The 55,677-nt window shown below is 71.4% G+C and carries 51 protein-coding genes (1 of these 51 only partly in view); 34 read left to right on the top strand and 17 right to left on the bottom strand.

Translation table 11 applies throughout. From position 1 onward, the window contains the following. The 4 genes from ACFQO7_RS28555 to ACFQO7_RS28540 all read left to right on the top strand — a co-directional run. Positions 1-229: the 3' portion of a DUF4395 domain-containing protein gene (locus tag ACFQO7_RS28555; RefSeq protein ID WP_376809272.1), read on the top strand. It extends 203 nt beyond the left edge of the window; the window shows 229 of its 432 coding nt (coding positions 204-432); its start codon lies off the left edge, out of view; the stop codon is at positions 227-229. A gap of 70 nt (positions 230-299) precedes the next feature. Continuing rightward, positions 300-749, top strand: coding sequence for a VOC family protein (locus tag ACFQO7_RS28550; protein WP_376809271.1), 450 nt, complete (start codon positions 300-302; stop codon positions 747-749). Positions 750-794: 45 nt separating this feature from the next. Then, positions 795-1,019 (top strand): type II toxin-antitoxin system VapB family antitoxin, encoded by a 225-nt coding sequence (locus ACFQO7_RS28545; protein WP_376809270.1) that lies wholly within the window; start codon positions 795-797, stop codon positions 1,017-1,019. Next, on the top strand, positions 1,016-1,420 hold the full coding sequence (locus ACFQO7_RS28540; protein WP_376809269.1) for a PIN domain-containing protein: 405 nt from the start codon (positions 1,016-1,018) through the stop codon (positions 1,418-1,420). Before ACFQO7_RS28545 ends, ACFQO7_RS28540 begins: the two co-directional genes overlap by 4 nt. 67 nt (positions 1,421-1,487) lie before the next feature. On the opposite strand, the gene ACFQO7_RS28535 is transcribed toward ACFQO7_RS28540, so the two are convergent. Next, positions 1,488-3,752 carry an ATP-binding cassette domain-containing protein gene (locus tag ACFQO7_RS28535; RefSeq protein WP_376809268.1) on the bottom strand — a complete coding sequence of 755 codons (2,265 nt, stop codon included), beginning with the start codon at positions 3,750-3,752 and terminating at the stop codon, positions 1,488-1,490. Between the two features lie 483 nt (positions 3,753-4,235). Here ACFQO7_RS28535 and ACFQO7_RS28530 point away from each other — a divergent pair, with 483 nt between their 5' ends. Further along, positions 4,236-5,762, top strand: a complete 1,527-nt coding sequence (locus ACFQO7_RS28530; protein ID WP_376809267.1) for a cation:proton antiporter — start codon at positions 4,236-4,238, stop codon at positions 5,760-5,762. Between the two features lie 148 nt (positions 5,763-5,910). Next, on the top strand, positions 5,911-6,525 hold the full coding sequence (locus ACFQO7_RS28525; RefSeq protein WP_376809266.1) for a hypothetical protein: 615 nt from the start codon (positions 5,911-5,913) through the stop codon (positions 6,523-6,525). Positions 6,526-6,580: 55 nt separating this feature from the next. Here the strand turns inward: ACFQO7_RS28525 and ACFQO7_RS28520 are convergent, their stop codons facing one another. Continuing rightward, on the bottom strand, positions 6,581-7,714 hold the full coding sequence (locus tag ACFQO7_RS28520; RefSeq protein WP_376809265.1) for a lytic polysaccharide monooxygenase auxiliary activity family 9 protein: 1,134 nt from the start codon (positions 7,712-7,714) through the stop codon (positions 6,581-6,583). Positions 7,715-8,027: 313 nt separating this feature from the next. On the opposite strand from ACFQO7_RS28520, the gene ACFQO7_RS28515 reads away from it, so the two are divergent. From ACFQO7_RS28515 to ACFQO7_RS28505, 3 genes are all read left to right on the top strand, one after another. After that, positions 8,028-8,555, top strand: coding sequence for a hypothetical protein (locus ACFQO7_RS28515; RefSeq protein ID WP_376809264.1), 528 nt, complete (start codon positions 8,028-8,030; stop codon positions 8,553-8,555). Positions 8,556-8,589: 34 nt separating this feature from the next. Beyond that, positions 8,590-9,501, top strand: coding sequence for a Gfo/Idh/MocA family protein (locus ACFQO7_RS28510; RefSeq protein ID WP_376809285.1), 912 nt, complete (start codon positions 8,590-8,592; stop codon positions 9,499-9,501). Between the two features lie 110 nt (positions 9,502-9,611). Next, positions 9,612-11,000, top strand: a complete 1,389-nt coding sequence (locus tag ACFQO7_RS28505) for a serine/threonine-protein kinase (RefSeq protein ID WP_376809263.1) — start codon at positions 9,612-9,614, stop codon at positions 10,998-11,000. 100 nt (positions 11,001-11,100) lie between these two features. Here ACFQO7_RS28505 and ACFQO7_RS28500 read toward each other — a convergent pair whose 3' ends face one another. Both ACFQO7_RS28500 and ACFQO7_RS28495 read right to left on the bottom strand, forming a co-directional pair. Continuing rightward, the gene (locus ACFQO7_RS28500; RefSeq protein WP_376809262.1) at positions 11,101-12,450 is read right to left on the bottom strand and encodes a GH1 family beta-glucosidase; all 1,350 of its coding nucleotides are present in this window, start codon (positions 12,448-12,450) and stop codon (positions 11,101-11,103) included. A gap of 767 nt (positions 12,451-13,217) precedes the next feature. After that, positions 13,218-13,814, bottom strand: a complete 597-nt coding sequence (locus ACFQO7_RS28495) for a GNAT family N-acetyltransferase (protein ID WP_376809261.1) — start codon at positions 13,812-13,814, stop codon at positions 13,218-13,220. A gap of 193 nt (positions 13,815-14,007) precedes the next feature. Here ACFQO7_RS28495 and ACFQO7_RS28490 point away from each other — a divergent pair, with 193 nt between their 5' ends. Then, positions 14,008-14,763 carry an SDR family NAD(P)-dependent oxidoreductase gene (locus ACFQO7_RS28490; RefSeq protein ID WP_376809260.1) on the top strand — a complete coding sequence of 252 codons (756 nt, stop codon included), beginning with the start codon at positions 14,008-14,010 and terminating at the stop codon, positions 14,761-14,763. 110 nt (positions 14,764-14,873) lie between these two features. On the opposite strand, the gene ACFQO7_RS28485 is transcribed toward ACFQO7_RS28490, so the two are convergent. The 3 genes from ACFQO7_RS28485 to ACFQO7_RS28475 form a co-directional block, all read right to left on the bottom strand. Continuing rightward, on the bottom strand, positions 14,874-15,833 hold the full coding sequence (locus ACFQO7_RS28485; RefSeq protein WP_376809259.1) for a carbohydrate ABC transporter permease: 960 nt from the start codon (positions 15,831-15,833) through the stop codon (positions 14,874-14,876). Next, complete coding sequence (locus tag ACFQO7_RS28480; protein WP_376809258.1) at positions 15,833-16,852, bottom strand: carbohydrate ABC transporter permease; 1,020 nt, start codon at positions 16,850-16,852, stop codon at positions 15,833-15,835. The genes ACFQO7_RS28485 and ACFQO7_RS28480 overlap by 1 nt, the downstream gene beginning before the upstream one ends. 91 nt (positions 16,853-16,943) lie before the next feature. Continuing rightward, positions 16,944-18,290 carry an ABC transporter substrate-binding protein gene (locus ACFQO7_RS28475; RefSeq protein ID WP_376809257.1) on the bottom strand — a complete coding sequence of 449 codons (1,347 nt, stop codon included), beginning with the start codon at positions 18,288-18,290 and terminating at the stop codon, positions 16,944-16,946. A 337-nt stretch (positions 18,291-18,627) separates the two neighbouring features. Between ACFQO7_RS28475 and ACFQO7_RS28470 the strand changes: the two genes are divergently transcribed. The 3 genes from ACFQO7_RS28470 (at position 18,628) to ACFQO7_RS28460 (ending at position 20,967) form a co-directional block, all read left to right on the top strand. Next, positions 18,628-18,831, top strand: a complete 204-nt coding sequence (locus ACFQO7_RS28470; RefSeq protein ID WP_120320032.1) for a cold-shock protein — start codon at positions 18,628-18,630, stop codon at positions 18,829-18,831. A gap of 250 nt (positions 18,832-19,081) precedes the next feature. Next, positions 19,082-19,882 (top strand): trans-aconitate 2-methyltransferase, encoded by an 801-nt coding sequence (locus tag ACFQO7_RS28465; protein ID WP_376809256.1) that lies wholly within the window; start codon positions 19,082-19,084, stop codon positions 19,880-19,882. A gap of 59 nt (positions 19,883-19,941) precedes the next feature. Beyond that, positions 19,942-20,967: an adenosine deaminase gene (locus ACFQO7_RS28460; RefSeq protein ID WP_376809255.1), complete on the top strand. Its 1,026-nt coding sequence runs from the start codon at positions 19,942-19,944 to the stop codon at positions 20,965-20,967. A 10-nt stretch (positions 20,968-20,977) separates the two neighbouring features. Here the strand turns inward: ACFQO7_RS28460 and ACFQO7_RS28455 are convergent, their stop codons facing one another. The 3 genes from ACFQO7_RS28455 to ACFQO7_RS28445 form a co-directional block, all read right to left on the bottom strand. After that, positions 20,978-21,466 carry a type II toxin-antitoxin system PemK/MazF family toxin gene (locus ACFQO7_RS28455; RefSeq protein WP_376809254.1) on the bottom strand — a complete coding sequence of 163 codons (489 nt, stop codon included), beginning with the start codon at positions 21,464-21,466 and terminating at the stop codon, positions 20,978-20,980. Positions 21,467-21,476: 10 nt separating this feature from the next. Next, a complete protein-coding gene (locus ACFQO7_RS28450) occupies positions 21,477-24,452 on the bottom strand; it encodes an EAL domain-containing protein (RefSeq protein ID WP_376809253.1) in 2,976 nt (991 codons plus the stop codon). A 70-nt stretch (positions 24,453-24,522) separates the two neighbouring features. Then, the gene (locus ACFQO7_RS28445) at positions 24,523-25,668 is read right to left on the bottom strand and encodes a class I SAM-dependent methyltransferase (protein ID WP_376809252.1); all 1,146 of its coding nucleotides are present in this window, start codon (positions 25,666-25,668) and stop codon (positions 24,523-24,525) included. A gap of 147 nt (positions 25,669-25,815) precedes the next feature. Here ACFQO7_RS28445 and thrS point away from each other — a divergent pair, with 147 nt between their 5' ends. The 5 genes from thrS to ACFQO7_RS28420 all read left to right on the top strand — a co-directional run bounded on the left by thrS (position 25,816) and on the right by ACFQO7_RS28420 (position 30,558). Beyond that, positions 25,816-27,855, top strand: coding sequence for a threonine--tRNA ligase (thrS, locus tag ACFQO7_RS28440; RefSeq protein ID WP_360539252.1), 2,040 nt, complete (start codon positions 25,816-25,818; stop codon positions 27,853-27,855). Between the two features lie 2 nt (positions 27,856-27,857). After that, positions 27,858-28,328, top strand: a complete 471-nt coding sequence (locus ACFQO7_RS28435; RefSeq protein WP_376809251.1) for a GNAT family N-acetyltransferase — start codon at positions 27,858-27,860, stop codon at positions 28,326-28,328. Continuing rightward, entirely contained in the window at positions 28,325-28,825 is a 501-nt protein-coding gene (locus ACFQO7_RS28430) for an HIT family protein (RefSeq protein ID WP_376809250.1), read from the top strand. The genes ACFQO7_RS28435 and ACFQO7_RS28430 overlap by 4 nt, the downstream gene beginning before the upstream one ends. Positions 28,826-28,886: 61 nt before the next feature. Further along, a complete protein-coding gene (locus ACFQO7_RS28425; RefSeq protein ID WP_376809249.1) occupies positions 28,887-29,594 on the top strand; it encodes a VOC family protein in 708 nt (235 codons plus the stop codon). 172 nt (positions 29,595-29,766) lie between these two features. Further along, complete coding sequence (locus tag ACFQO7_RS28420; protein WP_376809248.1) at positions 29,767-30,558, top strand: polysaccharide deacetylase family protein; 792 nt, start codon at positions 29,767-29,769, stop codon at positions 30,556-30,558. A gap of 30 nt (positions 30,559-30,588) precedes the next feature. On the opposite strand, the gene ACFQO7_RS28415 is transcribed toward ACFQO7_RS28420, so the two are convergent. Further along, positions 30,589-32,751 (bottom strand): elongation factor G-like protein EF-G2, encoded by a 2,163-nt coding sequence (locus ACFQO7_RS28415; RefSeq protein ID WP_376809247.1) that lies wholly within the window; start codon positions 32,749-32,751, stop codon positions 30,589-30,591. A 137-nt stretch (positions 32,752-32,888) separates the two neighbouring features. Between ACFQO7_RS28415 and pgsA the strand changes: the two genes are divergently transcribed. From pgsA to pdxS, 5 genes are all read left to right on the top strand, one after another. Beyond that, positions 32,889-33,509: a phosphatidylinositol phosphate synthase gene (pgsA, locus tag ACFQO7_RS28410; RefSeq protein WP_376809246.1), complete on the top strand. Its 621-nt coding sequence runs from the start codon at positions 32,889-32,891 to the stop codon at positions 33,507-33,509. A 67-nt stretch (positions 33,510-33,576) separates the two neighbouring features. Further along, positions 33,577-34,524 (top strand): phosphatidylinositol mannoside acyltransferase, encoded by a 948-nt coding sequence (locus ACFQO7_RS28405; RefSeq protein WP_376809245.1) that lies wholly within the window; start codon positions 33,577-33,579, stop codon positions 34,522-34,524. A gap of 1 nt (position 34,525) precedes the next feature. After that, positions 34,526-35,680 carry a glycosyltransferase family 4 protein gene (locus ACFQO7_RS28400; protein WP_376809244.1) on the top strand — a complete coding sequence of 385 codons (1,155 nt, stop codon included), beginning with the start codon at positions 34,526-34,528 and terminating at the stop codon, positions 35,678-35,680. Between the two features lie 32 nt (positions 35,681-35,712). After that, complete coding sequence (locus tag ACFQO7_RS28395; RefSeq protein ID WP_376809243.1) at positions 35,713-36,204, top strand: hypothetical protein; 492 nt, start codon at positions 35,713-35,715, stop codon at positions 36,202-36,204. Between the two features lie 223 nt (positions 36,205-36,427). Continuing rightward, the gene (gene pdxS / locus ACFQO7_RS28390; protein ID WP_376809242.1) at positions 36,428-37,336 is read left to right on the top strand and encodes a pyridoxal 5'-phosphate synthase lyase subunit PdxS; all 909 of its coding nucleotides are present in this window, start codon (positions 36,428-36,430) and stop codon (positions 37,334-37,336) included. 61 nt (positions 37,337-37,397) lie between these two features. Here the strand turns inward: pdxS and ACFQO7_RS28385 are convergent, their stop codons facing one another. The 5 genes from ACFQO7_RS28385 to ACFQO7_RS28365 form a co-directional block, all read right to left on the bottom strand. Beyond that, positions 37,398-37,874: a hypothetical protein gene (locus ACFQO7_RS28385; RefSeq protein WP_376809241.1), complete on the bottom strand. Its 477-nt coding sequence runs from the start codon at positions 37,872-37,874 to the stop codon at positions 37,398-37,400. Beyond that, on the bottom strand, positions 37,871-39,952 hold the full coding sequence (locus ACFQO7_RS28380; RefSeq protein ID WP_376809240.1) for a galactose oxidase-like domain-containing protein: 2,082 nt from the start codon (positions 39,950-39,952) through the stop codon (positions 37,871-37,873). Before ACFQO7_RS28380 ends, ACFQO7_RS28385 begins: the two co-directional genes overlap by 4 nt. A 42-nt stretch (positions 39,953-39,994) precedes the next feature. Then, entirely contained in the window at positions 39,995-41,770 is a 1,776-nt protein-coding gene (locus ACFQO7_RS28375) for an ArnT family glycosyltransferase (RefSeq protein ID WP_376809239.1), read from the bottom strand. After that, a complete protein-coding gene (locus ACFQO7_RS28370) occupies positions 41,767-43,032 on the bottom strand; it encodes a glycosyltransferase (RefSeq protein ID WP_376809238.1) in 1,266 nt (421 codons plus the stop codon). The genes ACFQO7_RS28375 and ACFQO7_RS28370 overlap by 4 nt, the downstream gene beginning before the upstream one ends. A 258-nt stretch (positions 43,033-43,290) precedes the next feature. Then, positions 43,291-43,761 carry an Lrp/AsnC family transcriptional regulator gene (locus ACFQO7_RS28365; RefSeq protein WP_239167169.1) on the bottom strand — a complete coding sequence of 157 codons (471 nt, stop codon included), beginning with the start codon at positions 43,759-43,761 and terminating at the stop codon, positions 43,291-43,293. Positions 43,762-43,821: 60 nt separating this feature from the next. Here ACFQO7_RS28365 and ACFQO7_RS28360 point away from each other — a divergent pair, with 60 nt between their 5' ends. The 4 genes from ACFQO7_RS28360 to ACFQO7_RS28345 all read left to right on the top strand — a co-directional run bounded on the left by ACFQO7_RS28360 (position 43,822) and on the right by ACFQO7_RS28345 (position 47,111). Then, positions 43,822-45,132 carry a trans-sulfuration enzyme family protein gene (locus ACFQO7_RS28360; protein ID WP_376809237.1) on the top strand — a complete coding sequence of 437 codons (1,311 nt, stop codon included), beginning with the start codon at positions 43,822-43,824 and terminating at the stop codon, positions 45,130-45,132. A 16-nt stretch (positions 45,133-45,148) separates the two neighbouring features. Beyond that, positions 45,149-45,778, top strand: a complete 630-nt coding sequence (gene pdxT, locus ACFQO7_RS28355; RefSeq protein WP_376809236.1) for a pyridoxal 5'-phosphate synthase glutaminase subunit PdxT — start codon at positions 45,149-45,151, stop codon at positions 45,776-45,778. Between the two features lie 43 nt (positions 45,779-45,821). Further along, positions 45,822-46,574 carry a YebC/PmpR family DNA-binding transcriptional regulator gene (locus tag ACFQO7_RS28350; RefSeq protein WP_376809235.1) on the top strand — a complete coding sequence of 251 codons (753 nt, stop codon included), beginning with the start codon at positions 45,822-45,824 and terminating at the stop codon, positions 46,572-46,574. 222 nt (positions 46,575-46,796) lie between these two features. Further along, positions 46,797-47,111 carry a 4a-hydroxytetrahydrobiopterin dehydratase gene (locus ACFQO7_RS28345; RefSeq protein WP_376809234.1) on the top strand — a complete coding sequence of 105 codons (315 nt, stop codon included), beginning with the start codon at positions 46,797-46,799 and terminating at the stop codon, positions 47,109-47,111. 238 nt (positions 47,112-47,349) lie between these two features. Here ACFQO7_RS28345 and ACFQO7_RS28340 read toward each other — a convergent pair whose 3' ends face one another. After that, entirely contained in the window at positions 47,350-48,126 is a 777-nt protein-coding gene (locus ACFQO7_RS28340; protein ID WP_376809233.1) for a VOC family protein, read from the bottom strand. Positions 48,127-48,353: 227 nt separating this feature from the next. Here ACFQO7_RS28340 and ACFQO7_RS28335 point away from each other — a divergent pair, with 227 nt between their 5' ends. From ACFQO7_RS28335 to ACFQO7_RS28305, 7 genes are all read left to right on the top strand, one after another. Next, positions 48,354-49,124, top strand: coding sequence for an ABC transporter ATP-binding protein (locus tag ACFQO7_RS28335; protein WP_376809232.1), 771 nt, complete (start codon positions 48,354-48,356; stop codon positions 49,122-49,124). Continuing rightward, the gene (locus tag ACFQO7_RS28330; protein WP_376809231.1) at positions 49,111-49,803 is read left to right on the top strand and encodes an ABC transporter ATP-binding protein; all 693 of its coding nucleotides are present in this window, start codon (positions 49,111-49,113) and stop codon (positions 49,801-49,803) included. Before ACFQO7_RS28335 ends, ACFQO7_RS28330 begins: the two co-directional genes overlap by 14 nt. A 56-nt stretch (positions 49,804-49,859) precedes the next feature. Further along, positions 49,860-51,089, top strand: coding sequence for an ABC transporter substrate-binding protein (locus tag ACFQO7_RS28325; RefSeq protein WP_376809284.1), 1,230 nt, complete (start codon positions 49,860-49,862; stop codon positions 51,087-51,089). 78 nt (positions 51,090-51,167) lie between these two features. Continuing rightward, complete coding sequence (locus tag ACFQO7_RS28320) at positions 51,168-52,049, top strand: branched-chain amino acid ABC transporter permease (protein ID WP_376809230.1); 882 nt, start codon at positions 51,168-51,170, stop codon at positions 52,047-52,049. Next, positions 52,046-53,044 carry a branched-chain amino acid ABC transporter permease gene (locus ACFQO7_RS28315; protein WP_376809229.1) on the top strand — a complete coding sequence of 333 codons (999 nt, stop codon included), beginning with the start codon at positions 52,046-52,048 and terminating at the stop codon, positions 53,042-53,044. Before ACFQO7_RS28320 ends, ACFQO7_RS28315 begins: the two co-directional genes overlap by 4 nt. A 211-nt stretch (positions 53,045-53,255) precedes the next feature. Continuing rightward, a complete protein-coding gene (locus ACFQO7_RS28310) occupies positions 53,256-54,917 on the top strand; it encodes an MFS transporter (RefSeq protein ID WP_376809228.1) in 1,662 nt (553 codons plus the stop codon). 13 nt (positions 54,918-54,930) lie between these two features. Further along, positions 54,931-55,548 (top strand): TetR/AcrR family transcriptional regulator, encoded by a 618-nt coding sequence (locus tag ACFQO7_RS28305; RefSeq protein WP_376809227.1) that lies wholly within the window; start codon positions 54,931-54,933, stop codon positions 55,546-55,548. Positions 55,549-55,677: the final 129 nt, after the last annotated feature.

Here is a 55,677-nt window from a genome sequence, read left to right as displayed (position 1 = left end):
GCCGCTGGCCCCGGTGCGCTTCGCCCAGGCGGTCGGCTTCGTCTTCGCCGCCGCCGCGACGCTGGGTTACCTGCTCGGCTCGCCGCTGACCGGGGCGATCGCCGCCTCGTTCGCGCTGGCCGCCGCCTTCCTCAACGCCGCGTTCGGCCTGTGCCTGGGCTGCGAGCTGTTCCTGGCGTACCGCCGCCTGGTCGGCCGCCCCCTGGCCGCCCGCGTCCCCGTGTCCTGATCCCGCCCGCCGTGTCGGACCCTTCTGCTAGAACGGCGGGGTTGACCCGGCGCGGCGAAGGGGTGAGCTGATGGCGACACGGATCCAGGTGACGATCGACTGCGCGGACCCGGGGCGGCTGGTGGAGTTCTGGGCGCTCGCGCTGCACTACCGGCCCCAGCAGCCACCGGACGGGCACCCCACCTGGCGTTCGTACTGGCTGTCCAAAGGCATCCCGGAGGAGGAACTGGAGGGCGCCGACGGCCTCGACTCGATCGAGGACCCCGACGGCGTCGGGCCGTGCTTCTGGTTCCAGCAGGTGCCGGAGGCGAAGGCGGGCAAGAACCGGCTGCACCTCGACCTGGCGGTCAGCGGCGGCCGCAGCGTCCCGCTGGAGACCCGCCGCGAGCGCGTCGCGGCCGAGGCCGAGCGCCTCATCGCCGCCGGCGCGACCCGCCTGCGCGTCCTCCACACCGAGGGCGCCGACCACTACGGCGAGGTCATGCAGGACCCCGAGGGCAACGAGTTCTGCCTCCACTGATCAATCGTATTTGCTTGATGTGTCTGATGCAGGCATACTATATGCATGTCGCGTACGATGATCGATCTTGATGACGAGCTGCTGGCCGAGGCAGCTCGGCTGCTGGGAACGGAGACCAAGAAGGACACGGTGAACGCCGCACTGCGCGAGGTCGCCGCGCGGCTCCGGCGCATCGAGGCCCTGCACGAGCTGCAGGCGATGACGGCCCGCGGAGAGATCGACGCGGACGCGTGGGAGGCCCGCCACCTGGCCGACAAGCAGGCCGGGTGAGCACGCGGTTCCTCGCGGACACGAGTGCGGTCATCAGGGTGCTGACCGGCAAAGCCGACCAGATCTGGATCGACGCCGTGACCGCGGGCACCGTAGCGATCTGTGACCCGGTGGAACTGGAGCTGCTGCGGGACACGGCCACCAACACGCGCCGACCGCAGATCCAGCGCATGATCCGTTTGTTGTACGGCTGGTGCCCGGTTCCGGACGACTGCTGGGACCGGGCACTGCGGTTGCAGGACGAGCTGGCGGTCACCGCCCAGCACGGCGGGGCCTCCGCGGTGGACTTGCTGGTCGCGGTGACGGCGATGAAGAACCGGCTGGTCGTGCTGCATGATGATCGCGACTACGAGGTGATCGCGCACACCTCGAACCTGCAGGTTCAGCGCGTGGTCAGCTGACTTCGCAGAAACGGGCGGAGCCCTGTCCCCGCGACCCGGCGGGGACAGGGCTCCGTGGTCGTTCGGGTCAGGAGCGGCCGGGCTCGTGGCGGCGCAGCGCCAGGCGGGTCAGGCCGACCAGGACCACCATCTGCACACCAAGGAAGACCATGTATTTGATCCAGTTGCCTGCCTCGTGCGCCCACAGCGGGTCCTGGTAGCTCCTGGGCAGCATGGCACCCATGTCCACGGTGGCGGCGCCGGCGGCGAAGCCCCACCGGGTCGGGAAGAACCAGGAGATGATCTCCATTGCGGTCTGGCCGGCCAGCAGGAACAGGCCGCCGGAGAAGACCAGCTGCGCCATGACCACGACCACCATGGCGGGCGTGGTCTGCTCGGTGGTGCGGGCCAGCGAGCTGATCAGCAGACCGAGCACGGTGGAGACCAGGGCGATGCCCACCATCGCGATGATGATCTCGACGGTCTGGCTCGGGATGACCAGCGCCTCCGTCGGCGGACCCTGGAACAGCGCCAGGTACACGAACAGCGCCACCTGCGCCGTGTTGATCAGGAAGAACACGGTGAGCTTCGAGCTCAGGTACGCCGCCGCAGACAGACCCACGGCCCGCTCCCGGGCGTAGATCGGCGCTTCGGCCACGATCTCGCGCACCGCCGCCGCGGTGCCCATGAAGGCGGCGCCGGTGACCAGCACGACGAGCAGCTGCTGCGCGGTCAGGTGCACCGGCCCGAGGTTGGCCAGGCCCGAGTCGCCGGGCACGGTGTAGGACAGCACCGCCAGGATGAGCGGCATCGCCAGCAGGAAGCCCGTGAACCCGCGGTCGGAGAAGATCACATTGAGCATGCGCATGCACAGCGTGAAGTACTGCCGGATGGGTGCGCTGGGGTTGCGGGCGAACAGCCCCCACGTCTTGCGATCGATGTTGGCCCGGCCGGGTTTGGCGGACGCGACGTTGGGCCGCACCCGGGCCAGCGCGTCGTCGACGCTGATCGAGGCCGGTTCGGCGTCGTCGACCGGCGCGTCGGGCACGGGCAGCACCGCGACGGGCTCGGTGAGGTCGGGCTCGTCGGTGCGCTGCGTCGGCACCAGCGGCTGCTGGGTGGTCGTCGGATCGAAGACCACGTCGGACGGCGCGGGCGGCACCGGCAGCACGGCGGGCTCGGTGCGGTTGGTCGGGGTGACCGCGCTGACGTAGCGGGCGTACAGCGGGGAGTTGCGGAAGGCGCGGGTCCACCGCTCCGGCTCTTCGGTGATCTTCGTGAAGACGTCGGCGTAGTCCTCCGCGCCGAAGAAGCCGAGCAGCTGGTCCGGCGGGCCGAAGTAGCCCATGGTGCCGCCCAGGCACATCACCAGCACCCGGTCGCAGATGTCGAGGTGCAGCACGCTGTGGGTGACCACGACGACGGTCTTGCCCTTGTCGGCCAGCTCCCGCAGCTCGCCCATGACCTCCTTGTCCAGCGCCGGGTCCAGGCCCGAGGTGGGCTCGTCCAGGCACAGCAGCGACGGCTCGGTGAGCAGCTCCATGGCCACCGAGGCGCGCTTGCGCTGGCCGCCGGAGAGCACGTCGATGCGGGCCTTGGCGCGCTGGGTCAGCCGCATGGTCTCCATGACCTCGTCGACCTTGGCCCAGCGCACCTTGCGCGGCACGTCGTCGGCGAAGCGCAGCGCGGCCGCGAAGCGCAGCGCGGTGCGCACCTTGAGCTGCTTGTGCAGCACGTCGTCCTGGGGCACCATGCCGATGCGGTAACGCAGCTGGGCGTAGTCGGCGTACAGGTCGCGCCCGCCGTACCAGAGCCGGCCCTGGGTGGCCGGGCGCAGCCCGGTCAGCGCCTTGAGCAGCGTGGACTTGCCGCAGCCGCTGGGGCCGATCAGGGCGAGCAGGCTGCCTTCGGGCAGGGCGAAGCTGACGTCGTCGATGAGCACCTTGTTGCCCAGGCGCACCGTCAGGTCGTCGGCGATGATCGAGGCGGGGCCGGTGTCGACGTGGTCGTGCAGCTGGGCGCCGTCGAAGAGCAGCTCGTGCCGCCCGATCGAGACGATGTCGCCGGCGTGCATGAGGGTGGCCTTCTGCACCTGGCGTCCGTTGAGGAAGGTCCCGTTGCGGCTGCCCAGGTCGACGATGTTGAAGGCGTCGCCGAGGCGGCGCATCTCGGCGTGGTGGCGTGAGGCCTGCAGGTCGGCCAGCACGATGTCGTTGTCGGCGTCGCGCCCGATGCGGGTGCGGATCGAGCCGTCGGTGGCTGCCGTCTGTCCGGAGGCGACCGCGGGGTCGGCCGGCGCGGCGGCGCTCTTGCGGCGTCGAGGCGTGCGGGAAGTGGAGGGGTCTGTTGACACTCGCACATCCTTGCGGCAAGACCAGTGCAGATCAAGCGCCATCCGGTCGGATCCGGCCGCCGTCGGGAACCCGATCGAGCTGCGGGCGGCCCGCGCGTCCGGGTGATATTCCCGCGGCTCCGTGAAGATCGTCACGGCGGCGGTGTTCGGCGCGCACCGATTTCGGAGCTAAGGTGGTCGAGGTCGGTGCGTGGACAGTGTCCCCGGGCCTCACTTACAAAAGCCTTCACGGAATACCGTTCGGCTGGAGCCGTGTCGCGCCACTCGCCGCGAGGCGACCGCACGCACCGACCATAAGCTCTGACAGTCCGCCCGCTCCGGTGCCCGATCATCACCGGAGCGGGCGGTGCTTGTGGTGTCCGCGGCAGCGTATCGCCGTCGTTACTTCGGCGAGACTACCAACAAACTCTCGCGAAATCCATCACCGTCGCTTGATCGTGTCGTACCGCGGACAACGCCAGGTCATGACGTGCAATGGGCGGTATGGACCAACGCACCGTCATCCTCGTGCTGCTGGTGCTCGGTCTGCTCTGCGTGCCGGTCGGCGCACGCCTGCGGTTGCCGGCGCCCGTGGTGGCCACCGTGTTCGGCGTCGCGCTGGGCCTGCTGCCCGGCAGCTCGCTGTCCCTGCACCCCGAGGTCATCCTGCCCGCGCTGCTCCCGCCGCTGCTCTACGCCGCGGTGCAGCGCAGCTCCTGGCGGCAGTTCGCGCGCGGCTGGAAGGCCATCCTGCTGCTGGCGGTGGCGCTGGTCTTCGTGACCACCGCCGCGATCGCCGCCGTCGCCGCGACGATCCACCCGGCCCTGCCGCTGGGCGCGGCCGTCGTGCTCGGCGCGATCACCTCCCCGCCCGACCCGGCCGCCGTCTCGGCGATGGCCGGCCGCCTCGGCCTGCCCCGCCGCACGGTGACCCTGCTCGAAGGCGAAGGCCTGTTCAACGACGTCACCGCGCTCACCATCTACCAGGTCGCCGTAGCCGGGGTGCTGACCGGAACCCTGTCGGTCTGGGGTGCGTTCGCGTCGTTCGGCTATACGGCGGCGGTCGGCGCGGGTATCGGCCTCGCGGCCGGGGTGCTGTTCGGCTGGCTGTTCGACCGGCTGCCCACCGCCGAGCTGCGCGCGGGCCTGAGCCTGCTCACGCCGTACACCGCGTATCTCGCCGCCGACTCCGCGCACGCCAGCGGGGTGCTGGCGGTGCTCGCGGCCGGGTTCTGGCTGGGCGCGACCCGGGCCGACCCCGACGACGTGGCCGGGCGGCTGTCCGGGCGCAACTTCTGGGACGTGGTGGAGGAGCTGGTCACCGGCTTCACGTTCGGGCTGATCGGGCTGGAGTTCGTCGAGGCGCTCGACGACCTCGACGCCGGCGTGTGGCCGTACGCCCGCTTCGCGATCTTGATCTGCCTCACCCTGGTGGCGGTGCGCTTCGCGTGGATGTTCGGCGTCGGCGGGCTGGCCCGGCGGCTGCGCTCGCGCGACCCGGCCGACGTGCCGGTGGGCTGGGGCGAGACCCTGGTCGTGGCGTGGGCCGGCATGCGCGGAGTGGTCACCATCGCGACCGCGCTGGCGCTGCCGCGCGACTTCCCGGCCCGCTCGCAGATCGTCTTCACGGCGGCGGTGGTCGCCGTGGTCACCCTGCTGCTGCCCGGCCTGACGCTGCCGTGGCTGGTCGGCCGGCTCGGGCTGAGCACCGGCGCCCAGCGCCGCCGCCAGGCCGAGCGCGAGGTCATCGCGGTGGCCCAGGACGCCGGGCAACGGCGGCTGGAGCAGCTGCGGGCCGACGGCACGGTGAGCGCGGAGACGGCGCACCGGCTGGGCATCCGGCAGCGCGCGATCCTGCTCGACGAGGAGGCCGAGGACGACGACTGGGTACGCCAGCGGCAGCGCCTCGGCGACGTGCGCGCGCAACTGCTGGCCGCCGCGCGGGCCGCGGTGCTCGCCCACCGGGCCCGCGAGCCCGAGGCGGTCGACGACGTGCTGCGCCGCCTGGACCTGCACAGCGCCGTCCACTGAGCGATCGCAGACGCCCGCCGCGCGGGCCGAGCGGGCGCATCGGCGGCTGTCGGCGTGTCCCACCGGGCGGCCGGACCGTCCGAAGCGATGCTGTTCTAGCCGCGTGACCTGCGGTTACGTATCTGCTTCGAGAGCAAAGGCGGTCTCGATGAGACCATGGCGAATGTTCGCCGCCCTGGCCGGCGCCGCGTTGGCGACGGTCCTGTCCGGTGCCGCGCAGGCCGCCCCGCCGCCCGGCCACGACTGCGTCTCGCCCTTGGGCGAGAACATCAACCAGCTCTACGGCATCAAGGAGCGCATCGTCGGCCCGCCGACCTGCCGCAGCGTGCGCGAAGGCAAGCCGTTCGTGGTGGCGACGCCGTCGTGGACCACGGCCGCCGGCCCGGCCGGGGCCGTCTACCCGGCCGGGTACGTGCCCGAGCTGCCCGCTCCGATCGACGACTTCAACGCCAAGTTCACCAGCGCGACGTACGTGGTCGACGGCGGCACCGACCGGGAGCGGGTCGTCACCGCGGGGCCCGAGGTGTTGCGGACCCTCGTGGGCGCGGACGGCCTGCCGTTCTCGGGCTTCCCGTCGCCCGTGCTCAAGCCGCTGCGCGCGGGCACGCACACGTTCGCCGTGTCCATCGTGCTGTCCGCGCAGCACTGCGACGGCCTCGGCGAGAGCGTCGAACTGAACTGTCTGCCAGCGGGGGAGACCGAGTGGTTCCCGCAGACGCCGTTCGAGGTGGTCCAGAAGTACGGGACGCCGGTGCGGCCCTGAGCCGAACGTGACCGGTGGCGCCCCGCGGGACGGGGCGCCACCGGTCAGCAGAACGTCACGGACTCGTGCAGGTCAGCGTCGGCGGGTTGTTGGTCCCGCTGTGGTTGCCCAGGAATCCGAACGTGATGCTGCCACCCGAGCCGAGGCTGCCGTTCCAGGACACGTTCTTGAACGTGGTGGAGCCGGTGGCGTTGGTGTAGGTGCTGCTCCAGCTCTGGTTCACGCTCTGGCCGTTGGCCCAGGTGGCCTTGACCGTCCAGCCGCTGATCGCGGTGCCGCCCGCGGTCACCTTGACCTCGCCCTGGAAGCCGTTGTTCCAGCTGCCGATCTGGGTGTACGTCGCCGAGCAGGCGCCCGGCGGGACGGACGGCGTCGCGGGTCCGGGCGTCGACGGCGCCGGGCTGCTCGGCCGCGGTGAGGCGGCGCTCGGCGACGGAGAAGCCGACCGCGACGGCGACGCCGACGGGATCGGCGACGGGGTGGTCGGCGGGTTGTTGATGCCGGTCACCTGGCCGTTGCCGCCGTCGAAGATGACGTCCGAGCAGCCGTAGAAGGTCTCCTGGCTGTCCGAGCGCTTCCAGACGGAGTAGATGACATGCCGGCCGGACTTGCCCGAGGGCAGGTTGCCGTTCCAGTAGTAGTAGCCGTCCGGGGCGGGCCCCGACATCGGCGGGTGGTCGACGCTCAGGAACGGCTGCTCCTCCATGTCTGCCCAGGTGAGCGCCTGGTTGGGGTTGTAGCCGTCCTTGGTGATGTACAGGTAGAACCAGCCCGGGTGGGCGGCCCAGTTGCTGTAGCGCCAGCTGTGGGCGGCGCCGGAGGTGAGGTGGGTCAGCGGCCAGTCGCTGCGCGGCGCGTCGAAGCCGGCGTACTTGGTGTAGCCGCCGCTGCACAGCGCGCCGTCGGGGATGAAGCCGCGGGTGCGGCCCTGCCCGTCGGAGCGCAGCACGCCGAACCAGTCGTAGAACGGCTGGGTGCCGCCCACGGCCGCCGCGTTCTGGCAGGCCCCGTTGGTCGGCTTGACCTCACCGGTGCTGGACTTGCCGTCCAGGTAGCACAGGTAGGTGCGGCTGCCCGGGGTGAGCAGCGCGCCGTGCGCCGCCGCGGAGCCAGGGTTGATCATCGTGATGGCGAGGCCGGCGGCGAGCGTGGCGGCCGCCGCCAGAGCGGCGGCCTTCAGCTTGTTCATGTGTGCTGTCCTTTCCAGCACGGGCACGCGCCGCCGCTCCGGTGTGGAGGATCCCGCGGCCCGCCGGGACGGCGGACTACGGGGACACGGAGTGGACGGGACGAGCCGCGCTGCGGATGCGGGATCACCCCTGCCGCGGCCACGGTGGGCCGAGGACAGGGGTCGAGGACGGTCCATCGCGTCGGCGCGGCTCGCGCACTGGCCGGGTGCGCTCACGGCTGCCCTCGCAGCACCACGGCATCGACATTCCACCATGTGATCAACCGCGTCGGCAATGGTTGCGCCGTGCTATCGCGGGTGCGAGCATGTGCCCGTGTCGATGACCGCGGTGCGCCGCAACGCCTGGTGGCTGCTGCCCGAGCTGCTGGCGCTCGTGCTGGTGGCCGGGCTGTTCGCGGTGGCCGGGCCGGTGGACCTGAAGGACACGCTGGCCGAGCGCGTCGCGGCGATCCTGGCCGAGTCGTCCCCGGCCGAGCACCACCAGCACGGCCACGACGTCGCCGCCGAGGACACGGTGCTGTGCACCGCCGAGACCATGGGCATGGAGCCCGCCGACGCGCGGCGGGTGCAGGACGTGCGGGTGGTGTACGCGTACTTCTTCTGCGCCGCCGGCGAACCCGGCCAGCCGTGGGACTTCGCGGCCCGCATCTCCGGCCCGGTCGTCGTCGAGCTGACCGACCCGCCGCAGGTGCGCATCGCCGAGGCGGGGCTCGGTTATCCCGACCGGGTCAAGGCGATGCTGCCCGACCAGTACGAAGCCTGGGCCTTCGGCGGATTCCACGACGCGAGCCTGCCCACCGCCCTGCAGCGGCAGTACGTCGACGAGATCGCCAAGGCCTGAGGCGGGGCCGCCCCGCCGGGCGACTAGGCTGATCATCATGCGATTCGGATTGTTCGGCACGGGCTACTGGGCGGAGCAGACCCAGGGCGCGGCACTGGTGGCCCACCCCGAGGCCGAGCTCGTCGGCGTGTGGGGGCGTGACCCGGCCAAGGCCGCCGCGCTCGCGTCGCGGCTGGGCGTCCGGCCCTACGACGACGTCGACGCGCTGATCGCCGACGTGGACGCGATCGCGGTCGCGCTGCCGCCCGACGTGCAGGCGCCGATCGCGGAGCGGGCCGCCCGCGCGGGCCGCCACCTGCTGCTGGACAAGCCGCTGGCGCTGACCACCGCCGACGCCGACCGCGTCGTCGAGGCTGTCGCGGAGACCGGCGTGGCCAGCGTCGTCTTCTTCACCTCGCGCTTCGACCCGGACGTCGTCCAAGCCCTGGAGCAGGCCTCCGCCGCGGGCGGCTGGAGCTCGGCCCGCGTCACCATGTATGCCTCGATCTTCGCGCAGGGCGGCCCGTACAGCGGCTCGGCCTGGCGCAAGGTGCACGGCGGGCTGTGGGACATCGGCCCGCACGCGCTGTCGCGGCTGCTGCCCGTGCTCGGCCCGGTGACCGAGGTGACCTCGCTGGCCGGGGCGCACGCCACCAGCCACGTGCTGGCCCGGCACGACAGCGGCGCGGTCAGCGTGCTGATGCTCACCCTGGACGCCCCGCCGACCGCGCTGCTGTTCGAGTACCAGCTGCACGGCGAGGCCGGCGTGCTGGACCTGCCCGGCGGCTCCGGCGACCCGGTGGCCAACTTCGGCCGCGCGATCGACGAGCTGCTCGCCGAAGTCCGCCACGCGGGCGAGGGCGGCCCGGCGCATCCGTGCGACGTGCGCTTCGCCCGCGAGGTGGTGGCCGTGCTGGAGGCGGCTCAGCTGTCCCAACAGGAGGGACGCACGGTCGCCCTGCGGTGACCGGGGCCGGCAGGTCCCGGACCAGGTGGGAGCTGGATCGTTCAAGCGATCCGGAATCGTGTCCGGGCAACCGTTGACACCGCAGCGGATCATGCAGCAACGTGCCGTTCATGACCGAGTACGCCTATCCACTGCGCGCCGGCGACCTGTTGGTCGAGCGGTACCGACTGATCGACCGGATCGGCGTCGGTGGCATGGCGGTCATCTGGCGGGCCCGGGACGAGACGCTCGACCGCCTGGTGGCACTGAAGGTGCTCGACCCGCGCCTGTCCGGCGACGAGCGGCTGCGCGAACTGGCCCGGCGCGAGGCGTGGGCGGTGGCCCGCCTCAACCACCCGGACGTGGCCGGGGTGCACGACTTCGTGCGCACCAGCACCCCGGACGGCCAGGAGATCGCGCTCATCGTGCTCCAGCTGGTGGCCGGTGAGCCGCTGGCGGACCGGATCGCGCTGGGCGCGTTGCCCTGGCGGGAGGCGGTGCGTGTCGGTGCGCGCATCGCCGCGGTGCTGGAGGTGGCGCACCGCCGGGGCGTGGTGCACCGCGACATCACCCCGGACAACGTGATGGTGCACGGCGAGCAGGTCACCGTCCTCGACTTCGGCATCGCGGCCCGCATCGGCGAGCCCGACGACGACAGCACCGGCGCCAGCTTCGGCACCCCGGCGTACGTCGCCCCCGAGCGGTTGGACGGCATGCCCGCCGAGTCGGCCACGGACGTGTACGCGCTGGGTGTGGTGCTGTACGAGATGCTGACCGGCCGCCCGCCGTTCCGGGTGCGCGGCTGGGACGACGTCGCCGCCGACCACGGCCCGGTGGTGCCGCCGGACGTCGCCGAGCTGCCCCGCTCCGTGGTGGCGCTGGTGACCTCGGCGCTGAGCCGCGAACCCGCGGCGCGCCCGACGCAGGCCGAGGCGACCCGGGTGCTGCGGGCGGCGCTGGTCCGCGCTCCCCGGCGGATGCTGCCGGTGGCGGCGGTCGCGGCCGGGGTCGCGGTGCTCGGGGTGCTGGCCTGGACGCTGCCCCTGCGCGACTCCCCGGACGATCCGGGCCAGGCGGTCGGCACGACGCCCGCGAGCACCCCCGGGTTCGGCACACAGCCCGCGTCGGGCAGTCCGTCCGCCGCGCCCGCCACGACGCCCGCGGCGTCCCCGGCCGCGACCGGGACCAGGCCGACGCCGGGCCCGTCCACCCCGGCCGGGCCGACGACCGGCCCTTCGGCAGCCCCGGTCCTCAGCGTCAAGCAGGCGCAGGACGCCGCGCTGAAGACGGTCGACGACGCCTTCAACGACGGCAAGGTGCGGGTCGACGTCGCGACCGACCTGCGCAACACCGTGAACAACCTGGTGCAGGCCAGACCGAAGGGCGCGGTGCTGGCCGAGCAGGTGCAGGCGGCCCATCTGAAGATCGACCAGCGGGTCGGCGAGGGCACGCTGGACTACGCGGTCGGCGAGCGGCTGCACGGCGACATCGCGGCGCTGGGGCGGGCCCTGGCGGCCTGATCAGGGCTGGAAAAAGCTACGGGCCGGGCGACCTCGAAAGGTCGCCCGGCCCAGTCACCCGGCGGCGCGGACGCGTGGGTCACCCACCGCCGGGGAGGCTCTACAGGCCGTTGGCGCGGATCACCTCGCGGTACCAGTGCGCGCTGGCCTTGGGCGTGCGCTGCTGGGAGGCGTAGTCGATGTAGACCAGGCCCCAGCGCTCGTCGTAGCCTTCCTGCCACTCGAAGTTGTCCATCAGCGACCACACGTGGTAGCTCTCCAGGTTCACCCCGTCGGTGATGGCCCGGTGCGTGGCGGCGAAGTGGTCGCGCAGGAACACGATGCGGCCGGTGTCCTGCACCGTGCCGTCGGCGTCCAGCACGTCCTTGCAGGGCAGCCCGTTCTCGGTGATGGTCAGGGCGATGTCGCCGTAGTCCTTCTTGATCCGGGTCAGGATGTCGTACATGCCCTCGGGGTAGATCTGCTGCCAGAACGCCTCGCTGGTGGGGTGCTTGCGCACCGTCTCACCGGCGCCGGTGACGTAGATGGGGCAGTAGTACTGCACGGCGAGCAGCTCCACCGGCGACGAGATGACCTCCAGGTCGCCGTCCTTGATGTGCTGCTGCATCGGCGAGAAGCGGGCCACGTCGTCGAGCACGTCCTGCGGGTAGTGGCCCTTCAGGATCGGGTCGAGGTACAGGCGGTTCTCGTAGCCGTCGTACAGCACGGTGGCCTGCTGGGCCTCGGGGGTGTCGTCGGCGGGGTAGCACGGGTGCAGGTTCAGCGCGGGGCCGATCCGGGTCTGCGGGCTCAGGTGCGGGCGCATCGCCTGCACCGCGAGGCCGTGTCCCAGCAGCTGGTGGTGGGCCACCACGTACGCGGCGGCCTCGTCGCGCTTGCCGGGGGCGTGCGAACCGTAGAGGTAGCCGTTCTGCACGACGGTCTTGGGTTCGTTGAGGGTGAGCCAGTTGGGCACGGCGTCGCCGAGGGCCTCGGCCAGCACGGCGGCGTACTCGGCGAAGCGGTAGGCGGTGTCGCGGTTCTCCCAGCCGCCGATGTCCTGCAGCTCCTGCGGGGTGTCCCAGTGGTACAGGGTGACCATCGGGGTGATGCCGCGCGCGTGCAGTCCGTCCACCAGCCGGCGGTAGAAGTCCAGGCCCTTGCGGTTGACGGGGCCGCTGCCGCCGGGGACGACACGGGGCCAGGAGATGGAGAAGCGGTACGACCGCAGGCCCAGCTCCTTGATGAGGTCGAGGTCGGTGGACCAGCGGTGGTAGTGGTCGATGGCGACGTCGCCGGTCTCACCGTTGCGCACGCGCCCCGGAGTCTTGGCGAACGTGTCCCAGACGGACGGTCCGCGGCCGTCGATGGCGGCGGCGCCCTCGATCTGGTAGGCCGACGTCGCGGCGCCCCAGATGAAGCCCTCGGGGAACTGCAGCCCCATCGAGGTGGGCGACGGATGACCTGGCATGCGGTGCTCCTCAAATACTGGGATAAGGACTGATCATGGATGGGAACGCTCCCATGATCAGGTACAGTTGTCCTCATCCCGGTGACGGGTGGAGATGTGGTGTTAAGACTTTCGCATATGTGGCGCAAGTCTGGTGCTGCTGGGCGCTGAGGCGGAGAATGCCGTTTGGTATGGGGACGGGGAAGGGCAGTCCCCGCCCCCATCGGGTGCTCACGCCCTGTGTCTGCCGAGCGGCAGGGTCACGAGGCAGCGTGACGCGCGGGAGCCGTTGGCACGCGACGTAGTCGCGAGCTTCACCTCCTCTCCGGCACCCGGAGGGAGGTCGGTCGCCGGTCGTAGGGAGATCGGCGACCGACCGCCTCTGGGAGCGGCCGGCGATGGCGTCCGGGCGGGCCATCGACGGGACGAATTCTTACATTGATGAACATCCGTGGAAGCGTTCCCATGGACGTTTGTTGGAACGATAGCGACATCTGAGCCGGAGGGGAAGACCCTTCATCGCCCCAGAATCTGTAGGCAACCACCAGGAAATCCTTGCCTGGTAACCGAATCGGCCCCGACCTGCGGAAGCGCTCCCACGGGTCGGGCGTCGATGTGTCGGGCGTGTTTCCACATTGACACGAACGAGCGCCGTGGACGGCCTCGGCCGGGCGGCGCGGACCGGTCCGGGCACCCCCCGCGGCGGGTGCCGGACCGGGTCCGGGAAGGGGGCCGACCGCCGCCGCGTCCGGCCGTCCCGGACCGGACGAGGTGGGGCGGAGAGGGCGTCAGGACGCGGCGGGATCGCGCCACAGCGTCCACTGTGGCGGTCCGGAGCGCATCGGCGGCTGCCCGGTCACGGTGAAGCCGTGGCGCCGGTAGAAGCTCAGATTGCGTTCGTTGGACGACTCCAGGTAGACCGGCAGCCCGGCGGCGTCGAACCGGGTCAGCGCGTCGGCCAGCAGCGCCGAGCCCAGGCCGGTCCCGCGCGCGGCGACGGTGGTGCCGATGAACTCCAGATACCAGTGCTCGGCGGGCTGCTGCTCGTGCAGGCGGTCGATCTCGCCCATCCGGCCCAGCAGCCGGGGCAGCCGGGCTCCGGTGGCGCGCAGCAGCGGCAGGGCCGCCCGGACGACTGCGGGTGTGGGCAGCTTCCACTCGCGCGGCGGGGCCCACATGGTGACCGCCTGCCGGTCGGCGACGGTGTAGACGTGGCCGCGCGGGATCGCATACCGCAGCAGGGCCCCGAAGATGCGCTCCAGCCGGGCGTGCCGGCCGCGCGGCGGGACCATCCAGCACCACACCGGGTCGTCGCCGAAGGCCTCGGCCAGGGTGGTGGACAGGGCCGGCAGATCAGCGGGTACGGCGACGCGAATGTCATTCACGTCCGGCATCCTGCCGCATCTCCTGCCCGCCTGCCACGTGTGATCATCTGCAGTTTCCGGGAAAGTGGGCGAATCCGGGAGGTGATTCGTGCACTTTCCCGGAAACTGGCGGGCCGACGGGCATGGGTGGGCCGGTGGCAAGGGGCGAGGCGCGGGCCCGGTGCGGTGACGTTCCTGGCGATAGGGTCGCCGCATGACTGATCATGGGGAGAACAGGCCGCTGGCGGTGGTCAGCGGGGCGGGGACCGGGATCGGGTCGGCGACCGCGCTGGCATTGGCCGCGCGGGGACACGACGTCGTCGCGATCGGACGGCGGCCGGACGTGCTCGACCGGGCCGCGGCAGGCATCCGCGCGGCGACCGGGGCGGCGGTGACGGTGGTCGCCGCCGATCTCGGCGAGCCGGCGGGGGCCGGACGTGTCGCCGAGGCGCTGGCCGGGCAGGCCGTGGACGTGCTGGTGAACAACGCGGGCGGGTACGTCGGCCGCGACGGCGACGGGCTGGCCGCGGTGGCCGACCAGTGGCGGGCCACCTTCGAGGCCAACGTGCTCACCGCCGTGCTGCTCACCGAGGAGCTGCTGCCGCTGCTGCGCCGCCCCGGCGGCCGGGTGGTGCTGCTGAGCTCGATCGCGGCCCAGCGCGGCGGCGGCGGGCCGTACTCGGCCGCCAAGGCCGCGCTGCACGGCTGGGTGCTGGACCTGGCGGCGCAGCTGGGGCCGGACGGCGTGACCGCCAACGTGGTCTCACCCGGTTACATCGCCGAGACGGAGTTCTTCGCCGGCCGGATGACGCCGCAGGGCCACGCCGCGCGGGTGGCGCAGACCCTGGTCGGCCGGGCCGGCCGGCCGCAGGACATCGCGGACGCGGTGTGCTGGCTGGCGGGGGAGTCGGGCGGCTACGTGACCGGCCAGATCATCAACGTCAACGGCGGCTCGGTGCTCGGCCGCTGACCGCGCCGACCACTCGCGCGCCATGCCATCCGTCCTGGCCACGCGCGGCAGATGTCAGGAAGGGCACCTTCTGCAACGCGGAGCGTTGTGAAGGTGCCCTTCCTTGGGGTTCAGCCCTTGACGCTGCCGGCCAGCAGGCCGCGGACGAAGTAGCGCTGCAGGGAGAGGAAGACCGTCAGCGGGACGATGATCGAGACGAAGGCGGCGGCGGTGAGGCGTTGCCATTCGTTGCCGCGGTTGCCGGCCAGTTCGGCCAGGCGGACCGTGAGCGGGGCGTTCTTCGGGCCACCCGCGAAGATCAGGGCCACCAGCAGGTCGTTCCAGACCCACAGGAACTGGAAGATGGCGAACGAGGCCAGCGCGGGCACGATCAGCGGCAGGATGATCGAGCGGAAGATCTTGGAGTGCGTCGCGCCGTCCACCTTGGCCGCCTCGACCAGGTCGCCGGGCAGCTCCGCCATGAAGTTGTGCAGCAGGAAGATGCCCAGCGGCAGGGCGAAGCAGGTATGGGCGAACCAGACCGTGATGAACTTGGCCGGGCCGTCGAGGTCCCAGGCGGGCAGCAGCTGCACGCCGCCCAGCGAGACGCCGTAGTTGAAGAACGACAGCAGCGGGATCAGCGCCATCTGCAGCGGCACGATCTGCAGGGCGAAGATGCCGATGTACACCCAGTCGCGGCCGCGGAACCGGGTCCACGCCAGGGCGTACGCGGCCAGCGCGCAGAACGCCAGCGGGAACAGCACCGACGGGATCGTGATGACCAGCGAGTTGACGAAGTAGCCGGCCAGCCCGCCGGAGGCGGACCGCGATCCGAACAGCACCTGCTCGTAGTTCTCCAGGGTGAACTGGGGATTGCTGAAGAAGTTCCACCAGCCGTTGGACTTGATCTCGTTCTCCGGGCGGATCGACGAGATCAGCACCCCGAGCGTGGGCACGGTCCACAGCAGCGCGATCACCAGCGAGACGGCGCTGGCGGTACGGCTGGTCAGCTTCTTGCGCACCCGCCCCGCCACGGTGGGCGGAACCTCGGCGTCGGGTGCGGCGAGAACGGTCTCGGTGCCAGTGCTCATCAGCGAGCCCCCTCCAGCCGACGGCGGCGCATCAGGCGCACCTGGTAGATCACGATGGGGATGACGAACAGGAACAGCAGCACCGCCAGCGCGGCGCCCTTGCCCCTCTCGTCGGCCCGGAACGAGTACGTGTACATCTCATTGGCGACCACGCTGGTGCCGAACTGGCCGCCGGTCATGGTGCGCACGATGTCGAAGACCTTCAGGGTGCCGATGGAGATGGTGACCAGCACGACGACCAGGGCCGGGCGGATGCTCGGGATGGTGACGCGCCAGAACATCTGCCCCGGCGTCACGCCGTCGATGCGGGCGGCCTCGACGATGTCGGCGGGGATCGCCTTGATCGCCGCCGAGAGCACCACCATGGCGAAGCCGGCCTGGATCCAGACCAGCACCACGATCAGGAACAGCGTGTTCCACGGCCCGTCCAGCAGCCACTGCTGCGGCGTGCCGCCCATCGCGACGACGAGCTGGTTGAGCAGGCCGATCTGGTCGGAACCCTCCTGGCGGTACTCGTAGACGAACTTCCAGATGATGCCCGCGCCGACGAACGAGATGGCCATCGGCATGAAGACCAGCGACTTGGCCAGCGACTCGAACCGGGAGCGGTCCACCATGACCGCGTAGACCAGGCCCACGGCGGTGGAGACGGTCGGCACCAGCAGCACCCAGAGCAGAGTGCTCAGCAGTACGCCGTACTGCACGGGGGTGGCGCCGAAGTCGGGCAGCATCCCCGAGTTCTTGTCCGTGAAGATCCAGAGGAAGTTGTCCAGGCCCACGAACTCGTCGGAGCCCGCGTTCATGAAGGACAGGATGATGGTCCGGATGGCCGGCACGACCAGCCCGACCGTCAGCAGCAGCCCGGCCGGGGCGAGCAGCCCCAGGGCGATCCAACGGTCCTTGCGCGCCGGCAGCACGTCCAGCACCAGCAGCAACAGGCCCACCACAGCGGCGAAGGCGATGACGCCGTACAGCAGCATCATCAACTTCGGGGCTTCGGCGGTGAAGTCGAAGTTCACGCATGTCTCCTCGGGGACCGGTCGGGAGGAAGACTACGCCGTGTGAGCCCCGGACCGGGACCCACACGGCGTAGATAGATCAACTACCGGCTCACTTGGGCCAGGTGCCCTCGATGAAGTCGAGGGTGGCCTTGGTGTCGGTGCCGTTGATCCAGTTGGTCATGCCCTTCCAGAAGGAGTTCGCGCCGACGGCGGCGGGCATCAGGTCCGAGCCGTCGAAGCGGAAGACCGCGCCGCTGTCCTGCAAGATGCCGACCGCCACCTTGTCGATCGGGTTGGCCACGTTCGCCACGTCCAGACCCTTGTTGGCGGAGATCCAGTTGTTCAGCTTGGCGCGGCTGTTGGCCCAGTCGGCGCTGGCCAGGTAGGTCTGCACCGCCTGCACGGCCGGGGTGTCGGTGAACGCGCCGACGAACTCGCCGCCGCCCAGCACCGGCTTGCCCTTGGCCGGGTCGATCGGCGGCAGGTAGAAGGCGAACGCGTCGCCGTCCTCGGCCACCTTGGTGCCCTGCGGCCACTGGTTGGCGTAGAACGAGGCCTGGCGGTGCATGCCGCACTTCTTCTGGACGACCGGCAGGCCGCCGTCCTGGAAGGTGGTGGTGGCGATGGACTTCACGCCACCGATGCCGCCGTTGACGTACTTCTCGTTCTTCAGGATCGAGCCCACCCGGTCGGTCGCCGAGACGATCTTCGGGTCGTTGAACGGGATGGCGTGGGTGACCCACTGGTCGTACACGTCCGGGCCCTGCTCGCGCAGCAGCACGTCCTCGATCCAGTCGGTGGCCGGCCAGCCGGTCGCGTCCTGCGAGCCGATGCCCGCGCACCACGGCTTGATGCCGGCGGCGACCATCTTGTCGCTGAGTGCGATCATCTCGTCCCAGGTGGTCGGGACGGTCCAGCCCTTCTCCTTGAACAGGGAGGGCGAGTACCAGACGAACGACTTCACGTTCGCGCCCAGCGGGGCGCCGTACAGGGTGCCGTTGACCGTGCCGTACTTGAGCCAGTCGGGGGAGAAGTTCTGGGTGGCCATGGCCTTGGTCTTGTCGCCGGCGGCCTTGAGCTTGCCGCCCTTGGCGAAGAACTCCAGCAGACCCGGCTGCGGGATGAAGGCCAGGTCGGGCGCGTCGCCGCCCTCGACGCGGACCTTCAGCTGCGCCTCGAACTCGCCGCTGCCCTCGTACTCGATCTTCACGCCGGTGCAGTCGGCGAACGGCTTCCAGGACTTCTCCAGCAGGACCGCCTCGGCGTCACGGATGGACGCGTAGATGGTGACGGTCTCACCGGAGATGCCGGTGTAGTCCTTGTAGGCGGCGCATTCGGGGGTGTCGAGCTTGCCCTCGGAAGTGGGTTCGGACTTGCCGCCGCAGGCCGCGACGGTGAGAGCCAGAACGACCGCACCGGAGAAGGCGAGCAGACGCCGCTGTCTGTGGGATGCCATGGAGTTTCCTCCTCGTGAGCTTGTCGGAGCGCAGCCCCGTGGTACCGGACTACCGCAAGGTGACGCAAGCCATGCAAGCGCTTTCGGTCTCGAACTGTCCAGCGCTGACAACAGTAAGGTTCGTAACGATTCGGAAACCACCCCGGAACCTGTAATGACGATCATCCGGTTCCCCACGGCTTCGCGTTGTGGGCTACACTGGCCCCTGGTTTTTGTGTACGTGGTCTGCTCGCGTTGCCCTCCCTGAGAAGTGAGGACCGCCGGTTGCCGCTACTCAGTGGCCAGCCCCCGCACGAGGTGTGCGGCGCGGTTCAGTTTGTGCAAGGAAATGGTGAAAATGGCTCAGGGAACCGTTAAGTGGTTCAACGCCGACAAGGGCTTCGGCTTCATCTCCGTCGACGGTGGTGGCGCTGACGTCTTCGTGCACTTCTCCGCGATCCAGGCCAGCGGCTTCCGCAGCCTCGAGGAGAACCAGCGCGTCGAGTTCGAGATCGTCCAGGGCGCCAAGGGCCCGCAGGCCGACGCGGTTCGCCCGCTCTGATCTTCCCAAGGTGACGCCACCGGAGCCACGTGCTCCGGCGGCGCTCGTCTGACCTGAACGGGCCGGTGCTGCACCGGCCCGTTCGTCATTCCGTCGCGTGGCGTCAGCCCGGCGGAAAGCCCATCGAGCCCCGCATCATGCCCTGTATGCGGGGCTCGATGCTGTTCGGCGCATCTGCTTGCGGAATTCCTGGGCGGCACGCTACCGTCAAACCAAGACGTACGTACGGTTTGCAAGCTGGAGGCCCGTCATGTGGAACCCCGAGACCTACCTGCGCTTCGCCGACGATCGCGCCCGGCCCTTCCACGACCTGGTGGCCCGGGTGGCGGCCGAGCGGCCGGGGCAGGTCGTCGACCTGGGCTGCGGGCCCGGCAACCTCACCGCCACGCTGACCGCGCGCTGGCCGCAGGCGCAGGTCAGCGGCATCGACTCGTCGCCGGAGATGATCGAGAAGGCGCTGGCGGACCAGGGCGGCCCCGGGCCGGTGGCCTACCGGGTCGGTGACGTGCGGGATTACCTGCCGGGACCGGAGGTGGACGTGCTCGTCACCAACGCGGTCCTGCAGTGGGTGCCCGGCCAGGAGGAGCTGGTCGGCCGGTGGGCGCGGGCGCTGCGTCCGGGCGGCTGGCTCGCGCTGCAGGTCCCCGGCAACCACGACGCCCCCGCCCACCAGGCGCTGCGGGAGCTGTGTGCATCATCACGCTGGTCGGCGCGGCTCGGGCACATCGCCGAGCAGCCGCGCTCGGTGCCCGGCCCGCAGGCGTACGCCGGACTGCTGCGCGCCGCCGGCTGCGCCGCCGACACCTGGGAGACCACGTACGTGCACCAGCTGCCCGTCACCGGCGGCCCGCATCCGGTGCTCACCTGGCTCACCGGCACCGCGCTGCGTCCGGTGCGGGCCGCGCTGGCCGGTGAACCCGGCGCATGGGAGCAGTACAACGCCGAGCTGGAGCCGCTGCTCGCCGAGGCCTATCCCGCCGACGGCGGCGTGGTCGACTTCCCGTTCCGCCGCGTCTTCGCGGTCGGCCACCGGGTCGCCACGACCGGCTGACCCGAGGTGCCGCGTCGCCGCGGGGCTGTCGGGCGGGCGCAGGAAGGTAAGGTTCCGGCATGGCTAAGGACGATCTTGCGAGTTTCGTGGCGGGGCTGCCCAAGGCCGAGCTGCACGTGCACCACGTGGGTTCGGCCTCCCCGCGCATCGTGGCCGAGCTGGCCGCCCGGCACGAGGGCCGCAGCCCGGTCCCGGCCGACCCCGCGCTGCTCGCCGAGTACTTCACCTTCACCGACTTCGCGCACTTCATCGAGGTCTACCTGAGTGTGGTGGACCTGATCCGCGACGCCGAGGACGTGCGCACGCTGACCTACGGCGTCGCCCAGGACCTGGCCGCGCAGCAGGTGCGCTACGCCGAGCTGACCGTGACGCCGTACTCCAGCGTCAACCGGGGCATCCCGGCCGAGGCGTTCTGCGAGGCCATCGAGGACGCGCGGATCGCCGCCGAGAAGGAACTCGGCCTGGTGCTGCGGTGGTGCTTCGACATCCCCGGCGAGGCCGGCCTGGCCTCAGCCGAGCAGACCCTGCGCATCGCGCTCGACCGGCGCCCGGACGGCCTGATCAGCTTCGGCCTCGGCGGCCCCGAGATCGGCGTGCCCCGGCCGCAGTTCAAGCCGTACTTCGACCAGGCCCGCGCGGCCGGGCTGCGCAGCGTCCCGCACGCGGGGGAGACCACCGGCGCGCAGACCGTCTGGGACGCGATCCGCGAACTCGGCGCGGAGCGCATCGGCCACGGGATCCACGCCGCGCAGGACCCCGAACTGCTGGCGTACCTCGGTGAGCACGGCATCCCGCTGGAGGTGTGCCCGACCTCGAACCTGCGCACCCGGGCGGTGGCGGACCTGGCCGAGCACCCGCTCGCCGCGATCGTGGCCGCGGGCGTGCCGGTCAGCATCAACTCCGACGACCCGCCGATGTTCGGCACCACGCTGAACAACGAGTACCTGGTCGCCGCCCGGCTGCTCGACCTCGACGCCGCGGGCGTGGCCGAACTGGCCCGCCAGGGCGTACGCCATTCCTTCGCGTCCGACCAGGTCAAGTCCACCCTCCTCGCCGAGATCGACGCCTACACCGCCACCGCCTGACCCGGGTGCGTCACACCTGGTGCAGGGTTCTGACCTTGCGCCAGGTGGCGGGGTCGAGGGTGCCGGCGCGGTTGGAGAACGCGTCCGTCGTGACCGTGATCGGGTCGCTGAGATCCAGGAAGCTGTTGTGGTCCGCGTCGGCGTCCCAACCCTTGGTGGGGATCTCGATGTGGTCGCTGCGGTGGCTCTGGTCCTGGCTCGTGATCTTCAGGATCTCGAACGCCCCGCGCTTGACCCGCAGCACCACACACGGCCGCACCTTCGACCCGGTGCCGTCCTCGTAGGGCACGTCGGCCCACCAGATCTCCCCGGGTTGCGGCCCGCCCGCGGGCGCCGGCGTCTTCTTCGGCGCGGTGGGCCGCCCCGGCGGCCGCTTGCCGGTGGGGCGCTTGCCCGCCGGGCGGGTGGGACCGGCCGCGGGGCGCGACGTCTTGCGCCACCGCCACCAGATCGCGAGCGCCAGCACGGTGACCGAGAACAGGGTCAGGAACAGCCACATGATCGGCAGTCTAGGCGGGCTCGCCGAGCAGGGTGCAGGCCACGTCGGCGGGCACCGGCCGGGAGAACAGGAAGCCCTGCCCGTACCCGCAGCCCAGGCGGATCAGGAAGTCGCGCTGCTCGGGCGTCTCGATGCCCTCGGCGATGAGGTCGAGCGACAGGTTGCGTCCCATCAGGACGATGGTGCGCACCAGCTCGCCGCTGCGCCGGTCGGTGTCGATCTGCCAGACGAACGAACGGTCGATCTTCAGCGCGTCGATGGGCAGCCGGTGCAGCGCCTCCAATGAGGAGTATCCGGTGCCGAAGTCGTCGATGTGCAGCTGGCAGCCCAGGTCGTGCAGGGTGTGCAGAATGTCGCGGGCCGGGCCGACGTTCTCCATCACCACGCCCTCGGTGATCTCCACGGCGAGGCTGCCGGCCGGGGGCTGGTGCCGGTCCAGCGCCCCGGTGATGTCGTCGATGACGTTGCCGCTCCAGAACTGGCGGTTGGACACGTTGACGGCGACGGACAGGCCGGGGGTGGCGACCCCGGTGGCGTACCAGGCGGCGAGCTGGCGGCAGCATTCGTCGACGACCCACCTGCCGATGGGGATGACCAGGCCGGTCTCCTCGGCGACCGGCATGAACGCGGCCGGCGACAGCAGCCCGCGCAGCGGGTGACGCCAGCGGATGAGCGCCTCGAAGCCCTTGGTGCGGCCCGAGCGCAGCGCCACGATCGGCTGGTAGTGCACCTCGAACTCGCCGTTGTCGAGGGCCTGGCGCAGCTCGGTCTCGATCTGCAGCCGGGTCACCGCCTTGGCGTGCATGGCCACGTCGAAGACGGCGTGGCGGCCCTTGTGCCGCGACTTGGCCGAATACATCGCGATGTCGGCGTCGCGCAGCAGGTCCTCGGCGTTGCTGTAGCGGCGGCTGCTCATCGTGATGCCGATGCTGGCGGTCACCACCACGTCCTGGCCGTGCAGCTGGAACGGCTGCGTGAGCACCCCGTGCAGGCGCTCGGCGACCTGGGCGGGGGTGTGCGGGGCGGTCACGTCGTCGAGCAGCACCAGGAACTCGTCACCGCCGAACCGGGCGACCGTGTCGGACTCGCGCAGGGTCGACTTGATGCGTTTGGCGACCTGCTTGAGCAGCCGGTCCCCGGCGGAGTGGCCGAGGCTGTCGTTGACCACCTTGAACCCGTCCAGGTCCAGGAACAGCACGCCGAACGGCCGGCCGGTGCGCCGCCGGGACTGCCGGATCGCCTGGCGCAGCCGGTCCAGGAACAGCGAGCGGTTGGGCAGGCCGGTCAGCTCGTCGTACAGGGCCGCGATGCGCAGCTGCTCCTTCTGCCGCAGCGACTCCTTCAGCAGCGCCTGCCGGTCCAGCGCCACCGCCAGCAGCGCGGCCCACTGGTTGAACGGCTCCCGCCCGGTCGCGCCACCGGTGGACACCGAGTCCACCACGGCCAGGAAGCCCCAGTCGCTGGCCCCGCCCTTGACCGGGACCACGAAGACGATGAGGTTGGCCGCCGGGTCGGCCAGCTCCCGCAGCCGCAGCGGCGGGAAGGCGCTGACCGCCACCGACGGTTCGGCCGACGGCGGCTCGCCGGGCAGGAACCGTCCGGTGATCTCCAGGGTGGCGTCGGCCAGCGAGGGCGGCAGCCCGCCGGCCCACAGCCCGAGGCAGCCGCCCCGGACCCAGGTGCGGCGCATCCACTCCAGCCGGGCCGGTTCCCGGTGCCCGCGCAGCAGCTCCATGCCGACCTCGTACTGCGCGCTCAGCGTCTCGCGCAGCAGCGAGCTGTCCCGGAACAGGGTCCGGCCGCGCATCTCCATGAGGATGAGCAGCACCCCGTTGGCGGGCCGGCCGTAGTCGCGGATCAGCTGCGCGATCTCGTACAGCGCCTCCGGACGCCCCCCGGACAGCCGCAGCAGCAGCTCCAGCGCCAGGCGCACCTCCTCGCAGGCGGGCCGCCGGACGGGCGCCTCGGCCGAGCCGTCCTCCACGGCACGCGCCACCGTCTCGGCGGCGTGGACGAGATCGGCCGCGTCCGGCGGGGACAGCGAGCCGTGCACCGGCGCGACGGTCGTGGCGATGAGGTCGGCCAGGCGGCGGTGCGGCACGGGCGGCTCGACGTCGGCGTGGAACGCCACGTCGCCACTGCACCCGCAGGACTCGCGCACGATGAGCGAGGTGGGCACGAGGATGCGCGCCGGGGGCTCGGGATCTCCGCGGATCAGGCCGAGCAGGGTCGTGACGGCGGCTCGCCCGATCATCTCGGTCGGCTGGCGCACGGTCGTCAGCCGGGGGATCAGGTAGGCGCTGGAGCGCAGGTCGTCGAAGCCCACCACGGCCTGCTCGGCGGGCAGCCGCAGCCCCGCCGCGGCCAGCGTGTGCATGATGCCGGTGGCGTTCTCGTCGGTGCCCGCGATCACCGCGGTCGAGGGCAGCCCGGCGGCGAGCATGCGCTCGGCGGCGTGCTCGCCACCGTCGATCTGGTTGGTGGGCGCGGTGAACAGCAGCCCCGGATCGGCCTCGATGCCGTGCACGGCCAGCGCCTCGCGGTACGCCTCGTAGCGCTCGCGGATGTCGTCGGTCTCCAGCCGCCCGGCGAAGGCGATCCGGCGGTGGCCGTGGGCGACGAGGTGGTCGACGGCCTCGGTGACGCCGGTCCGGTTGTCCGGCATCACCAGCGGGTGCGTCAGGCCGGGCAGTTCGTGGCTCACCGACACGAACGGCCGCCCGCTCTCCTCGATCGAGTGGAGGTAGCGGGGCGAGACCGCCTGCAGCACCATCACGAAACCGGACACGTGCTGCCAGGCCACCGGGTACGAAAGCTCCGGCGGCTCGGTGACCTCGATGTGCTCGGTGCCCGCGTCGAGGGTCTGGATCGCGATGACCCCCACGCCCGCCTCCGCCGCGGCGCGCGCGATCCCGGCCAGTACGCCGCCGTAGTACCAGCCCCCGAGAAACGGCGACAGGACCCCGAGCGTGAGGTCTGGTGTCACCTTCAGACGGTACCGCGCAGAACGGTTCGCACCAGGCGAAACGGTCGTCGAGAGTGGCCCCGAGAGTGGCTCAGGGCAGCCGCAGCACCCAGCGGTACGCCTGCACCAGCCCGGTGTCGAAGCTGGCCGCCGAACCCCACAGGAACAGCCGGAACCGGCGGTACAGCGGGTCGCCCCAGCGCCGCACCACGTCCTCGCGGGCGGCGTCGAGCCGCCGCGCCCACTCCGCGCAGGTCAGGTGGTAGTTGTGCCGGTCGTCGTCGACGCTGACCAGCTCGAACGGCGAGCGCGCCACCTGGCGCAGGTAGGAGTGCAGCACCAGCGGCGAGGACTTGCCCGGGTAGATGTAGCGGCTCATGAACGTCGACACCCGGTGCTTGGCCCGCATCGCCAGCGCGTCCAGGTAGACGTGCCCGCCCGGCTTGACCAGCTCGGCGTACTTGCGCAGGGTCGCGCCGTAGTTGGGCAGGTGCTCGGTCACGCCCATGTTCACGATCGCGTCGTAGCGGCGCGGGGCCTCGTAGCGCAGCAGGTGCCGGCGCACCACGGTGGCGGGCAGCTGCTCGCGGGCGAACAGGTCGGACAGGTAGCGCTCGGACTCCTCGGCCAGCGTCAGCGTGGTCACGTGCACCCCGCGCCGGGCGGCGAACTCGGCGAACGCGCCCCAGCCGCCGCCGACCTCCAGGATGTGGTCACCGGGGGAGACCCTCAGCGCGTCGAGCGCCAGCTCCATCTTGCGGGTCATCGCGTCTTCGAGCGGCTCGTCGTCGCGGGCGAACACGCCCTGGGTGTAGCACCGGTGCCGGGAGTCCATGAAGGTCAGGAAGAACTCGGACTCGTTGTCGTAGTGCGACGAGATCGCGCGCCGGTCGTGCTCGGCACCGCCGAGCCGCAGCGCCGGGGCGAACCGGGCCAGCCAGGCGATCGGGTGCCGGTCGTGGAACATGCCGCGGACCTTGAGCGCGGCCATCAGGTCGCCCTCGATGTCCAGCCAGCCGCGCAGGTAGGCCACGCCGATCTGGAACTGGTCGAGCCCGGCCAGCGCCTTCGCGCCGCGCGGGTCGCTGATCACGACGGTGAAGGCCGGGTCGCCGGCACCCAGGACGCTGGGCGGCGTGCCGTCGCCGGTGCGGACCGCGAACGGCACCGCCGGGCGGTCGGCGAAGTAGGTCTGGTACCGACGATCGAGGGTCCTTGCCAGGTCAGCGCTCGCCATGGCGCCAATCTAACGCCGTCGAAGCCTCGGTGAAAGGAGCATGCGGATGAACCGCAGGCGGCCGGAACCGGTAACCGGCATGATCGGCGCGCCCGATAGCATGGCCGGAGCCGGACAAACCGCAGCAGAGGACTTGAGGAGATCACCGTGAGCGTTTCGATCAGCCCGCCGCAGGCCGACCCCGTCGTCGTCCGGGCCGGGACGACGGGCGCGGAGGCGATCGCCGAGGCCGGCCTGCCGGTGCACGGCCCCAAGGCGATCGTGGTGGTCCGCGACCCCGAGGGCCGCCTGCGCGACCTGGACTGGTCTCCCGCGGTCGACACCGCGGTCGAGCCGGTCGCCATCGACAGCAAGGACGGCCTCGACGTGCTGCGCCACTCCACGGCGCACGTGCTCGCCCAGGCCGTGCAGGACATCTTCCCCGAGGCGAAGCTGGGCATCGGCCCGCCGATCGACAACGGCTTCTACTACGACTTCTCGGTCGCCAAGCCGTTCCACCCGGACGACCTGGACAAGATCGAGAAGCGGATGCAGGAGATCGTCAAGTCGGGGCAGCGCTTCTCCCGGCGCCGCTTCGAGACGCTCGACGAGGCCAAGGCCGAGCTGAAGGACGAGCCGTTCAAGCTCGAACTGGTCGACATCAAGGGTGACGCGGGCGACGACGTCATGGAGGTGGGCGGCGGCGAGCTGACCATCTACGACAACCTCGACGCCAAGACCGGCGAGCGCTGCTGGGGCGACCTGTGCCGGGGCCCGCACCTGCCGTCGACCCGGCTGATCGGCGCGTTCAAGCTGATGCGCTCCGCGGCGGCGTACTGGCGCGGCTCGGAGAAGAACCCCCAGCTGCAGCGGGTGTACGGCACCGCGTGGCCGACCCGTGACCAGCTCAAGGACTACCTGAAGCTGCTGGAGGAGGCGGCCCGGCGCGACCACCGCAAGCTGGGCACCGACCTCGACCTGTTCAGCTTCCCCGACGAGATCGGCTCGGGCCTGGCGGTCTTCCACCCCAAGGGCGGTGTGATCAAGCGCGAGATGGAGGACTACGTCCGCCTGCGCCACATCGAGGAGGGCTTCCAGTACGTCGGCACGCCGCACATCACCAAGGAAGGCCTCTTCCACACCTCGGGTCACCTGCCCTACTACAAGGAGACCATGTTCCCGCCGATGGACATGGAGGGCAGCGACTACTACCTCAAGGCCATGAACTGCCCGATGCACAACCTGATCTACCGGTCGCGCGGGCGTTCGTACCGTGAGCTGCCGATCCGGCTGTTCGAGTTCGGCTCGGTGTACCGGTTCGAGAAGTCGGGCGTGATCCACGGCCTGACCCGGGTGCGCGGCTTCACCCAGGACGACTCGCACTCCTACGTCACCAAGGAGCAGGCGGCCGCCGAGATCAAGCACCTGCTCGACTTCGTGCTCGGCCTGCTCAAGGACTTCGGCATCACCGACTTCTACCTGGAGCTGTCGACCCGTGACGACAGCAAGCCGGAGAAGTTCGTCGGCTCGGAGGAGGACTGGGCCACGGCCACCGCGGTGCTGGAGCAGTGCGCCCTGGAGACCGGGCTGACCCTGGTGCCGGACCCGGGCGGCGCGGCGTTCTACGGCCCGAAGATCTCCGTGCAGGCCAAGGACGCCATCGGTCGCACCTGGCAGATGTCGACCATCCAGTACGACTTCAACCAGCCGAAGGGCTTCGAGCTGGAGTACCAGGCCGCCGACGGCACCCGCCAGCAGCCGGTCATGATCCACTGTGCGAAGTTCGGCTCGATCGAGCGCTTCATCGGCGTGCTCACCGAGCACTACGCGGGCGCGTTCCCGGCCTGGCTGGCCCCGGTCCAGGTGGTCGGCATCCCGATCCGCAGCGACGACGAGGCCGGGCACACCGCCTACCTGTACGACTTCGTGGCCAAGCTGCGCAAGGCGGGCATCCGGGCCGAGGTCGACAGCTCCGACGAGCGCATGCAGAAGAAGATCCGCACCGCGCAGCAGCAGAAGATCCCGTTCATGGCCATCGTCGGCGACCAGGACCTGGCCGACGGCACGGTGTCCTTCCGCTACCGCGACGGCTCCCAGCGCAACGGCGTCAGCCTGGACGAGGCCGTCGCCCACGTGACCGAGATCGTGCGCTCGCGCGTCAACACCGGCCCGTCCGCCGCCGTGGCGGAGAACGCCGAGGCGGCGTGAGCGTGCGTACCAACGAGGCCGGGTTCGTGCTCCACACGGACCCGGCCCGGCTCGACCTCGACACCGTCGAGCGCTGGCTGGCCCAGGAGAGCTACTGGGCCAACGGGCGCGAGCGCGCGGTCATCGAGCGCTCGCTGGCCGGCTCCACCGTGTACGGGATCTACGCCCCGGACGGAACGCAGGTCGGCCTGCTGCGGGTGGTCACCGACGGGGCCACCTTCGCCTGGCTGTGCGACGTGTTCGTCGAGGCGGCGTACCGGGGGCAGGGCCTGGCCCGGTGGGCGGTGGCGGCGGTCCGCGACGACCTGCTGGCGCTCGGCGTCTACCGGATCATCCTGGCGACCGCCGACGCGCACGGCGTCTACGCGGAGGCCGGGTTCACCCCGCTGGCCGAGCCCGACCGCTGGATGCAGCTGACCACCCGGGTCATCGGCCGCCCCGACGTGCCCTTCACCGCGGCGGCGCCGGCATGAGCGCGCCGGACCCGGACGGCCTCGAACGGCTCTGGACTCCGTGGCGCATGGCGTACGTCAGCGGCGGCCCGAAGTCCACCGACTGCCCGTTCTGCGTCGCGCCGGTGTCCGACCCCGACGGGCTGGTGGTCGCCCGCGGCGAAGCCGTGTACGCGGTGCTCAACCGGTTCCCGTACAACCCGGGGCACCTGCTGATCTGCCCGTACCGGCACATCGACGACTACCCGGAGCTCGACGACGCCGAGACCGCGGAACTGGCCGAGTTCACCAAGACGGCGATGCGGGTGGTCCGCAAGGTCTCCAACGCGCACGGGTTCAACATCGGGCTCAACCAGGGCCACGCGGCGGGCGCGGGGATCGCCGCGCACCTGCACCAGCACGTGGTGCCGCGGTGGGGCGGGGACAACAACTTCCTGCCCGTGGTCGCCCGCACCAAGGCCCTGCCGCAGCTGCTCACCGACACCCGCGACCTGCTCCGCGAGGCCTGGCCGGCCTGAATCCGGCGGCGCGCCGCGCGGGTGGCCGATGGTGTCAGACCCCTGCGGAAGGATGGCTGCCATGATTGGCAACCTGCGCACCGTCGTGCTCGACGCGCCCGACATCAAGGGTCTGGCCGCTTTCTACAGCGAGCTGGCCGGCCTGACCGAGCACTACGCCGACGACGAATGGATCACGCTCAAAGCCGCTGACGGCACCCGCCTCGGCTTCCAGCACGCCCCCGATCACGTGCCGCCGCGCTGGCCCGACCCGGCGTACCCGCAGCAGATGCACCTCGACCTGCGCGTGCCCGACATGGCCGCGGCGGTCGAGCACGCCGTCAAGCTCGGCGCGACCCGGCTGCCCGGCGGCGGCGAGACCTTCACCGTGCTCGCCGACCCGGCGGGGCACCCGTTCTGCCTCTGCCAGGGCGAGGTGGACAGCGCCGCGCTCGCCGACGTCGCGATCGACTGCACGTCCGCCGGGCCGCTCGCCCGCTTCTACAGCGAGCTGCTGGGCCTGCCGGTCACCTGGGAGGGCGAGGGCGGCGCGATGATCTCCGCCGAGGGCCGGCTGCCGGTGATCTTCCAGGAGATCGCCGAGCACCGGGCCCCGCGGTGGCCCGACCCGGCCCACCCGCAGCAGTACCACCTGGACGTCGAGGTGTCCGACATCGAGCAGGCCGAGCCGAAGGTGCTCGCTCTCGGCGCGACCCGGCTGGCCGGTGCGGGCGACAACTGGCGGGTGTACGCCGACCCCGCCGGGCACCCGTTCTGCCTGGTCTGGTGACCTGCCGGCGAGCCCGCGTACCCGGTGCGCGGGCTCGCCGCGCCGTCACGCAGTGTGACGTGATCGAGCAAAGGGAACCGCGGAGGGGCCTTCGCACGTCACCATCGGCGTAGACGGCCCGTCTGCACCGCCCGGCCCCTCGGCGCGGTGGGACGGGGGACGGGGGTCCGGCATGGTTTCTCGGCGCGAGATGGTGCGCCTGCTCGCCGCGGGCGGCGTCGGCGCGGCCGCCGCGGTGGCGGTGCCGAAGGTGCGTGGCCTGTTCGGCCCGGACCGGCTGCCCCTCGACGGCGGGTACGCCCCGGCCGGCAACGAGCTGGGCTGGCACAAGGGCGCGGTGCGGGTGCTCTGGCACGTCACCACCGACCGGCCGCTGATCGCGCTGACCTTCGACGACGGCCCCGAGCCCGACTGGACGCCCCGGGTGCTCGACGCCCTCGACGCCCTCGACGCCAAGGCGACGTTCTTCGTCGTCGGCGAGCGGCTGGTGCGCAACGCGGCCCTGGTCCGCGGCCGCTACGCCCGCCACGAGGTGGGCAACCACACCTGGGCGCACAAGGACCTGGCCCAGCGCGACGAGAAGAAGGTGCGCGACCAGCTGCGCCGCTGCCACGACGCCATCGCCGAGCATGTCGGACGGCCGCCGACGCTGCTCCGCCCGCCGTGGGGCCACCTGGGCGGCAGCACGCTGACCGTGGCCGAGGAGTTCGGCTACGACGTGGTCATGTGGTCGCAGCGGATGCGGGAGAACCTGTTCGTGAAGGACCCCGGCGGCATCGTCGCCGACACGGCCGAGCAGGCACGCCCCGGGGCGGTGATCCTCGCCCACGACACCGGCCCCGAGGACCGGCTGGTCTGCATCGCCAACCTCAAGGGCATCGTGACCGGGTTGCGCGACCGCGGCTTCGAGCTGGTCACCGTCTCCGAACTGATGGCCGCCGGCCAGCCCGTCACCACCACCTGACGCTGCGGGTGGTGGTGACGGGCGGCAGGGTCAGCGGGTGGGGGTGTGCTCCTTGCGGGCCTGGTCGGCCAGGTGGCCGGGCATGGGCTCGTAGCGGGCGAACTCGCGGGTGAAGGTGCCCGCGCCCGCCGTCATGGAGCGCAGGTCCACCAGGTAGCGCAGCAGCTCCACGGCGGGCACCTCGGCCCGGACCTGGGTGCGCTCGCCGCCGCCCGGGTCGGACTCCGAGCCCAGCACCCGGCCCCGGCGGCCGGACAGGTCGCTCATCACCGCGCCGACCGCGGAGTCGGGCACCGTGATGACCACCTCGTCGACCGGCTCCAGCAGCGTGATCTGGGCCTTCTCGGCGGCGTCCTTGAGGGCCATGCTGCCCGCGGTCTGGAAGGCCGCGTCGGAGGAGTCGACGCTGTGCGCCTTGCCGTCGACCAGGGTCACCCGGAAGTCGACCACGGGGTAGCCGGCCACGATGCCCTTCTCGGCCTGGGCGCGTACGCCCTTCTCGACGCTGGGGATGTAGTTGTGCGGGATGGCCCCGCCCACGATCTTGTCGACGAACTCGATGCCGGTGCCGCGGGGCAGCGGCTCCAGCTGGATCGCGCAGACGGCGTACTGGCCGTGCCCGCCGGACTGCTTGACGTGGCGGCCCTGCCCGCTGGCCGGGGCGGCGAACGCCTCCCGCAGCGCCACCTTCGCCGGCTCGGTGGACAGCTCGACGCCGCCCGCGCGCAGCCGGTCGAGCACCACGTCGGCGTGCGCCTCGCCCATGCACCACAGCACGAGCTGGTGGGTCTCCGGGTTGCGCTCCAGGCGCAGCGTCGGGTCGCCCGCGACCAGCTTGGCCAGGTTCTTGGCCAGCGCGTCCTCGTCAGAGCGGGTCTTGGGCACCACCGCGACCGGCAGCAGCGGCTCGGGCATCAGCCACGGGGCCACCAGCAGCGGCCTGTCCTTGCCGGAGATGGTGTCGCCGGTCTCGGCGGCGGTCGACTTGGTGACGGCGCAGATGTCGCCGGCCACGCACTTGGCCACCTCGCGCAGGTTCGCGCCGAGCGGGGAGTAGATGTGGGTGACCCGCTCGTCGGCGTCGTGGTCGGGGTGGCCGCGTTCGGCCAGGCCGTGGCCGCTGATGTGCACCGGGGTGTCCGGGCGCAGCGTGCCGGAGAAGACCCGGACCAGGCTGACCCGGCCGACGTACGGGTCGATGGTGGTCTTGACGACCTCGGCCACCAGCGGGCCGTTCGGGTCGCAGTCCAGCGCGTCGCGGGGCGAGCCGTCGACGCCGGTGACCGCGGGCAGCGGGTGCTCCAGCGGGGTCGGGAACGCCCTGGTCAGCAGCTCCAGCAGCGCGTCCAGGCCGACGCCGGTCTCGGCGCACACCGGCACCGCCGGGTGGAAGTGGCCGCGCGCGACGGCCTTCTCCAGGTCGTCGATGAGCACCTGGGAGTCGATGACCTCGCCCGCGAGGTACCGGTCCATCAGGGTCTCGTCCTCGCTCTCGGCGATGATGCCCTCGATCAGCTCGCCGCGGGACTCCTCGATCGCGGGCAGGTGCTCCGGGTCGGGCCGGCGCACCTGGGGCGGGTAGCCGTTCGAGTAGTCGTAGACCTGCTGCGAGATGAGTCCGATCAGGCCCTCGACGGAGTGGCCGTCGTCGCCGTGCATCGGCAGGTACAGCGGCTGCACCTCCTCGCCGAAGACCCGCTGGCACAGGGCGAGGGCCTCGTCGAAGTCGGCCCTCGGGTGGTCCAGCCGGGTGATCGCCACGGCGCGCGGCATGCCGACCGCGGCGCACTCCTCCCAGAGGGTGGCGGTGGCGGCGTCCATGCCGTCCCAGGCGCTGACCACGAACAGGGCCGCGTCGGCGGCGCGCAGGCCGGCCCGCAGCTCGCCCACGAAATCGGCGTAGCCGGGAGTGTCCAGCAGGTTCACCTTCACGCCCTGGTGGGACAGCGGCGCGCAGGCCAGGGCGACGGAGCGCTGCTGCTTGACCGCGGCCGGGTCGTGGTCGGTGACCGTGGTGCCCTCGGTGACCGAGCCCGCCCGGCCGATGGTTCCCGTGGCGGCGAGCAGCGCCTCGACCAGCGTCGTCTTACCGCTGCCGGCGTGCCCGACCACCACCACGTTGCGCACGTCTGACGGCTGCTCGGCGACCTGCGCCGGAGCCTGTGAGACCTTCTCCTTGTCGCCGCGCGCCATCTGTCCGCCTCCTGTTGCCGTGTCGGTTACTGCATTGTTTCCGATCCCACACCCATCGGGCGTACGGATACAACCCCGGCGTCAGCGTGTCGCCGCTGTCGAGCGTGCCAACACGCCCCGCTATCGTTAGCGCCATCATGGCGAAGATCCTCAGCGTGGTGGGCAAGGCCGGCACGGCCCGCCTGCTCGATCCCCTCAGCCGGGTCCTGCTGCGCGCGGGGGTGAGCCCGAACGCGGTGACCGTGGTCGGCACCCTGGGCGTGCTGGTGGGCGCGTTCGGTTTCGCGGCACGCGGCCACTGGATCGCCGCCGTGGTGATCATCTTAGTGTGCGGCCTCACGGACGTGATGGACGGGGCGATGGCTCGCGCCCGCGGCAGCGCCAACCGTTACGGCGCGCTGCTGGACTCGACCATGGACCGGATCGCCGACGGCGCCATCTTCGCGGCCATCGCCTGGTGGTATGCGGGCACCGGCGACCGCGCCTCGCTGGCCGCCGCCCTGATCTGCCTGGTCACCGGGCAGGTCGTCTCCTACGTCAAGGCGCGCGCCGAAGGACTGGGCATGTCCTGCCACGTCGGCCTGGTCGAGCGCGCCGAGCGCCTGATCATCGTCGGGGTCGGCGCGCTGCTGACCGGCTTCGGCCTGTCCTGGGGCCTGCCCGCCTCGCTGTGGCTGCTCGCGGCCGGTTCGGTGTTCACCGTCTGGCAGCGCATGTGGCACGTGCACAAGCACGAGTCGGCCGGGGAGTCGGTGTGAGAGAGCTTGGCGAGCGAACCATGTCGGTGAGGACTCGCGCCGTCGACGAGCGCAGCGAGGAGACGGCGTGAGCGGGCGCGAGCGGCTCGTCGAGTTCGGCTACGCGGCCGGGTGGCGGCTGGTGCGGGCGCTGCCCGAGTCCGCCGCGTCGGCGCTGTTCCGGGCCGGGGCGGACCGGGCCGCCGCGAAGCGGGGACCGAGCGTGCAGCGGCTGGCCCGCAACCTGCGCAACGTGCTCGGCCACGAGCCGTCCGACGAACTGGTCCGCGACGCGATGCGCTCGTACGCGCGCTACTGGCTGGAGGCGTTCCGGCTGCCGTCGAAGTCGAAGGCGCAGCTGCGTGACGGCTTCCGGCTGCACGGCGTCGAGAAGCTGATCGGCGCGCACGAGGCCGGCACCGGTGCGATCGTCGCGCTGCCGCACGCGGGCAACTGGGACGCGGCCGGCGCGCTGGTCACCGCGCACGGGGTGCCGCTGACCACCGTCGCGGAGCGGCTCAAGCCGGAGGGGCTGTACCGGCGGTTCCTGCAGTACCGCGAGAACCTGGGCATGACCATCGTGCCGACCGTCGGCGGGCAGGGCTCGCCCATCGACGCGCTGGTCAAAGCGTTGGGGCAGGCGCACGTCGTGCCACTGCTGGCCGACCGCGACCTGTCCGCGCGGGGTGTCGAGGTGGAGTTCTTCGGCGGGCGCACCCGCATGCCGGCCGGTCCGGCGATGCTGGCGCTGCGCACCGGCGCGCCGCTGTTCGTGGTGGACATGTGGTACGAGCCGGACATGGCCTGCGGCCGGGTGATCGGCCCGCTGCCGGTGCCCGACGCGTCCGCCGGCCCGCTCGACGTGCGGGTCCGGCTGCTCACCCAGCAGGTCGCCGACGGCCTGGCCCGGGGCATCGCCGCGCACCCGGCCGACTGGCACATGCTGCAGAAGCTGTGGCTGACCGAGCCGCCCGCGGGCGACCCGGCGACCGCCCGCGCCACTTCGGCCGCGGGCGTCCCCGACCCCGAGGAGTGACGTGCGGATCGGAATCGTCTGCCCGTACTCGCTGGACGTGCCGGGCGGGGTGCAGTTCCACGTACGCGACCTCGCCGAGACGCTGATCGCGATGGGGCACGAGGTCAGCGTCCTCGCCCCCGCCGACGACGACCAGCCCCTCCCGCCGTACGTGGTGGCCGCCGGGCGGGCCGTGCCGGTGCCGTACAACGGCTCGGTGGCCCGGCTCAACTTCGGCCCGATCTCCGCCGCGCGCACCCGGCGCTGGCTGCACCAGGGCGACTTCGACGTGCTGCACGTGCACGAGCCGCTGACACCGAGCCTGTCGCTGCTCGCGGTGATGTCGGCGCGCGGCCCGGTGGTGGCCACGTTCCACACCGCGATCACCCGCTCGCGGGCGCTGGCGGCGGGCGCGCCGGTGGCCCGGGTGGTGCTGGAGCGCATCACCGGCCGCATCGCGGTCAGCGAGCTGGCCCGCCGGGTGCAGGTGGAACACCTGGACGGCGGCGCGGTGGAGATCCCGAACGGGGTCTCCGTGGCGCACTTCGCCGACGCCGAACCGCTGCCGGGCTGGCCGGGGGAGTGCCGGCCCGGGTACGGCGGCACGGTCGGTTTCCTGGGCCGCTTCACCGAGCCCCGCAAGGGCTTCGACATCCTCGCCCGCGCGCTGGCCGAGGTGATGCCGCAGCGGCCCGGCATGCGGCTGCTGCTGGCCGGGCCCGGCGACCTCGGCGAGGTGGACCTGCCGCCGGTGGTCGCCGAGCGCACGACGTTCCTGGGCAAGGTGTCGGAGGAGGACAAGGCGCGCATGCTGCGCAGCGTCGACCTGTACATCGCGCCGAACACCGGCGGGGAGTCGTTCGGCATGATCCTCACCGAGGCGATGGCGGCGGGCGCGCCCGTGGTCGCCACCGACCTGGACGCGTTCCGCCGGGTGCTGGACGGCGGCCGGGCGGGCGCGCTGTTCCCCAACGGCGACGCCGCGGCCCTGGGCGAGGCCGTCAGCGCCCTGCTCGACGACGGTGCACGCCGCCGTGAGCTGGCCGAACACGCGGGCCGGGTGGTCGCCGCGTACGACTGGCCGGTGGTCGCGGCGCGGGTGCTGGAGGTCTACAACAGCGCCATCGAGGCCCTCGGCGAGACGGTCAGCGGGGAGGAGACCCCCGCGCAGTGGTGAGCCCGTAACGGCGCACCACTACGATGCCCGGCATGGGTTGGGTGATCGGCGTCGTGGCCTTGGTGGTCGTGATCGCGTCGTACGTCACCTGGACCGCCGGGCGGGTGGACCGCCTGCACCTGCGGGCCGCCTCGGCGGGCCGGGCGCTGGACTCGCAGCTGGTGCGCCGCGCGGCGGCCGCCGCGGTGCTGGCCGAGCACGAGCTGGCCGGCGATCCGGCGGGCGCGGACCTGTACGCGGCCGCCCGCGCCGCGCTCGACGCCCGCGAGGACGACCGGGAGGCGTCGGAGAACGACCTCACCCGGATGCTGCGCAAGCAGGCTCTCGACCCGCAGGAGCCGAACGGGGCGGCCGTGATCGCGGCCAGCCGCCGGGTCGCGCTGGCCCGGCAGATGCACACCGACCTGGTCCGCGGCGCGCTGGCGTCTCGCGAACGGCCGCTGGTGCGCCTGCTGCGGCTCAACCGCAAGCACGCCCGCCCGTCGTACTTCGACATCGACGATCCGACCTTGAGCGCGGTCTGAGCGCTCGGGTACATTTGCGGCTTCCGCTGAGTTGTCGCAGGTCACACCTGTGACTCGGGTCACAGGCCGGGCCACAGGGTGCTGATTGGCCGTCGGGTGGCCTGCTCGCCCCCGCGTAGAATTCACCCCAGCGGAGCCTGCCGCCCGCCCTGCGGTGATCGTATGACGCCGGGCGGCCTCCTCCGCGGTCCTCGATCCCGTGTGTCAGGAGAAGCGCGACATCATGTCTGCAACCGAGTCTGTGAACGTACCGGTGACCGGCACCGCCCGCGTGAAGCGCGGCATGGCCGAGATGCTCAAGGGCGGCGTGATCATGGACGTCGTCAACGCGGAGCAGGCGAAGATCGCCGAGGACGCCGGCGCCGTCGCGGTCATGGCGCTGGAGCGCGTGCCCGCCGACATCCGGGCGCAGGGCGGCGTGTCCCGCATGAGCGACCCCGACATGATCGACGGCATCATCAACGCCGTCTCCATCCCGGTCATGGCCAAGGCCCGCATCGGCCACTTCGTCGAGGCGCAGGTGCTGCAGTCGCTCGGCGTCGACTACGTCGACGAGTCCGAGGTGCTGACCCCGGCCGACTACGCCAACCACATCGACAAGTGGCAGTTCACCGTGCCCTTCGTCTGCGGCGCGACCAACCTGGGCGAGGCGCTGCGCCGGATCACCGAGGGCGCGGCCATGATCCGCTCCAAGGGCGAGGCCGGCACCGGTGACGTGTCCAACGCCACCACCCACATGCGCAAGATCCGTGGCGAGATCAAGAAGCTGACCTCGCTGCCCGCCGACGAGCTGTACGTCGCCGCCAAGGAGCTGCAGGCGCCGTACGAGCTGGTCAAGGAGATCGCCGAGACGGGCAAGCTGCCCGTCGTGCTGTTCACCGCGGGCGGCATCGCCACCCCGGCCGACGCCGCGATGATGATGCAGCTCGGCGCCGAGGGTGTCTTCGTGGGCTCGGGCATCTTCAAGTCGGGCAACCCGGCGCAGCGCGCCGAGGCGATCGTGAAGGCCACCACCTTCTACGACGACCCGGACGTGCTCGCGAAGGTCTCCCGCGGCCTGGGCGAGGCCATGGTCGGCATCAACGTCGACGAGATCCCGCAGCCGCACCGCCTGGCCGAGCGCGGTTGGTGAACCCGCTGGTCCCGGCGACGGGACCAGCCCTGTGCGCACTACCTGACGACCCGTCCGCTGCTCAGCGGGCGGGTCGCCTGCTTTCCTCGCAGGCCTCGCCGTCGCGGTCCGGGTCCAGGCGGTGCCGGTCCCTGCCGCGTACGAGCAGGCGCGCGACCGTGCCGTCGGGGGCCGGGTCGAAGTAGCCGTGGCCGCGCAGCCAGTCGCAGCGCGCGCGAACCCCGGGCGGGAACCGCCACGGCACGCACAGGCCAGGCTGGCGCGGCATGCGGTAGCCGTGGTCGCAGCCGTCGATGCTCGCGGGCAGCTCCGGTGGCTTCTTCGGTTTCGGCAGCGGCCGCTGCGGCCTGGCCTGCGGTTTACGGGCGAAGGACTGCACGAACGGCCGCACCGCGCCGGGCCGGGCCGGGTGCGGGCCGAGCGTGACCCAGGTCGCGGGTCCGGCCGTGGCGGTGGGCGGCCCGAGGCCGGTGGCGACGGTCAGCAGGACGGCGGCGGCCGCGAGCAGCCGCAGCGCGGTACGCGTGGACGTGTTCACGAGATGTGCACCCACTTGGCCACGGACGGCACCCCGTTGGCGCCGACGACGAAGAGCATGTACCAGCCGGGCGGCGCGATGTTCGGGTTGCTGGTGAGGTTCAGGCCGATGCCGTCGCCGTCCACCGTCATCGGCAGGTCCACGTAGCGCTGGTTGGGGTCGGACGAGTGTGTCACCGCGGCCGGGCGGATCAGGGCGGCCTTGAGCACCGGGCCGTCCACCGTGATCTGCTGCGTCGAGCCGTACGCCCACTGCGTGCTCGCCACGGATCTGATCTGCGGCCGCGCCCCCCGGAACAGGTACGGCGGGGAGTAGATCGAGATGTGGGTGGCGAACGAGCCGTCGCCCGGGTTGTCGCCGAAGGCCATCACCCGCCCGTCCGGCAGCAGGAACGCCGACGAGTGGTACGTGCGCGGCATCGGGTCGGTGGCCATGCCCGCGGTGAACGTGTTCGTGGCCGGGTCGAACATCGACGCCTCGTAGACGGGGTCGGCCCGGTTGTGCAGGCCGCCGCCGGTCTCGAAGACCAGTCCGTCGGGCAGCAGCACCGCGGAGACGTACATCTTGCCCTGGTCTTCGGTCTGCGGCACGCCGCCGGTGAGCGTCCCGGTCGGGATCGGCGGACCCGGGGTGTACGCCGGGGCGGTGGCCTTCAGGTCGATCACGTCGGTGAGCCGGTGCGCGTCGGGGTTGGCGACGTTGTTGCCGCCGCCCAGGGTGAGCACCCGCTGGTCCTGCGCGGGCGGCAGCAGCACGCTCATCGACTGGTCGCGCTCGTCCTTGCGGCGCAGGCCGGGCACGTCGGTCACGGTGCCGGCAGCGTGGTCGTAGATGGACGCGCCGGTGCCGGGCAGGTTGTCGCCGAAGACGTGGCTGCCCGTGTAGAACAGCCGGCCGTCCTGCATCAGGATCATCGACGGGTACAGCCCCCAGAAGCGCCAGGTCTGGTTGGTCTCGTTCAGCCCCAGCCAGCGGCCCTGCGCGGCGGAGTAGTATTCGGTGGCCACCGTGCCCCCGGAGTCCTCGCCGAGCCCGCCCAGCGAGATCACGTCACCGTTGCCCAGCAGGGTCGCCGACGGATACCAGTGCCCGGCGTTGAGGTCGTTGAGCCGGGTGTACGCGTTCGTCGCCGGATCGAAGACGTAGGACTCCTTGAGGCCCCGGTAGCCGGTCGCGCCGTCCGCGCTCGGGTAGTCCTTGTTGCCGCCCATGATCAGGACCCGGCCGTCGGAGAGCTGCACGTGCCCGGAGCAGAACAGGTCCGCCGGGGTCGGCACGTTCACGAACGTCCCGGAGTACGGCCGGTACAGCGCGGTCGCGAAGCTGCCCGCCGCGAACGCGTCCGCGTCGTTGCCGGAACCGGCCACCAGCAGCACGTTCCCGTCGTGCAGCACCACTGCGTGCATGGCCCGCGCCGGGGCGGTGAACGGCATCACCTGCCACGCCCCCTTGGTGCACGCCTCGCCCGCGCTGCACGCCGCACCCGGCGTCGGCTGGGTGACGTCGACCATCCGGTAGTCGTCGGTGACCAGCGTGCCGGTGTCGTAGACGGTCACGCCCCAGGTGATCTGGTCGGTGTGCGGCGGGATCGGCGGCGTGCGCACCGTCTTCTCGGTGAACTCCGCGGTCACCGGCAGCGACGCCAGGTCCGTCCAGTACTGCCAGCCCGCGGCCGTGTCGTGCCGGAACATCGTCATGACGGTGCTGGTGGTGGTCGTCTTGTACCAGACCGACAGGTCGTACTGGTGGCCCGGCGTGACGTTCGGGGCGCACGACGGGTCCTCGACCATCATCGCCTTGCGGTCGCCCGAGGCCCGGTCCGTCAGCGTGATCGCCATGGCGGACGCGCCGCTGTGCGCGTCCCCGGTGACCGCGAACGTGTACGAGTTGTCACCCCACCCGGCCGCGTTCCAGCAGAGCGGGAAGCCGTTCGCGGACAGCGCCTCCAGACCCGGGTTGGCGACCAGGTTCGCATCGGCGTACGCGGCCTCGGCGGCGAGTCCCGCCGCGGCCAGCAGCGCGGCCAGGACCAGGGCCGGTCTGCGCCGGCGCGCCCGCAGCCACGGGATCGGATTCACGTCGCCTCCCTGGGATCGGTGTCGTGGTCGGTCACGGCGCGGTCAGCGCCGGTCGGCGGGGGAGTCGGGCACCCAGCGGATCTCGATGCGGTCGCTGCCCGAGCCGAAGGTCGCCAGCACGTCGGAGTGCTCCAGCAGCGCGTCCACGGTCGGCAGCGGAGCCCGGTCGCCGCGCATCGCCGGGGTGGAGACCACGTAGTCGACGTCGCGCCAGCCGCGGGGCAGCTCGGCGGCGACCTTCGCGTCCAGGTCGACCTTGTAGAACCACAGCACGTTCTCGCGCGGGAACCCGTCGCGGACCAGGTCGAGCCAGAGCACGTCGTCGACCACCACCCGGGTGCGGGCCCGGTCGGGCACCCGTTCGCGCAGCCACGCCGCGGCCGCCTCGTACGGCGTGTTGTCGCGGGCGGTCAGCGCCCGGTGCACGCCGCCGGACCAGCGCACCCCGACCACGCCGACCGCGAGCACGGCGAGCCCGAGCAGCACCGTGCGGCGCCAGCCGGGGACCTGCTCGCCGGGCGGCCCGGTGAGCGCGTGCCGGACGGCCAGCGCCAGCACCCCGGCCAGGCAGAGCGCGAGGAACGGCAGCGCCTGGATCACGTACATCGTCGGCAGGTAGCCGCCGGGACGCAGTGCCACCACCGTCAGCAGCGCGACCGCGACGGCGGGCACCCGCAGCCGCCGGACCGCCAGCGCCACCGCGGCGGCCAGCACACCGCCGGCCAGCAGCACCGCGTCGTAGTACAGCCACGAGCCGACCACCGTGTTGGCCGGGCTGCCCGCGGTGAACACGCTGCCCGAGCCGGTGCGGCTGTGCAGCTGGAACTGCCAGGCCCCGATCAACGACACGTGGCCCGGACCCGGCAGCAGCTCGCCGTTGAGCATCGCGAACAGCGGGTAGAAGCCGCCGACCAGCAGCAGTCCGCTGCCGAACCCGGCGAAGGAGAAGGCGCGCACCCCGTTGCGGGCGGTGCCCTGCCACAGCGCGAGCACCACCGCGGGCAGCGCCACGATCATGGTCTCCTTGCACAGCGCGGCCGTCGCCGCCGCCGCGCCGGCCGCGACGTGGTGCCACAGGTGCCGCCGGGGCGACAGCGCCAGCACCAGCGCGCCGAGCAGCCAGGCCACGGCGAAGCTGTCCAGGTAGATCTGCCGCTGCGTGGTCACCGCCAGCGGCGAGAGCCCGTAGCAGAGCACGGCGACCGCCGCCGCCCAGCGGGGCAGCCCGAGGCGGCGGCCGAGCAGGTAGGTGAGCAGCAGGATGGCCGCGGTGACGGCCAGCATCGCGTACCGCCCGGTGGGCACCGAGAGGCCCTCGGACAACGCCGCGGGCAGCCAGGACAACGCGGCGAGCTGGATCCAGGCCAGCGGCGGGTGGTCGTACCAGTAGGTGTAGTGGCCAAGCCCCAGTCCTTGCCGCACGGCCCAGGCCTGGGCCAGGTAGGTCCCCTCGTCGTCGCTGGCGGCCGGGAACCCGGTGATGTTCCAGGCGTGCACGAACAGCACGATCGCGGTGATGCCGGTGACCAGCAGGCCGCCCGGCGACCGCAGGCGCCGCAGCAGCCGGGCGCGCATCGGCTCGGGCCGCTCCTCGACCTCGACGGTCTTTTCCGGGACTGCGGCATGAACTTCCGGTGCGTCGGTCTCGGCCGTCGGCGGCGGGTCGTCGCCGGCGATGGCGTCGAACGCCGGTTCGTCCGCAGGGGTGGCGGGTTCGGGTGCGACGGCTGGGTGGAAGGTGACCGCGATGGCCCGGGGCGGGGCGGGCCGTTTCGTGAAGGAGCGGGAGCGGGCGCGGCGGCGCGACGAGGTGGTCATGACGAGCTGCCGTCCGTGGCCGGGGTTTCGGTGAGGTGCGCGCCGACGTGCCTGGTCAGTTCCCAGTTGGTGCGTCCGGTCCATTCGCGCCAGATGGCGCGGACCGCGGCCACCGACAGGATCAGCATGTACGGGAAGGTGCCGAGCACCAGCTGCGCGTAGTGCACCGGGCGCACCCGCAGGCCGAACTGCTTGCCGAAGTCGCGCAACCCGGCCACCTGGAACGCCAGCGTCGCGGCCGTGGGCAGCGCCGGCAGGAAGGTCAGCATCGCGACCGCGACCGGCACGTGCGCGAACAGCGCCACGTACAGGCCGATCGGCACCGCGATCGCCGAGAACGCCTGCACGAACGGGCCGGTCAGGGTGTACCGGGCGAGCATGCGCGACCAGAAGGTCGGCAGCCCGCGCCAGTCGCCCTTGCGCAGCACCTGCAGGAAGCCCTGGTTCCACCGGGTGCGCTGCTTGAGCAGCCCGGACACCGAATCCGGGGTCTCCTCGCGGGTGACGATCGCCGAGTCGTACGCCACCACGACCCGCTCGCCGCTGCTGGACAGCCGTACGCCCAGGTCGCAGTCCTCGGCGAGGCAGGTGCCGTCCCAGCCGCCCGCGCGGCGCAGCACGTCGGTCCGCACGAAGACGGTGTTGCCGCCGAGCGGGATGAACCCCCGGCGGGCGTGCAGGTGCAGGCGGCTGCGGAACCAGAAGAAGTACTCCAGGCAGTTGTGCAGGCTGTACCAGCTGGAATGGAAGTTGATCAGCTGGACGCCGCCCTGCACCACGGTCGCGCCGCTGCGCCGGAAGGCGTGGTCGACGTGGGTGAGCAGGGCCGGGTGCACCTGGTCCTCGGCGTCGAAGACCCCGACGACGTCGCCGCGGCAGTGCGGCAGCGCGCTGTTGAGCGCCTTGGGTTTGCTCTTGACCTCGTTGGTGTCGACGACCACGCGTACGCGGTCCGGGGTCTGCTCGGCGAGCTGCCGGGCGACCGCGGTGGTGCCCTCGTCGTCGTGGCCGACCACCAGGATCACCTCGTAGTGCGGGTGGCTCGATTCGAGCAGCCGGCGCACGGTGTGCGCGAGCACCTCCTCCTCGTGGCGGGCCGGGACGAGCAGCGAGAAGGAGAGGGTGTGCGCGCCGTCGGGAGCGGCGAACCTGGTGGCGGCGAGGGTCTCCGGGGTGCGCCAGGCGTGCATCGTCCACCAGAGCGTGACCACGGCGAAGGCGAACAGGGCGAGGGAGACGGCGGTCATCGTGACGGCAGCCATGACCTGCCCGTCCGGCTGTTGAGCAACAGGGGCATACATTCCCTTATCTGTACAAAACGGACATGAGAGGCACGTGGATGCCACGTGAGCGGATTCCGTGTCCGCGGGTCGTATGCCTTGGGTAACCGCCGCCGCGAACGAATGGCTACGCGGAGAAATCGGCGTGGCAGCACGTTGTCGAACGTGCCGTGTCACCTGCCGTCGCGGGATGACGGGGCCGTCCTTCGCCGGTTGTCGGCTGCCCCGTGGAGCGCCTCGTCACAAGGGGCTGATGTCCCACTTCCGGATGTGGCTGAAGATCAGTTGGGTCTCCAGGTGGGCCACCTCGCGGCGGGACGTGAAGCCGTCCAGGAGCAGCCGCTGCAGGTGGGCGGCGTCGCGTACGGCGACGTGCACCAGGAAGTCGTCCGCGCCCGCGATGTGGCTCAGCGCCAGCGTCTCGGGCAGGTCCAGCACGAAGCGGATGAACGGCTCCACGACGTCGCGGTTGTGCGGGCGGACCCGTACCGCGATGTAGGCCTGCAGCGGGCGGCCCAGCGCGGCCGGATCGGCGTCGGCGTGGAACCCGGCGAGCACCCCCCGGCGCTGCAGCGCCCGCACCCGCTCCAGGCAGGTCGAGGCGGCGACATTGACGCGCGCCGCCAGATCCTTGTTCGAGATCCGCGCATCGTTCTGCAACTCGCGCAGGATCGCCGCGTCGATCGCATCAAGCACGGTGTTTCCGGTCATACCCCGAAGAGTATTCGGACCCTGTTTACCAGGGCCGAAGAAGGCCCGAAGATCACGCCCATGACCTACGCCGTCGACACCCGTGCCGTGCACGCGGGCCGCGCCGACCTGGCCGAGCTCGGTGTGCACGCGCTCCCGCTGGACTTCTCCACCACGTACCCGATGCACGACCAGGTTGCTGCAGGTAGCGCGCTGGGCGCGTTCGCCGACGGCGCGGCCACCGCCGCGACCCCGGTCTACCAGCGGCTCTACAACCCGACCACGGCCCGCTTCGAGCAGGCCCTGGCCGAGCTGGAGGGCACCGAGGCCGCCGTCTCGTTCGCCTCCGGCATGGCCGCGATCACCGCCGTGCTGCAGGCCGCCTGCCTGATGACCGAGCGCCGGCACGTGGTCGCCGTACGCCCGCTCTACGGCGGCACCGACCACCTGCTCTCCATCGGCCTGCTCGGGCTGTCCGTGACCTGGGTCGAGCAGGACGAGGTCGCCCGCGCGATCCGCCCCGACACCGGCCTGGTCGTCGTCGAGACCCCGGGCAACCCGACGCTGAACCTGGTCGACATCGCCACCGTCGTCATCCAGGCCGGGGACGTCCCGGTGCTGGTCGACAACACGTTCGCCACCCCGGTGCTGCAGAACCCGGCCCGGCTGGGCGCGGCGTACGTGGTGCACTCCGGCACGAAGTACCTCGGCGGGCACGGCGACGTGCTCGGCGGCGTCGTCGCCTGCGCCGAGCAGCGGGCCGGCGCGCTGCGCCAGGTGCGCATCCTCACCGGTGCGGTGCTGCACCCGCTGGCCGGCTACCTGCTGCACCGCGGGCTGGCCACGCTGCCGCTGCGGGTACGCGCCGCGCAGGCCACCGCCGCGACCCTGGCCGTACGGCTGGCCGTGCACCGGGGGATCAGCAAGGTGCACTACCCGGGCCTGCCCGGCAACGACCCGCGCGGACTGATCGGCCGGCAGATGCGCGGCCCCGGCGCGATGATCGCGTTCGAGACCTCCGGCGACGCCGCGGCCGTGGTCGCCGCGCTGCGCCTGATCACGCCCGCGGTCAGCCTCGGCTCCGTCGACTCGCTGATCGAGCACCCGGCCCTGCTCACGCACCGCCTGGTCGACGCCGAGGGCAAGCAGGCCGGCGGCATCACCCCGAACCTGCTGCGCATGTCGGTCGGCCTGGAGGACCCCGAGGACCTGTGGGCCGACCTGGACCAGGCCCTGACCGCCGCGACTCGGGCCTCGATCGCGGTCCCGGCGCCCGCTGCCGTGCTCGCCGCGCCGGTCATCGCGATGCCGGAGCCGGAGGTGTTCGCCGCCGAGGCGGTGTCCGCCACATCGGCGCAGGCCGTGCACGGGAGCGCGCCCGTACCGGCATAGACTCGACCTACAGTGGATGATCTTCTTGGGAGGACCCGTGCCAGACCTCGTCATCGGTGTGCTCGCCCTGCAGGGTGACGTGCGCGAGCACCTGGCCGCGCTGGCCGAGTGCGACGTGATCGGCCGGCCGGTGCGCCGTCCCGAGGAGGTCGCCGAGATCGACGCCCTGGTCATCCCGGGTGGCGAGTCCACCACCATGAGCAAGCTGGCGCTCGCGTTCGAGGTGTACGAGCCCGTGCGCAAGCGACTCGCCGAAGGCATGCCGGCGTACGGCTCGTGCGCCGGCATGATCATGCTCGCCGACGAGGTGCTCGACGGGCGGCCGGATCAGAAGACGTTCGGCGGCATCGCCATGACGGTGCGCCGCAACGCCTTCGGCCGCCAGGTCGACTCGTTCGAGGCCCCGGTCGACATCGCGGGCGTCGAGGGCGAGCCGGTGCACGCGATCTTCATCCGCGCGCCGTGGGTCGAGTCGGTCACCGCGGATGTCGAGGTGCTGGGCCGGGTCACCGCAGGCCCCGCCACCGGTAGGATGGTCGCGGTCCGGCAGGGCAACCTGCTGGCCACCTCGTTCCACCCGGAGCTCACCGGGGATCTGCGGGTGCACCGTCTGTTCGTCGACATGGTGCGTGACCAGGCCTCCTGACCCCGGGCCAGGAAGCTTCACCAGCGCGCTGACGGAGGATCTGATGTCCGGCCACTCAAAGTGGGCGACGACCAAGCACAAGAAGGCGGCGATCGACGCCAAGCGGGGCAAGCTGTTCGCCCGCCTCATCAAGAACATCGAGGTGGCGGCGCGCACCGGCGGCGCGGATCCGGCGGGTAACCCGACCCTGTTCGACGCGGTCCAGAAGGCCAAGAAGAACTCGGTCCCCAACGACAACATCGACCGGGCGCTCAAGCGGGGCTCCGGCCTCGAGGCCGGCGGGGCCGACTGGCAGACCATCATGTACGAGGGCTACGGCCCCAACGGCGTGGCGATCCTGATCGAGTGCCTCACCGACAACCGCAACCGCGCCGCGACCGAGGTGCGCACCGCGCTCACCCGCAACGGCGGCAACCTGGCCGACGCCGGTTCGGTGTCGTACATGTTCTCCCGCAAGGGCCAGGTCATCGTGCCCAAGAACGGCCTGACCGAGGACGACGTGCTCGGCGCGGTGCTCGACGCCGGGGCCGAGGAGTGCAACGACCTGGGCGAGTCGTTCGAGGTCATCAGCGAGGCGGGCGACCTGATCGGGGTCCGCAACGCGCTGCAGGCCGCGGGCATCGAGTACGAGTCGGCCGAGTCGACCTTCGTGCCCAGCGTCCAGGTGCAGCTGGACGAGGAGGGTGCCCGCAAGGTGCTCAAGCTGATCGACGTGCTCGACGACTGCGACGACGTCCAGGACGTCTTCGCGAACTTCGACATCTCCGACGACATCATCGAGAAGATCGAAGCCTGATCCGCCTCACCGCAGGGCCCCGTCCGCTCCAGGACGGGGCCCTGCGTCGTCCCCACCCGTTCCCGCCGTACCCCAAGATCATCTGACTTGCCTGGCACCTGTGCGTATCTTGAAGCCCGATTCCCGCAGGTGCCAGGCAAGTTGAGCGATCTTGGGCGGGGAAGTCGGTCTTCTTTCCGCTATTCGGGTGACGGAGGGCGAATTCTGGGCATCATGGTCTCTATGGTCGAAGTCCTCAACCCCGGCGAGCTGGAGCAGGGCCTCGCCGCCCTGCGCGGCTGGACCGGCGACGTGCACGGCATCACCCGCACCGTGAAGCTGCCCAGCTTCCCCGCCGCGCTGGCCGTGGTGGCCCAGGTGGGGGAGGCGGCGGAGAGCATGGACCACCATCCGGACATGGACATCCGCTACCGCCATCTCACGTTCACGTGCTGCACCCACGCGGCCGGCGGCCTCACCGACCTGGACCTGCGCCTGGCGCGCCTGATCGACGACATCGTCGCCAGCGCCACCGCGGACCAGCCCGCCAACCACTGACCGTCCCGCACGATCTGCCTCGGCATCCTGCAGTTTCGGGGAAAGTGCAGGATCGAGCGCGGTCTTTCGTGCAGTTTTCCCGAAACTGCAGGCCCGGACCGCGACCGCAGGCGTCGGCCTCGACGGCGTCCGGCCGCGCGGGTCGGGGCTTCCCAGCTCACCAGGCATGGGACGTTAAGAAGGGCACCTTCTATAACGCGGAGCGTTAAGAAGGTGCCCTTCCTTTGCCCGGGCCCGGTCAGGCGGTGAGGCGGTCGGGGGTAACGGTGATGATGGAGAAGAAGGCGCCCTGGGGGTCGGACAGGACGGCGAAGCGGCCGGGTGGGATGTCGGTGGGCGGGATGGAGACGGTGCCGCCGAGTTCCTGGGCGTGTGCGGCGGCGGCGTCGCAGTCGGCGACGTGGAAGTACACCATCCAGTGCGGGGGCAGGTCCTCGGGCCACTCGTCGCCCTCCATCGGCATCATGCCGGCGACGCGGGCCCCGTCGAGCTGGAACTCGGTGTAGATGACCGGGCCGAGCGGCATGTCCTGCGGTTTCCAGCCGAACACGCTGCCGTAGAAGATCTTCGAGCCCTCCGGGTCGCGGGTGGTCAGCTCGTTCCAGGCCAGCGTGCCGGGCTTGCGGAAGATCTCGCCGCCGCCGTGGGTGCCGGGCTGCCAGACCGCGAACATCGCTCCGGCCTGGTCCAGGAAGACCGCCATCTTGCCGTATCCGAGCACGTCGAACGGCTCCAGCAGGACGCTGCCGCCGAACTCGACGACCTTGGCGGCGGTGGCCGCGGCGTCGGCGGTCTCGACGTACGTCGTCCACATCGGTGGCTGGCTCTCGCCCTGGATGGGGCCCGCGCCGGCGACCTGCTTGCCGTCGATCAGGTATGTCGTGTAGCCGCCCGCCTCGGGTTCCGGGGTGACCTCGGCGTCCCAGCCGAACAGCTGGGTGTAGAACTCGGTCGCGCTCTTCAGATCAGTGGTGCTCAGGTCGACCCAGGTGGGAACGCCGAATGCGTTGGCCATGCCGATACCCCTCTGTTCCTGACACGGATGTTTCGTGACACGGACCGGTTTGTCCGCTTCATCCGATGGTGGCAGACGAGGGGAGCGGAACCGCGCGAATCGCACATCGTCGACGTGTCGATTGTGTGGGCGGATTACATGGCTGTTGCTGCTCGGTGAGTCATACGTTTCCGGGGCATTCGCAGTGACCCAGGTCACGTGGCACGAAGCATCCCAAGGAGCAGCAGATGAGCCCAGATCCCCCGGCGTTGCGCGCCATCGGGCTGACCAAGGAGTTCCGCGGTTTCCGCGCGGTCGACGGCGTCGACCTCGCCGTGGCGGCGGGTAGCGTGCATGCGCTGGTGGGACCCAACGGAGCCGGCAAGACCACACTGTTCAACCTGCTCACCGGCTTTCTGCCGCCGACGGCGGGGCGCATCGAGGTGGCGGGCGCGGACGTCACCGGACTGGCGCCGGAGGGTTTCGCCCGCCGGGGCGTGGCTCGTTCCTTCCAGATCACCAGCCTGTTCGGGCAGCTCACGGCGTTGGAGCACGTCGAACTGGCGCTGCAGAGCGGATCTTCGCTGGGCTGGAAGTTCTGGCGTTCGGCGAAGCTGATGCGCCGCTACACCCCGCGGGCCATGGAGCTGCTGGACATGGTCGGGCTGGCCGACCTGGCCGGCACCACCGCAGACGCGCTCGCGTACGGCCGCAAGCGGGCCCTGGAACTGGCGCTGGCGCTGGCACTGGAGCCGTCGGTGCTGCTGCTGGACGAGCCGACGGCCGGCATGGGCCTGGAGGACGTGGATCGCACGGTCGCCCTGATCGCGGCGATCCGCACCGGACGGACCGTGGTCATGGTGGAGCACAACATGTCCGTGGTCGGCGCGCTGGCCGACCGGGTCACCGTGCTGCAGGCCGGAAAAGTGCTGGTGGAAGGCCCGTACGACGAGGTGCGCGCGGACGGCCGCGTGATCACCGCCTATCTCGGTGAGGGAGCGGTCCGTGCTGCGCATTGACGATCTGTCGGCCTGGTACGGCGAGGCGCAGGTGCTGCGCGGGGTGAGCCTGGAGATCGCCGCGGGCGAGGTGGTCACCCTGTGCGGGCGCAACGGCGCGGGCAAGACCACGCTGCTGCGCTGCGTGATGGGCCTGCACTCCGGCCAGCGCGGCACCGTCGAGCTGGCCGGCAGGCCGCTGTCCGGGCAGCCCGCGCATCGGCGGGCCAGGGCCGGGCTGGGCTGGGTGCCCGACGACCGGGGCTGCTACGCCACGCTGACCGTGGCCGAGACGCTGTCGCTGCCGCCCGTGGTCGGTCCGTCGCCCTGGTCGATGGAGCAGGTGTACGACGCCTTCCCGCACCTGTACGCCCGCCGCAACGCCCCGTCGACCACCCTGTCCGGCGGTGAGCAGCAGATGCTCGCGCTGGCCCGGGTGCTGCGCATGGGCGCGCGGCTGCTGCTGTGCGACGAGCCCACCGAAGGCCTGAGTCCGCTGCTGGTCGCGCAGGTCGGCGACATCCTGCGGCAGGCCAAGCAGCACGGGGTGGCCGTGCTGCTGGTGGAGCAGAACCTGCACTTCGCCACGACCGTCGCCGACCGCCATCACCTGCTGGGCGAGGGGCGCGTCGTGGAGTCGCTGGAGAACTCCGAGGTCGCCGCGCGCGAGAAGGACCTGCTGGCCTACCTCGGCATCTGAAACGCACCACCCCACACCCCCAGGGAGATGTCTTGCGTACCAAAGCGGTTCTGGTGATGTTGTGTTCCACCGCGCTGCTGGCCTCGGCCTGCGGCGGCGGCGGCCCGAAGTCGGACGCCGCCGGTGGCGGGCTGTCCGACGGCAAGGTCGTGTTCGGCGTGCTCAACGACCAGTCGGGCGCGTACTCGCAGCTGTCCGGCAAGAACTCGATCAAGGCCGTCGAGCTGGCCATCGCCGACTACCAGGAGAAATACGGCGACAAGGCCGTGGTCAAGGAGTTCGGCGTGGAGACCGCCGACCACCAGAACAAGCCGGACGTCGCCAACGCCAAGGCGGCTGAACTCTACGACCGCAAGGCCGTCGACGTGATCCTGGACGTGCCGACCTCGTCGGCCGCGCTGAAGGTCGCCGACGTGGCCAAGGAGAAGAAGAAGCTCTACTTCAACATCTCCGCCGCGACCACCGACCTGACCGGCAAGTCCTGCAACAAGTACACGTTCCACTACGCCTACGACACGTACATGCTGGCCAACGGCACCGGCCGCAACACGACGGAGGAGGGGAAGAAGAACTGGTACATCGTCTACCCGGACTACGCGTTCGGCCAGGACATGGAGAAGAGCTTCTCCGCTGCGGTCGAGGCGGCGGGCGGCAAGATCGTGGGCCGGGACGCCGCCCCGTTTCCGAACACCAGCGGTGACTTCTCGACGTACCTGCTCAAGGCCCCGACGCTGGACCCGAAGCCGGACGTGCTCGGCACCATGCAGGCCGGGGCGGAGCTGGTCGCGCTGGTCAAGCAGTACAACGAGTTCAAGCTGCGGGACAAGGGCGTGGGCCTGGCCGTCGGCCTGATGTTCCTCACCGACATCCACTCGCTGACCCCGGCCGCACTCGCCGGCACCACCTACACCGACGCCTGGTACTGGAACTACGACCTCACCAACCGCACCTTCGCCGACCGCTTCCAGAAGGCCGCCGGGGTCCGCCCGACCTTCGCTCACGCCGCCAACTACTCGGCCGCCCTGCAGTACCTGGAGGCCGTGCAGGCCGCCGGCACCGACGGCTCCGACGCCGTGGTCGAGCAGCTCGAAGGCAAGGAGGTCTCGGACGTCTTCCTGCGCAACGGCAAGATCCGCGCCGAGGACCACCGCGTCGTGCACGACGCCTACCTCGCCCAGGTCAAGACCCCGGCCGAGGTCACCGAGGAATGGGACTACGTCAAGATCCTGCGCACCATCCCCGCCGCCGACGCCTTCCGCACCCCCAGCCCCGACTGCAAACTCTGACTTCGTGAAAGGAAGGGCACCTTCACATCGCTTTGCGTTGTGCAAGGTGCCCTTCCAAACCCGGAAGGCCTGCGACTCATGGTCAATTTCCTGCAACACACGTTCAACGGGCTGGTCGGCGGTGCTTTCCTTGCGCTGCTGGCGCTCGGTCTCGCGGTCATCTTCGGCATGCTCCGCGTCGTCAACTTCGCCCACGGCGCGATCTACATGCTCGGCGCGTTCGGGGCGTACGTCCTGCTCACCGAGGTCGGCCTGTCCTTCTGGTGGGCGCTGCCGGTGATGCCGCTCGCGCTGGCCCTGTTCGGCATGGCGCTGGAGCGGCTGCTGGTCGCCCGGCTGGCCCGCCTCGACCCGCTGTACAACTTCCTGCTCACCTTCGGCCTGACGCTGATCCTGCAGGACGCGGTGAAGTCCCGCTACGGAGTGCAGTCCAGCCCGTACGACGCTCCGGCGATCCTGTCCGGCACCCTCGACCTCGGCGCGTTCGACTTCCCGGCATACCGCGTGTTCGTGCTGGTCATGGCGGTGGCGGTGTGCGTCGGCGTGTGGTGGCTGCTCAGCCGGACCCGGGTCGGCATGGTGGTGCGCGCCGCCACCGAGCGCCCCGAGCTGAGCACCGCGCTCGGCATCGACGTGGGCCGGTGGGTGACGCCGGTGTTCGGTTTCGGCATCGGCCTGGCCGGACTGGCCGGGGTGCTCGCCGCGCCGATCCGCGCGGTGAACCCGCTGATGGGCGCGGACCTGATCATCGTGGTCTTCGCGGTGGTGGTGATCGGCGGCCTGGGCTCGATCTTCGGCTCGGTCGCCGCCGGGTTCGCGATCGGCCTGGTGCAGGCCTGGGTGCAGGCCCTGGGCGAGGACTGGGCGCTGCTGTCGCAGGTCCTGGTCTTCCTGGTGATGGCCGGCGTGCTGCTGTGGCGCCCGGCCGGCCTGTTCGGACGAGAGGAGGCCCCGGCATGACAACCGAGACCCAGGAGGTACGGGCGGAAGCCCGCGCCACGGCCCCGGCCGCCCCGGCGGGCGGGACGATCGTGCCGCGCTGGCTGCGCTGGACGCTGGCCGGGGCGGCCGTGCTGGTCGCGTTGTGGCTGCCCAACGGGCTCTATCCGACGGTCGCCGTGGACATCGCCTGCTGGGCGCTGTTCGCGGTGGCGGTGGACCTGCTGCTCGGGTACACCGGCCTGATGTCCTTCGGGCACGCGGCCTTCTGGGGCACCGCGGCCTACGCCACCGGCCTGGCCGCGATCAACTGGGGCCTGCCGTTCCCGCTGGCGGTGCTGCTCGGCGCGCTGGCCGCGACGGTGCTCGCGGTGCCGGTCGGCTACCTCGCGGTCAAGCGGGTCGGCATCTACTTCGCGATGGTCACCCTCGCCTTCGCGCAGATGGTGTACTACATCGCCAACCAGTGGCGCTCGGTCACCCAGGGCGAGAACGGCCTGCAGCGGGTGCCGCGCGAGCTGTTCGGGCTGGACCTGACCGACGAGTACTACTTCTACTACGCGGCGCTGCCGATCGTGGCGGGTGGATTGTGGCTGGTCTGGCGTACGGTGCACTCGCCGTTCGGCCGGGTGCTGGTGGCGATCCGGGACAACCCGGCCCGTGCCCGCGCCCTCGGCTACCCGGTGCATCGGTACAAGCTGGCCGCGTTCCTGCTGTCGGCGTTCACCGCCGGGCTCGGCGGCGGCCTGTTCGCGATCGGCCACCGCTTCGTCTCCCTCGACGTGCTGCACTGGACCACCTCGGGCAAGGCCGTGATCATCGTCGTGCTCGGCGGCATCGGCACCCTGTGGGGCCCGGTCGTCGGCTCGGCCGCGGTGACCCGCCTGGAGGACTGGCTCTCCTTCGCCGGCTTCGAGCAGATCGGCCTCGTCACCGGCGCCATCTTCGCCCTCACCGTCCTCATCTTCCGCCGCGGCCTCTGGGGCACCCTCACCCACTGGCTCCGCCGCCGCTGATCCTCTGGCATCGACAACTCTTAAAGACTTGCGGCCTCCGAGCAGCTCGGAGGCCGCAAGTCTTTAAGAGTTGCGGCAGGGGGGCGGGAGGGGGCGGGGGTATTCCCGGGAGTGGGGTGGGTCACTTTCGATACGGGACGGTTTCGTATTTGTGGGGGCGGGCGTAGCGTCACTTCCGATACGGAACGGAACCGTATCGGAATCCTGGGGGATGGAAACACACGTGGACTCTGCTGCCAACACCGGGCACCCGAGGCGCTGGGCGATTCTCGGCGTGCTGGTGATCAGCCTGCTCGTGGTCGTGCTCGACAACACCGTGCTCAACGTGGCGATGCGTACGCTCGCCGACCCCGTCCACGGCCTGGGTGCGACCCAGAGCCAGCTGGAGTGGGCCATCAACTCGTACACCCTGGTCTTCGCCGGCCTGCTGTTCAGCTTCGGCGTGCTCGGCGACCGCTGGGGGCGCAAGCGCTTCCTGCTCATCGGCTTGGTGCTGTTCGGCATCGCCTCGGTGCTCTCGGCGTACGCGCAGGACCCCGGCCAGCTCATCGCGGCCCGCGCCTTCATGGGCGTCGGCGGCGCGGCGATCATGCCGGTGACGCTCTCGATCATCTCCAACGTCTTCGACCCGCGCGAGCGCGGCAAGGCGATCGGCATCTGGGCCGGCTCGGTCGGCCTTGCGGTCGCGATCGGCCCGCTGCTGGGCGGCTTCCTGCTGGAGCACTTCTGGTGGGGCTCCGTCTTCATGATCAACATTCCGATCATCCTGTTCGGCCTGGTCGCGGTGGCGTTCCTGGTGCCCGAGTCGCGTGACCCGCAGCCGGGCCGCATCGACCTGGTCGGCGTGGTGCTGTCCGTGGTCGGCCTGGTCGCGCTGGTGTACGGCATCGTCGACGGCGGCGAGCACGGCTTCGGCCGGCCCGAGGTGTGGGCCTCGCTGATCGGCGGCGCGCTGGTGCTGGCGGCGTTCGTCTGGTGGGAGTCGCGCACCACGCACCCGTCGCTGGACGTGAAGCTGTTCCGCGACGCCCGCTTCTCGGCCTCGGTGGCCAGCATCGGCCTGCTGTTCTTCGCCTCGATGGGCTCGTTCTTCTTCGTCGGCTTCTACCTGCAGCTGGTGCGGGACTACTCGCCGATGCAGAGCGGCGCGCTGCTGGTGCCGTTCGCGGTCGGGCAGATGGTGTTCGCGCCGCTGAGCACGAACCTGGTCAAGCGCTTCGGCGTGCGCACCGTGTCGGCCGCGGGCATCCTGCTGGCCGGGATCACCTTCGCGGTGCTGGCCACCCTGCAGGTGGACACCCCGATCTGGATCGTGGTGGTGAACTTCTTCTTCATGGGCGCCGGCATGGCCAACGTGATGCCGCCCGCCACCAACACGATCATGTCGGTGCTGCCGCGGGAGAAGGCCGGCGTCGGCTCGGCCGTGTCGAACACGGTCCGGCAGGTCGCCGTGGCCATGGGCGTGGCCGTGCTCGGCTCGGTCGTGGCGGGCGTCTACCGGGGCGAGATCGACACCGCGACCGCGGCGCTGCCCGGCCCGATCCGCGACGTCGCCAACGAGTCCATCGCCGGGGCGTACGGCGTGGCCGCCAACCTCGGCCCGGCCGGCGGCCCGCTGGTGAGCGCCGCCAACGACGCCTTCGTGCACGCCATGCACTGGGCGGCGCTCGGCTCCACGCTCGTGGCGCCGATCGCGGTCGCGGTGGTGCTGCGGTGGATGCCCAAGCAGCTGGCAGGCCCGGCCGGTCCCGGCGCGGCGCAGGCTCCGGCCGGCGCGCCGACCCGGGCCGACATCCCGGTGAACCGCTCGGTGGCCGCCGACGGTGACGAGGGCGACGTCCAGCGGCCGTCCCGGTTGTCCGCGGTCGGGTAAGGTTCCGTTCACCATGACTGAGCTCGCTGAACTGCCGGCGACGCCGGGAGCTGCGCGGACGCAAGGGCGTCCGCGCAGCTCCCGTGCGCATGAGGCGATCCTGGAGGCCGTTCTCGACCTGATCGAGGAGGGCACCACCGTCGAGGCGCTGAGCATGGAGGCGATCGCCGCCCGCGCCGGGGTCGGCAAGGCCACCATCTACCGCCGCTGGGCGGGCAAGGACGAGCTGCTGCTGGAGACGCTGGTCAAGCTCAAGGGCCCGCCGACCCAGCCGGTGGGCGACTCGGTGCGCGCCGACCTGATCCGCCTGCTCAGCGTGGTGGGGCAGAAGGACCAGCGCGCCGTGCGGGTGATGCCCTGCCTCATGCCGGAGGTGTCGCGCAGCCCGGAGGCGTACCGGATCTGGCAGGAGGCGATCACCGAGCCGCGCCGCGAGGTGATGCGCGAGGTGCTCCGCCGCGGCATCGCCATCGGCGAGCTACGCGCCGACCTCGACATCGAGGTCACCGTGTCGATGCTGATCAGCCCGCTGCTGCTGCACCGCATGGTGCGCTGGAACCCCCGCCTCGACGAGGTCGACGACCTCACCGAGCAGATCGTCGATGTGGTCCTGCGAGGCGTCGCCGCCTGAAGCCCCCGCCCGGCGGAGCTCCAGCCGGCGACACGTCTTCGGCGAAGGAAGGGCACCTTCTTATCGCTATGCGTCAATGCCGGGAAGTTAAGCCGGCGGTGAGGGCGGGCCTGCGGAAATAGCGAAGCT

This window comes from Catellatospora aurea, assembly GCF_042663325.1.
GTDB lineage: Bacteria > Actinomycetota > Actinomycetes > Mycobacteriales > Micromonosporaceae > Catellatospora > Catellatospora aurea.
This window is presented reverse-complemented; position numbering and strand designations above follow the sequence as displayed.

What these genes read in the sequence shown, in the direction of transcription:
- ACFQO7_RS28550 (WP_376809271.1), top strand. Translation starts at nt 300, where the DNA reads ATGGCGACACGGATCCAGGTGACGATCGACTGCGCGGACCCGGGGCGG.
- ACFQO7_RS28545 (WP_376809270.1), top strand. Translation starts at nt 795, where the DNA reads ATGTCGCGTACGATGATCGATCTTGATGACGAGCTGCTGGCCGAGGCA.
- ACFQO7_RS28530 (WP_376809267.1), top strand. Translation starts at nt 4,236, where the DNA reads ATGGACCAACGCACCGTCATCCTCGTGCTGCTGGTGCTCGGTCTGCTC.
- ACFQO7_RS28525 (WP_376809266.1), top strand. Translation starts at nt 5,911, where the DNA reads ATGAGACCATGGCGAATGTTCGCCGCCCTGGCCGGCGCCGCGTTGGCG.
- ACFQO7_RS28520 (WP_376809265.1), bottom strand. Translation starts at nt 7,714, where the DNA reads ATGAACAAGCTGAAGGCCGCCGCTCTGGCGGCGGCCGCCACGCTCGCC.
- ACFQO7_RS28505 (WP_376809263.1), top strand. Translation starts at nt 9,612, where the DNA reads ATGACCGAGTACGCCTATCCACTGCGCGCCGGCGACCTGTTGGTCGAG.
- ACFQO7_RS28500 (WP_376809262.1), bottom strand. Translation starts at nt 12,450, where the DNA reads ATGCCAGGTCATCCGTCGCCCACCTCGATGGGGCTGCAGTTCCCCGAG.
- ACFQO7_RS28490 (WP_376809260.1), top strand. Translation starts at nt 14,008, where the DNA reads ATGACTGATCATGGGGAGAACAGGCCGCTGGCGGTGGTCAGCGGGGCG.
- ACFQO7_RS28485 (WP_376809259.1), bottom strand. Translation starts at nt 15,833, where the DNA reads ATGAGCACTGGCACCGAGACCGTTCTCGCCGCACCCGACGCCGAGGTT.
- ACFQO7_RS28475 (WP_376809257.1), bottom strand. Translation starts at nt 18,290, where the DNA reads ATGGCATCCCACAGACAGCGGCGTCTGCTCGCCTTCTCCGGTGCGGTC.
- ACFQO7_RS28470 (WP_120320032.1), top strand. Translation starts at nt 18,628, where the DNA reads ATGGCTCAGGGAACCGTTAAGTGGTTCAACGCCGACAAGGGCTTCGGC.
- ACFQO7_RS28465 (WP_376809256.1), top strand. Translation starts at nt 19,082, where the DNA reads ATGTGGAACCCCGAGACCTACCTGCGCTTCGCCGACGATCGCGCCCGG.
- ACFQO7_RS28460 (WP_376809255.1), top strand. Translation starts at nt 19,942, where the DNA reads ATGGCTAAGGACGATCTTGCGAGTTTCGTGGCGGGGCTGCCCAAGGCC.
- ACFQO7_RS28455 (WP_376809254.1), bottom strand. Translation starts at nt 21,466, where the DNA reads ATGTGGCTGTTCCTGACCCTGTTCTCGGTCACCGTGCTGGCGCTCGCG.
- ACFQO7_RS28445 (WP_376809252.1), bottom strand. Translation starts at nt 25,668, where the DNA reads ATGGCGAGCGCTGACCTGGCAAGGACCCTCGATCGTCGGTACCAGACC.
- ACFQO7_RS28430 (WP_376809250.1), top strand. Translation starts at nt 28,325, where the DNA reads ATGAGCGCGCCGGACCCGGACGGCCTCGAACGGCTCTGGACTCCGTGG.
- ACFQO7_RS28425 (WP_376809249.1), top strand. Translation starts at nt 28,887, where the DNA reads ATGATTGGCAACCTGCGCACCGTCGTGCTCGACGCGCCCGACATCAAG.
- ACFQO7_RS28420 (WP_376809248.1), top strand. Translation starts at nt 29,767, where the DNA reads ATGGTTTCTCGGCGCGAGATGGTGCGCCTGCTCGCCGCGGGCGGCGTC.
- ACFQO7_RS28415 (WP_376809247.1), bottom strand. Translation starts at nt 32,751, where the DNA reads ATGGCGCGCGGCGACAAGGAGAAGGTCTCACAGGCTCCGGCGCAGGTC.
- pgsA (WP_376809246.1), top strand. Translation starts at nt 32,889, where the DNA reads ATGGCGAAGATCCTCAGCGTGGTGGGCAAGGCCGGCACGGCCCGCCTG.
- ACFQO7_RS28395 (WP_376809243.1), top strand. Translation starts at nt 35,713, where the DNA reads ATGGGTTGGGTGATCGGCGTCGTGGCCTTGGTGGTCGTGATCGCGTCG.
- pdxS (WP_376809242.1), top strand. Translation starts at nt 36,428, where the DNA reads ATGTCTGCAACCGAGTCTGTGAACGTACCGGTGACCGGCACCGCCCGC.
- ACFQO7_RS28375 (WP_376809239.1), bottom strand. Translation starts at nt 41,770, where the DNA reads ATGACCACCTCGTCGCGCCGCCGCGCCCGCTCCCGCTCCTTCACGAAA.
- ACFQO7_RS28370 (WP_376809238.1), bottom strand. Translation starts at nt 43,032, where the DNA reads ATGGCTGCCGTCACGATGACCGCCGTCTCCCTCGCCCTGTTCGCCTTC.
- ACFQO7_RS28365 (WP_239167169.1), bottom strand. Translation starts at nt 43,761, where the DNA reads ATGACCGGAAACACCGTGCTTGATGCGATCGACGCGGCGATCCTGCGC.
- ACFQO7_RS28360 (WP_376809237.1), top strand. Translation starts at nt 43,822, where the DNA reads ATGACCTACGCCGTCGACACCCGTGCCGTGCACGCGGGCCGCGCCGAC.
- pdxT (WP_376809236.1), top strand. Translation starts at nt 45,149, where the DNA reads ATGATCTTCTTGGGAGGACCCGTGCCAGACCTCGTCATCGGTGTGCTC.
- ACFQO7_RS28350 (WP_376809235.1), top strand. Translation starts at nt 45,822, where the DNA reads ATGTCCGGCCACTCAAAGTGGGCGACGACCAAGCACAAGAAGGCGGCG.
- ACFQO7_RS28345 (WP_376809234.1), top strand. Translation starts at nt 46,797, where the DNA reads ATGGTCGAAGTCCTCAACCCCGGCGAGCTGGAGCAGGGCCTCGCCGCC.
- ACFQO7_RS28340 (WP_376809233.1), bottom strand. Translation starts at nt 48,126, where the DNA reads ATGGCCAACGCATTCGGCGTTCCCACCTGGGTCGACCTGAGCACCACT.
- ACFQO7_RS28335 (WP_376809232.1), top strand. Translation starts at nt 48,354, where the DNA reads ATGAGCCCAGATCCCCCGGCGTTGCGCGCCATCGGGCTGACCAAGGAG.
- ACFQO7_RS28325 (WP_376809284.1), top strand. Translation starts at nt 49,860, where the DNA reads ATGTTGTGTTCCACCGCGCTGCTGGCCTCGGCCTGCGGCGGCGGCGGC.
- ACFQO7_RS28320 (WP_376809230.1), top strand. Translation starts at nt 51,168, where the DNA reads ATGGTCAATTTCCTGCAACACACGTTCAACGGGCTGGTCGGCGGTGCT.
- ACFQO7_RS28315 (WP_376809229.1), top strand. Translation starts at nt 52,046, where the DNA reads ATGACAACCGAGACCCAGGAGGTACGGGCGGAAGCCCGCGCCACGGCC.
- ACFQO7_RS28310 (WP_376809228.1), top strand. Translation starts at nt 53,256, where the DNA reads ATGGAAACACACGTGGACTCTGCTGCCAACACCGGGCACCCGAGGCGC.
- ACFQO7_RS28305 (WP_376809227.1), top strand. Translation starts at nt 54,931, where the DNA reads ATGACTGAGCTCGCTGAACTGCCGGCGACGCCGGGAGCTGCGCGGACG.